This window comes from Ralstonia sp. PBBBR1 (assembly GCF_002256165.1).
GTDB lineage: Bacteria > Pseudomonadota > Gammaproteobacteria > Burkholderiales > Burkholderiaceae > Ralstonia > Ralstonia thomasii.
On record NZ_NKIL01000003.1, the window covers coordinates 223,559 to 278,746 of the forward strand.

Annotated in this window: 60 protein-coding genes (2 of these 60 only partly in view); 40 read left to right on the forward strand and 20 right to left on the reverse strand. The window is 64.9% G+C overall.

What is annotated here, in order from left to right; translation table 11 throughout:
* Positions 1–119, forward strand: partial view of an argininosuccinate synthase gene (gene argG / locus CFE42_RS04610; protein ID WP_004631760.1) — the end only. Its footprint begins 1,219 nt before the window's first position; 119 of the gene's 1,338 nt are visible here — the last part of the coding sequence; its start codon lies off the left edge, out of view; the stop codon is at positions 117–119.
* Positions 120–199: 80 nt separating this feature from the next.
* Here argG and argF read toward each other — a convergent pair whose 3' ends face one another.
* A complete protein-coding gene (gene argF, locus CFE42_RS04615) occupies positions 200–1,126 on the reverse strand; it encodes an ornithine carbamoyltransferase (protein ID WP_004631757.1) in 927 nt (308 codons plus the stop codon).
* 368 nt (positions 1,127–1,494) lie between these two features.
* On the opposite strand from argF, the gene CFE42_RS04620 reads away from it, so the two are divergent.
* Positions 1,495–1,818 carry a DUF3579 domain-containing protein gene (locus CFE42_RS04620; protein WP_004631755.1) on the forward strand — a complete coding sequence of 108 codons (324 nt, stop codon included), beginning with the start codon at positions 1,495–1,497 and terminating at the stop codon, positions 1,816–1,818.
* Between the two features lie 144 nt (positions 1,819–1,962).
* On the opposite strand, the gene rpsT is transcribed toward CFE42_RS04620, so the two are convergent.
* Complete coding sequence (gene rpsT, locus CFE42_RS04625; protein WP_004631753.1) at positions 1,963–2,229, reverse strand: 30S ribosomal protein S20; 267 nt, start codon at positions 2,227–2,229, stop codon at positions 1,963–1,965.
* 333 nt (positions 2,230–2,562) lie between these two features.
* Here rpsT and murJ point away from each other — a divergent pair, with 333 nt between their 5' ends.
* Entirely contained in the window at positions 2,563–4,116 is a 1,554-nt protein-coding gene (gene murJ, locus CFE42_RS04630) for a murein biosynthesis integral membrane protein MurJ (RefSeq protein WP_037044394.1), read from the forward strand.
* Positions 4,116–4,961 (forward strand): SirB1 family protein, encoded by an 846-nt coding sequence (locus CFE42_RS04635; RefSeq protein WP_004631750.1) that lies wholly within the window; start codon positions 4,116–4,118, stop codon positions 4,959–4,961. Before murJ ends, CFE42_RS04635 begins: the two co-directional genes overlap by 1 nt.
* Before the next feature lie 3 nt (positions 4,962–4,964).
* Here CFE42_RS04635 and CFE42_RS04640 read toward each other — a convergent pair whose 3' ends face one another.
* Positions 4,965–5,612 carry a VTT domain-containing protein gene (locus CFE42_RS04640; RefSeq protein ID WP_004631749.1) on the reverse strand — a complete coding sequence of 216 codons (648 nt, stop codon included), beginning with the start codon at positions 5,610–5,612 and terminating at the stop codon, positions 4,965–4,967.
* Between the two features lie 125 nt (positions 5,613–5,737).
* On the opposite strand from CFE42_RS04640, the gene mutL reads away from it, so the two are divergent.
* From mutL to CFE42_RS04755, 23 genes are all read left to right on the forward strand, one after another.
* Complete coding sequence (gene mutL / locus CFE42_RS04645; RefSeq protein ID WP_037044368.1) at positions 5,738–7,645, forward strand: DNA mismatch repair endonuclease MutL; 1,908 nt, start codon at positions 5,738–5,740, stop codon at positions 7,643–7,645.
* A 5-nt stretch (positions 7,646–7,650) separates the two neighbouring features.
* Positions 7,651–8,628, forward strand: coding sequence for a tRNA (adenosine(37)-N6)-dimethylallyltransferase MiaA (gene miaA / locus CFE42_RS04650; protein ID WP_004631746.1), 978 nt, complete (start codon positions 7,651–7,653; stop codon positions 8,626–8,628).
* Positions 8,625–9,152 carry a GNAT family N-acetyltransferase gene (locus CFE42_RS04655; protein ID WP_004631744.1) on the forward strand — a complete coding sequence of 176 codons (528 nt, stop codon included), beginning with the start codon at positions 8,625–8,627 and terminating at the stop codon, positions 9,150–9,152. The genes miaA and CFE42_RS04655 overlap by 4 nt, the downstream gene beginning before the upstream one ends.
* An 80-nt stretch (positions 9,153–9,232) precedes the next feature.
* Positions 9,233–9,973, forward strand: coding sequence for a 2OG-Fe(II) oxygenase (locus CFE42_RS04660; protein WP_004631742.1), 741 nt, complete (start codon positions 9,233–9,235; stop codon positions 9,971–9,973).
* A gap of 10 nt (positions 9,974–9,983) precedes the next feature.
* Positions 9,984–10,640 carry a DNA oxidative demethylase AlkB gene (gene alkB, locus CFE42_RS04665; RefSeq protein ID WP_004631740.1) on the forward strand — a complete coding sequence of 219 codons (657 nt, stop codon included), beginning with the start codon at positions 9,984–9,986 and terminating at the stop codon, positions 10,638–10,640.
* Between the two features lie 15 nt (positions 10,641–10,655).
* Complete coding sequence (locus CFE42_RS04670; protein WP_004631739.1) at positions 10,656–11,306, forward strand: DNA-3-methyladenine glycosylase; 651 nt, start codon at positions 10,656–10,658, stop codon at positions 11,304–11,306.
* Between the two features lie 154 nt (positions 11,307–11,460).
* On the forward strand, positions 11,461–11,628 hold the full coding sequence (napE, locus tag CFE42_RS04675; protein WP_170816384.1) for a periplasmic nitrate reductase, NapE protein: 168 nt from the start codon (positions 11,461–11,463) through the stop codon (positions 11,626–11,628).
* 87 nt (positions 11,629–11,715) lie between these two features.
* On the forward strand, positions 11,716–12,060 hold the full coding sequence (locus CFE42_RS04680) for a chaperone NapD (protein ID WP_004631736.1): 345 nt from the start codon (positions 11,716–11,718) through the stop codon (positions 12,058–12,060).
* Positions 12,032–14,548 carry a periplasmic nitrate reductase subunit alpha gene (gene napA / locus CFE42_RS04685; protein ID WP_004631733.1) on the forward strand — a complete coding sequence of 839 codons (2,517 nt, stop codon included), beginning with the start codon at positions 12,032–12,034 and terminating at the stop codon, positions 14,546–14,548. Before CFE42_RS04680 ends, napA begins: the two co-directional genes overlap by 29 nt.
* A 40-nt stretch (positions 14,549–14,588) precedes the next feature.
* Positions 14,589–15,092 carry a nitrate reductase cytochrome c-type subunit gene (locus tag CFE42_RS04690; protein ID WP_004631731.1) on the forward strand — a complete coding sequence of 168 codons (504 nt, stop codon included), beginning with the start codon at positions 14,589–14,591 and terminating at the stop codon, positions 15,090–15,092.
* Positions 15,093–15,104: 12 nt separating this feature from the next.
* Complete coding sequence (locus CFE42_RS04695) at positions 15,105–15,692, forward strand: cytochrome c3 family protein (protein WP_004631728.1); 588 nt, start codon at positions 15,105–15,107, stop codon at positions 15,690–15,692.
* A gap of 52 nt (positions 15,693–15,744) precedes the next feature.
* Complete coding sequence (ccmA, locus tag CFE42_RS04700) at positions 15,745–16,377, forward strand: cytochrome c biogenesis heme-transporting ATPase CcmA (RefSeq protein ID WP_004631726.1); 633 nt, start codon at positions 15,745–15,747, stop codon at positions 16,375–16,377.
* On the forward strand, positions 16,374–17,042 hold the full coding sequence (gene ccmB, locus CFE42_RS04705; protein WP_004631724.1) for a heme exporter protein CcmB: 669 nt from the start codon (positions 16,374–16,376) through the stop codon (positions 17,040–17,042). Before ccmA ends, ccmB begins: the two co-directional genes overlap by 4 nt.
* A gap of 4 nt (positions 17,043–17,046) precedes the next feature.
* On the forward strand, positions 17,047–17,835 hold the full coding sequence (gene ccmC, locus CFE42_RS04710) for a heme ABC transporter permease CcmC (RefSeq protein ID WP_004631722.1): 789 nt from the start codon (positions 17,047–17,049) through the stop codon (positions 17,833–17,835).
* Complete coding sequence (locus CFE42_RS04715; RefSeq protein ID WP_004631720.1) at positions 17,832–17,984, forward strand: hypothetical protein; 153 nt, start codon at positions 17,832–17,834, stop codon at positions 17,982–17,984. Before ccmC ends, CFE42_RS04715 begins: the two co-directional genes overlap by 4 nt.
* A complete protein-coding gene (gene ccmE / locus CFE42_RS04720; protein WP_004631718.1) occupies positions 17,981–18,451 on the forward strand; it encodes a cytochrome c maturation protein CcmE in 471 nt (156 codons plus the stop codon). Before CFE42_RS04715 ends, ccmE begins: the two co-directional genes overlap by 4 nt.
* A complete protein-coding gene (locus CFE42_RS04725; protein ID WP_004631716.1) occupies positions 18,448–20,466 on the forward strand; it encodes a heme lyase CcmF/NrfE family subunit in 2,019 nt (672 codons plus the stop codon). The genes ccmE and CFE42_RS04725 overlap by 4 nt, the downstream gene beginning before the upstream one ends.
* Positions 20,463–21,005: a DsbE family thiol:disulfide interchange protein gene (locus CFE42_RS04730; protein WP_004631715.1), complete on the forward strand. Its 543-nt coding sequence runs from the start codon at positions 20,463–20,465 to the stop codon at positions 21,003–21,005. Before CFE42_RS04725 ends, CFE42_RS04730 begins: the two co-directional genes overlap by 4 nt.
* On the forward strand, positions 20,998–21,468 hold the full coding sequence (locus CFE42_RS04735; protein ID WP_004631714.1) for a cytochrome c-type biogenesis protein: 471 nt from the start codon (positions 20,998–21,000) through the stop codon (positions 21,466–21,468). Before CFE42_RS04730 ends, CFE42_RS04735 begins: the two co-directional genes overlap by 8 nt.
* The gene (gene ccmI, locus CFE42_RS04740) at positions 21,465–22,364 is read left to right on the forward strand and encodes a c-type cytochrome biogenesis protein CcmI (RefSeq protein WP_004631713.1); all 900 of its coding nucleotides are present in this window, start codon (positions 21,465–21,467) and stop codon (positions 22,362–22,364) included. Before CFE42_RS04735 ends, ccmI begins: the two co-directional genes overlap by 4 nt.
* Before the next feature lie 95 nt (positions 22,365–22,459).
* Positions 22,460–23,545 carry a bifunctional DNA-binding transcriptional regulator/O6-methylguanine-DNA methyltransferase Ada gene (gene ada, locus CFE42_RS04745; protein WP_004631712.1) on the forward strand — a complete coding sequence of 362 codons (1,086 nt, stop codon included), beginning with the start codon at positions 22,460–22,462 and terminating at the stop codon, positions 23,543–23,545.
* Positions 23,546–23,551: 6 nt separating this feature from the next.
* Entirely contained in the window at positions 23,552–23,815 is a 264-nt protein-coding gene (locus tag CFE42_RS04750) for an Ada metal-binding domain-containing protein (protein ID WP_037044367.1), read from the forward strand.
* Positions 23,816–23,853: 38 nt separating this feature from the next.
* Positions 23,854–24,294: a hypothetical protein gene (locus tag CFE42_RS04755; protein WP_037044366.1), complete on the forward strand. Its 441-nt coding sequence runs from the start codon at positions 23,854–23,856 to the stop codon at positions 24,292–24,294.
* A gap of 72 nt (positions 24,295–24,366) precedes the next feature.
* On the opposite strand, the gene purM is transcribed toward CFE42_RS04755, so the two are convergent.
* The gene (purM, locus tag CFE42_RS04760; RefSeq protein ID WP_004631708.1) at positions 24,367–25,422 is read right to left on the reverse strand and encodes a phosphoribosylformylglycinamidine cyclo-ligase; all 1,056 of its coding nucleotides are present in this window, start codon (positions 25,420–25,422) and stop codon (positions 24,367–24,369) included.
* Between the two features lie 163 nt (positions 25,423–25,585).
* On the opposite strand from purM, the gene CFE42_RS04765 reads away from it, so the two are divergent.
* From CFE42_RS04765 to CFE42_RS04805, 9 genes are read left to right on the forward strand one after another with little or no spacing between them, the layout of a single operon-like run.
* Positions 25,586–26,656 carry an AI-2E family transporter gene (locus CFE42_RS04765; RefSeq protein ID WP_004631706.1) on the forward strand — a complete coding sequence of 357 codons (1,071 nt, stop codon included), beginning with the start codon at positions 25,586–25,588 and terminating at the stop codon, positions 26,654–26,656.
* A 58-nt stretch (positions 26,657–26,714) separates the two neighbouring features.
* Positions 26,715–27,416 (forward strand): DnaA regulatory inactivator Hda, encoded by a 702-nt coding sequence (hda, locus tag CFE42_RS04770; protein WP_004631704.1) that lies wholly within the window; start codon positions 26,715–26,717, stop codon positions 27,414–27,416.
* Between the two features lie 52 nt (positions 27,417–27,468).
* On the forward strand, positions 27,469–28,143 hold the full coding sequence (locus CFE42_RS04775; RefSeq protein WP_004631702.1) for an HAD family hydrolase: 675 nt from the start codon (positions 27,469–27,471) through the stop codon (positions 28,141–28,143).
* A 12-nt stretch (positions 28,144–28,155) separates the two neighbouring features.
* The gene (pcnB, locus tag CFE42_RS04780) at positions 28,156–29,721 is read left to right on the forward strand and encodes a polynucleotide adenylyltransferase PcnB (protein WP_004631699.1); all 1,566 of its coding nucleotides are present in this window, start codon (positions 28,156–28,158) and stop codon (positions 29,719–29,721) included.
* Positions 29,718–30,233, forward strand: coding sequence for a 2-amino-4-hydroxy-6-hydroxymethyldihydropteridine diphosphokinase (gene folK / locus CFE42_RS04785; RefSeq protein ID WP_004631694.1), 516 nt, complete (start codon positions 29,718–29,720; stop codon positions 30,231–30,233). The genes pcnB and folK overlap by 4 nt, the downstream gene beginning before the upstream one ends.
* A 29-nt stretch (positions 30,234–30,262) precedes the next feature.
* A complete protein-coding gene (locus tag CFE42_RS04790) occupies positions 30,263–30,907 on the forward strand; it encodes a deoxynucleoside kinase (RefSeq protein WP_004631693.1) in 645 nt (214 codons plus the stop codon).
* Positions 30,908–30,963: 56 nt separating this feature from the next.
* Positions 30,964–31,782, forward strand: a complete 819-nt coding sequence (gene panB, locus CFE42_RS04795) for a 3-methyl-2-oxobutanoate hydroxymethyltransferase (protein WP_004631692.1) — start codon at positions 30,964–30,966, stop codon at positions 31,780–31,782.
* Between the two features lie 11 nt (positions 31,783–31,793).
* Positions 31,794–32,501 carry an ABC transporter permease gene (locus tag CFE42_RS04800; RefSeq protein ID WP_004631691.1) on the forward strand — a complete coding sequence of 236 codons (708 nt, stop codon included), beginning with the start codon at positions 31,794–31,796 and terminating at the stop codon, positions 32,499–32,501.
* Positions 32,498–33,196 carry an energy-coupling factor ABC transporter ATP-binding protein gene (locus CFE42_RS04805; RefSeq protein ID WP_004631690.1) on the forward strand — a complete coding sequence of 233 codons (699 nt, stop codon included), beginning with the start codon at positions 32,498–32,500 and terminating at the stop codon, positions 33,194–33,196. Before CFE42_RS04800 ends, CFE42_RS04805 begins: the two co-directional genes overlap by 4 nt.
* Here CFE42_RS04805 and CFE42_RS04810 read toward each other — a convergent pair.
* The 3 genes from CFE42_RS04810 to dnaK all read right to left on the reverse strand — a co-directional run bounded on the left by CFE42_RS04810 (position 33,140) and on the right by dnaK (position 38,426).
* Positions 33,140–35,038, reverse strand: a complete 1,899-nt coding sequence (locus tag CFE42_RS04810) for a bifunctional anthranilate synthase component I family protein/class IV aminotransferase (protein ID WP_004631689.1) — start codon at positions 35,036–35,038, stop codon at positions 33,140–33,142. The two genes, CFE42_RS04805 and CFE42_RS04810, sit on opposite strands and share 57 nt — an antisense overlap.
* Positions 35,039–35,187: 149 nt before the next feature.
* Complete coding sequence (gene dnaJ / locus CFE42_RS04815) at positions 35,188–36,336, reverse strand: molecular chaperone DnaJ (RefSeq protein ID WP_004631688.1); 1,149 nt, start codon at positions 36,334–36,336, stop codon at positions 35,188–35,190.
* 134 nt (positions 36,337–36,470) lie between these two features.
* Positions 36,471–38,426, reverse strand: coding sequence for a molecular chaperone DnaK (gene dnaK / locus CFE42_RS04820; protein ID WP_004631687.1), 1,956 nt, complete (start codon positions 38,424–38,426; stop codon positions 36,471–36,473).
* 264 nt (positions 38,427–38,690) lie between these two features.
* Here dnaK and CFE42_RS04825 point away from each other — a divergent pair, with 264 nt between their 5' ends.
* Positions 38,691–39,986 (forward strand): phospholipase A, encoded by a 1,296-nt coding sequence (locus CFE42_RS04825; RefSeq protein ID WP_004631686.1) that lies wholly within the window; start codon positions 38,691–38,693, stop codon positions 39,984–39,986.
* A 12-nt stretch (positions 39,987–39,998) separates the two neighbouring features.
* Here CFE42_RS04825 and rnk read toward each other — a convergent pair whose 3' ends face one another.
* The 3 genes from rnk to grpE all read right to left on the reverse strand — a co-directional run bounded on the left by rnk (position 39,999) and on the right by grpE (position 41,822).
* Positions 39,999–40,406: a nucleoside diphosphate kinase regulator gene (rnk, locus tag CFE42_RS04830; RefSeq protein ID WP_004631685.1), complete on the reverse strand. Its 408-nt coding sequence runs from the start codon at positions 40,404–40,406 to the stop codon at positions 39,999–40,001.
* A 329-nt stretch (positions 40,407–40,735) separates the two neighbouring features.
* Positions 40,736–41,161 (reverse strand): thioredoxin family protein, encoded by a 426-nt coding sequence (locus tag CFE42_RS04835; RefSeq protein ID WP_004631681.1) that lies wholly within the window; start codon positions 41,159–41,161, stop codon positions 40,736–40,738.
* A gap of 13 nt (positions 41,162–41,174) precedes the next feature.
* Positions 41,175–41,822, reverse strand: coding sequence for a nucleotide exchange factor GrpE (gene grpE / locus CFE42_RS04840; protein ID WP_004631678.1), 648 nt, complete (start codon positions 41,820–41,822; stop codon positions 41,175–41,177).
* 262 nt (positions 41,823–42,084) lie between these two features.
* On the opposite strand from grpE, the gene CFE42_RS23880 reads away from it, so the two are divergent.
* Entirely contained in the window at positions 42,085–42,282 is a 198-nt protein-coding gene (locus CFE42_RS23880) for a hypothetical protein (protein WP_004631677.1), read from the forward strand.
* A 21-nt stretch (positions 42,283–42,303) separates the two neighbouring features.
* Here the strand turns inward: CFE42_RS23880 and CFE42_RS04850 are convergent, their stop codons facing one another.
* The 6 genes from CFE42_RS04850 to hutU are packed head-to-tail and all read right to left on the reverse strand — an operon-like array spanning position 42,304 to position 49,379.
* Entirely contained in the window at positions 42,304–42,702 is a 399-nt protein-coding gene (locus CFE42_RS04850) for an RNA-binding S4 domain-containing protein (protein ID WP_004631674.1), read from the reverse strand.
* Positions 42,699–43,814, reverse strand: a complete 1,116-nt coding sequence (gene hemH, locus CFE42_RS04855) for a ferrochelatase (RefSeq protein WP_004631671.1) — start codon at positions 43,812–43,814, stop codon at positions 42,699–42,701. Before hemH ends, CFE42_RS04850 begins: the two co-directional genes overlap by 4 nt.
* Before the next feature lie 56 nt (positions 43,815–43,870).
* Entirely contained in the window at positions 43,871–45,106 is a 1,236-nt protein-coding gene (gene hutI / locus CFE42_RS04860) for an imidazolonepropionase (protein WP_004631668.1), read from the reverse strand.
* Positions 45,099–46,076, reverse strand: coding sequence for a formimidoylglutamase (hutG, locus tag CFE42_RS04865; RefSeq protein ID WP_004631667.1), 978 nt, complete (start codon positions 46,074–46,076; stop codon positions 45,099–45,101). The genes hutI and hutG overlap by 8 nt, the downstream gene beginning before the upstream one ends.
* 2 nt (positions 46,077–46,078) lie before the next feature.
* Complete coding sequence (gene hutH, locus CFE42_RS04870) at positions 46,079–47,635, reverse strand: histidine ammonia-lyase (RefSeq protein WP_004631666.1); 1,557 nt, start codon at positions 47,633–47,635, stop codon at positions 46,079–46,081.
* A 25-nt stretch (positions 47,636–47,660) separates the two neighbouring features.
* Positions 47,661–49,379 (reverse strand): urocanate hydratase, encoded by a 1,719-nt coding sequence (hutU, locus tag CFE42_RS04875; RefSeq protein WP_004631665.1) that lies wholly within the window; start codon positions 49,377–49,379, stop codon positions 47,661–47,663.
* Positions 49,380–49,533: 154 nt separating this feature from the next.
* Here hutU and hutC point away from each other — a divergent pair, with 154 nt between their 5' ends.
* On the forward strand, positions 49,534–50,247 hold the full coding sequence (gene hutC, locus CFE42_RS04880) for a histidine utilization repressor (RefSeq protein ID WP_004631663.1): 714 nt from the start codon (positions 49,534–49,536) through the stop codon (positions 50,245–50,247).
* A 7-nt stretch (positions 50,248–50,254) separates the two neighbouring features.
* On the opposite strand, the gene CFE42_RS04885 is transcribed toward hutC, so the two are convergent.
* From CFE42_RS04885 to hrcA, 4 genes are all read right to left on the reverse strand, one after another.
* Positions 50,255–51,124 (reverse strand): ABC transporter permease subunit, encoded by an 870-nt coding sequence (locus tag CFE42_RS04885; RefSeq protein WP_004631661.1) that lies wholly within the window; start codon positions 51,122–51,124, stop codon positions 50,255–50,257.
* Positions 51,121–51,912 carry an ATP-binding cassette domain-containing protein gene (locus CFE42_RS04890; protein WP_004631659.1) on the reverse strand — a complete coding sequence of 264 codons (792 nt, stop codon included), beginning with the start codon at positions 51,910–51,912 and terminating at the stop codon, positions 51,121–51,123. The genes CFE42_RS04885 and CFE42_RS04890 overlap by 4 nt, the downstream gene beginning before the upstream one ends.
* On the reverse strand, positions 51,909–52,973 hold the full coding sequence (tauA, locus tag CFE42_RS04895) for a taurine ABC transporter substrate-binding protein (RefSeq protein WP_004631657.1): 1,065 nt from the start codon (positions 52,971–52,973) through the stop codon (positions 51,909–51,911). The genes CFE42_RS04890 and tauA overlap by 4 nt, the downstream gene beginning before the upstream one ends.
* Positions 52,974–53,098: 125 nt before the next feature.
* A complete protein-coding gene (hrcA, locus tag CFE42_RS04900) occupies positions 53,099–54,157 on the reverse strand; it encodes a heat-inducible transcriptional repressor HrcA (protein WP_004631656.1) in 1,059 nt (352 codons plus the stop codon).
* 111 nt (positions 54,158–54,268) lie between these two features.
* Between hrcA and CFE42_RS04905 the strand changes: the two genes are divergently transcribed.
* On the forward strand, positions 54,269–55,188 hold the 5' portion of the coding sequence (locus CFE42_RS04905) for an NAD kinase (protein ID WP_004631655.1). It continues 19 nt past the right edge of the window; 920 of the gene's 939 nt are visible here — the first part of the coding sequence; it begins with the start codon at positions 54,269–54,271; its stop codon lies off the right edge, out of view.

Genomic DNA, 55,188 nt, shown 5'->3' on the forward strand with positions numbered 1-55,188 from the left:
CCATGCGCAACCTCGACCTGATGGACACGCGCGACAAGCTGTCGATCTACGCGAAGGCCGGCCTGCTGTCGCTGGGTACCGCCAACGCACTGCCTCAACTCGACGGCGGCAAGAAGTAACTGCCGGCCCCCCCCCCCAAAGCGAAAGGCCGCTCCGACGTCAATCGGAGCGGCCTTTTTCTATGGCGTCAGACTCGGGCTCAGTAACGCCCGCAGAGCAGGTATTCCATCAGCGCCTTCTGCACGTGCAGGCGGTTTTCCGCCTCGTCCCACACGACGCTCTGCTTGCCGTCGATGACGGCCGCTTCGACTTCCTCGCCGCGGTGAGCGGGCAGGCAGTGCATGAACAGCGCATCGGGTTGCGCGCGCTGCATCATCGCCTCGGTGACCATCCAGTCGCCAAAGGCCTTCTTGCGCGCTTCGTTTTCAGCTTCGTAGCCCATGCTGGTCCACACGTCCGTGGTCACCAGATGCGCGCCGTCGCAGGCTTCGAGCGGGTTTTCGAACACATGCACGAACGGCAAGGCGGAATCGGCCACCATGGCCGGATCCAGCTGATAGCCCTTCGGCGCAGAAAAATGGAAGCGGAAGCCGAGGATCTCCGCCGCCTGGATCCACGTGTATGCCATGTTGTTGGCATCGCCCACCCAGGTGACGGTCTTGCCCTTGATGGGGCCGCGCTGCTCGATGAAGGTAAAGATGTCGGCCAGCACCTGGCACGGGTGGTATTCGTTGGTCAGCCCGTTGATGACCGGCACGCGCGAATGCGCAGCAAAGCGCTCGATGATCTCCTGCCCGAAGGTGCGGATCATGATGATGTCGGTCATGCGGGAGATGACCTGCGCCGCGTCTTCGATCGGCTCACCGCGCCCAAGCTGGGAATCGCGCGTATTCAGGAAGACTGCGTGACCGCCGAGCTGGTGAATGCCGGCTTCGAACGACAGGCGCGTACGCGTGGAATTCTTCTCGAAGATCATGGCCAGCGTGCGGTCGTGCAGCGGGTGCCACGTCTCGTAGTTCTTGAACTTGGCCTTGAGGATCGCGGAACGGTCCAGCAGGTATTCGTACTCTTCCAGAGAAAAGTCCTTGAACTGCAGGTAGTGCTTGATCGAGCTTGGTGGGTTCATAAAACAACGAAGGCGGCCTGCAGTTGACGCACCGGGAACATCCCGTGGCACGTCGCCCTAGCCGCCTTGCCTGTTGAAGATTCAGGCCATCATACGGGATCGCCACCGGTTTGGCGAGTTTCGCGCCTGCGCGGGCCGGCTACATAAAGGCCTGGGTGAAAGGCCGATGAAAGTCTTATATAAGATATAATACTTGCTGCCTCGGATGCCCCAACCGTCCGCAAACCGGTACGACAAGCCGGTCCGTCCGGTTCATGAATCGGCAACCAGGCAAGCGCATCATCTGCACCACAAGTGCACCCCGCTCGAACGTTGCGGCACCCGCACGGTCGAAGTCGTTTGCAAATCTCCACAGCCCCACGCAGTCCATGGCAGCCAACCCTCGCCAATTCTTTATCCAGGGCGTCACCCGCGACGGAAAGACCTTCCGCCCGAGCGACTGGGCCGATCGGCTGTGCGGTGTGATGGCGCAGTTCCGCCCCGCCGGTGATACCGGAGACCCCCGCTTCACCTACTCCCCGTATGTGCGCCCCGTCATGTCGGGCGGCATCCGCAGCGTGTTCGTCGACGAACGCCTGCGCGACATCGAACCCAAGGCGCTGGATTTCGTACTGAACTTCGCGCACGACAACAATCTCCAGCTCGTGGAAGCCTGCATCCTGCCGGAAGGCGGTGCTCCCGCGAAAAGCTAATCTTCGCAAGCTCGTCCGACGCAGCGCCTCGCACATTTACAGCGCGCGCAAAATACAAAAAGCCCGTCCGAAGACGGGCTTTTTTATCGTCGGAGCGCGACGTTGCGTGTCGCGCCATGCCGGCTAGGCCGGCATCAACCGAACTTAGGCAGCCATTGCCTTGATGGCAGCGGACAGACGCGACTTGGCGCGTGCAGCCTTGTTCTTGTGGACGATCTTCTTGTCAGCGATGCTGTCGATCGTGCTTTGGGCGGTCTTGAATGCAGCAGCAGCTGCAGTCTTGTCGCCAGCGGCCACAGCCTTGCGGACGCCCTTGATTGCGGTACGCAGACGCGAGCGCAGAGCCGAGTTGTGAGCGTTCTGAACGACGGCTTGGCGTGCGCGCTTGCGTGCTTGTGCGGTGTTTGCCATGGAAAAATCCCTGAAGAAACGGTAGCAAGCGCCCCGGGAGACACGGAAGGCCGAAGCGCGCAAATTGGTGAAAGACGGCAATTATACGCAGACTTCCGCACCCAACGCAAACCCTGTTGTGAAAATCGCCCGGATAACGGCAGTTTGCGGCTTTTGCGGCACTTTTTGGCGCATGCCGAGCCGGTCCCTATAATACGGCCGCAATTGTGATACGGCCGCAATTGTGCCCTCCGGTCACGTCAGTCACCCCGGGCGCGAACCCCGCATGGCGCCGTCGGTCAGACCGCCATCGCCGTGTTTGCCTCTCAGGCGGCGCCCAACCACGCATTCATCTTGAATCTCCTCAAAACACTCGCCACGATCAGCGGCCTGACGATGCTCTCGCGCATCACGGGGCTCATTCGCGAGACGCTGATCGCCCGCGCTTTCGGCGCCTCGGTTTACACCGACGCCTTCAACGTCGCCTTCCGTATCCCCAACCTGCTGCGCCGGTTGTCCGCCGAGGGCGCGTTCTCGCAAGCGTTCGTGCCGATCCTGGGTGAATTCAAGAACCGCCAGGGCGAAGCTGAAACACGCGCGCTGGTCGACTCCGTGGCTACGGTGATGACGTGGTTCCTGGTGATCATCTCGGCGTTGGGCGTGATTGGCGCGCCGTTGATCGTCACCGCGGTCGCCACCGGCTTCAAGGAGCACGAGAGCCAGGCGTACATCTCGGCGATCTTCATGACGCGCGTGATGTTTCCGTACATCGGGCTGGTGTCGTTGGTCGCGCTGGCGTCGGGCATTCTGAATACGTGGCGGCAGTTCGCGGTGCCGGCGTTCACGCCGGTGCTGCTGAACCTGTCGTTCATCGTGGCAGCGGTGTTTGTGGCGCCGTACCTTGATACCCCTATCTACGCACAAGCCTATGCGGTGATGGTGGGCGGCGTCCTGCAGCTGGCCATCCAGATTCCATCATTGCGCCGCGTGGGCATGCTGCCGCGCGTGTCATTCAATGTGCGACAAGCGTGGCACCACCCGGGCGTGCGGCGCGTGCTCAAGCAGATGCTGCCGGCCACGCTGTCGGTGTCCGTCGCGCAGATCAGCCTGATCATCAACACCAACATTGCGTCGCGCCTGCCGACGGGCAGCGTGTCGTGGCTGAACTACGCAGACCGGCTGATGGAATTCCCGACCGCGCTGCTGGGCGTGGCGCTCGGGACGATCCTGCTGCCCAGCCTGTCGAAGGCCAGCGCGGAGAACAACCGTGAAGAGTACTCATCGCTGCTCGACTGGGGCCTGCGGCTGACCGTGCTACTGGCGGTGCCGTCTGCGGTGGGCCTGTTCGTATTTGGCGCACCGCTCACGGCCACGCTGTTTCATTACGGCAAATTCAACGGCATGGACGTCGAGATGACGCGCCAGGCGCTGACGTCTTACGGCGTGGGGCTGATCGGGCTGATCGTCATCAAGATCCTGGCGCCCGGCTTCTATGCGCGACAGGACATTCGCACGCCGGTGAAGATTGCGCTGGTGGTGTTGGTGGCGACGCAGTTGTCCAACTATGTCTTCGTGCCGATTTTCGGGCACGCCGGGCTGGCGCTCTCGATCAGCTTTGGCGCGACCATCAATGCGGCGCTGCTGTTCTTCGGTCTGCGCCGGCGCGGTTATTACCATCCCCTGCCGGGCTGGGGGCTGTTCATCGCGCAAGTGATGTCGGCCGTATTGCTGCTGGCCGGGGCGCTGCTGTGGCTTGCCCACAATTTCGATTGGGTGGGACTGGGCGCCAAGCCGCTTGTGCGCATCGCGCTGCTCGGGGCAAGCCTGGTCCTGTGCGCGGTGGTCTATTTCGGTACACTGTGGCTCACCGGATTGAAGTTCTCCACGTTCCGAAAAAAGGCCATCTGATGACCACTAAAGTCCTCGATTATTTTTCGGCCCTGGTCGCGGACGACGACAGCATCCCCCTCACAGAAACCGCCCTGTCGATTGCGCAGGACGCGTATCCGGATCTGGACCTGCAAGCCGAGCTGGCTGCTATTGACGTGCTCGTCGCGCGGATCAAAAACCGCATCGCCGAGGGCACGCCCGCCATCCAGCGCCTGCGCCTGCTCAATCAGTTCTTCTATCGCGAGTTGGGCTTCGGCCCCAATGCAAACGATTACTACGACCCCGAGAACTCTTATCTGAATGCGGTGCTGCAGAGCCGGCGCGGCATTCCGATCTCATTGGCCGTGCTGCTGATGGAAATCGGCCAGCAGATCGGCCTGCCGCTCAAGGGCGTGTCTTTCCCCAACCACTTCCTGGTGCGCATGAGCATTCCTGCGGGCGAGGTCGTGCTCGATCCGCTGACGGGGCAGACACTGTCGAAGGAAGAGTTGCAGGACATGCTCGACCCGTACCTGGAAAAGGAAGGCATCGAAGACCCGAACACGGTGCCGCTCGGGGTGTTCCTGCAAGTGGCCACGCACCGCGAGATCATCGCGCGCATGCTGCGCAACCTGAAGGCGATCTACCTGCAGGAATCGCGCTGGCAACGCCTGCTGGCGGTGCAGCAGCGGCTGGTGATCCTGCTGCCCGATTCCATCGAGGAAGTGCGCGACCGGGGGTTGGCCTACGCCAATCTGGAGTGCTTCCGGCCCGCGCTGGAAGATCTGGAAGCCTATGTGGACGCCCGGCCCGATGCAGCCGACACGGCCAAGCTCAAGGAGCGCATGCCAACACTGCGCGCCATGAGCAAGAACCTGAACTGACGCTTACTTCTGCGCGACGGCGCCGCGACGGCGTTTGAGCAATTTCCACAGCCCGCCGAGCATTAGCGGCACAATCGCCGCGCCCAGGCCAATCAGCACGATCGTGTTCAGGTGATCCCGAATCACGGGCACATTACCGAACGCCTTGCCCGACAGCACCAGGATCGCCACCCACAGCACGGCGCCGATCATGTTGAAAAGCTGGAACTTCGCAAACGTCATTTTCGACACGCCCGCCACAAACGGCGCGAACGTCCGCACCACCGGGATGAAGCGCGCCATCACGAGCGTCTTGCCGCCGTGGCGTTCGTAAAAGGTGTGGGTCCTGAGCAGCGCTTGGTGATCAAGGAAGCGGATGTGACCGTCGAATACCTTGGGGCCGATCCAGGAGCCGACGAAATAGTTGACCGTGTTGCCCGTCGTCGCGGCAATCACCAGCAGCACGATGAGCAGCCAGGCGTCCATCTGGCCGGTGGCGCACATGGCGCCGGCAATGAACAGCAGGGTGTCGCCCGGCAGAAAAGGCAGCACCACGAGCCCGGTTTCGGCAAACACGATGGCGAACAGCAGCACGTAGACCCACGCGCCGTATTGCTGAATCAGCAAGCCCAACGACTTGTCGACATGCAGCACGATGTCGACCAATTGCATCACGATATCCAAACCATCCCCCTGAACGAGCGGGAAATGATACCGGATGTGACTTAGATTTCCCCTAGCCGTTGGCGAGGCTTGCGTCGGTGCGCCGCACAGGGCGTGACATTTATAATGCCGTGATGACTTCCGCCTCGACTTCCCGCCGCCCCATCCGCCCGCTTCCCGACCAGTTGATCAGCCAGATCGCTGCCGGCGAGGTGGTCGAACGGCCAGCGTCCGTGGTCAAGGAACTGCTGGAAAACGCACTGGATGCCGGTGCCACGCAGCTCCAGATCAAGCTGGAGGAAGGCGGCGTGCGGCGCATTGCCATCACGGACAACGGTGGCGGCATTCCGGCTGACGAACTGCCTGTCGCGCTGATGCGGCATGCGACCAGCAAGATCGGCTCGCTGGAAGAGCTGGAATCGGTGGCCACGCTGGGGTTTCGGGGCGAGGCGCTGGCCTCGATTGCCTCGGTGGCGGAGCTGACGCTCACGTCGCGCACCGCCCATGACGCCCACGCCACGCAGATCATTGCGCAGACCGGGCGCGCGCAGCCGGCGTCCGGCGGCGTCGGCACCACCGTCGATGTGCAGCATCTGTACTTCAACACGCCGGCGCGCCGCAAATTCCTGAAGACCGAGCAGACCGAGTTGGGCCATTGCATGGAAGTGATCCGCCGCACCGCGCTGGCGCGGCCCGACGTGGCCATCTCCGTGCATCACAACGGCAAGCCGCTGGAGCATTGGAACGCCACGCAGGCGGATTCGCGCTCGGCGGCCGTGCTCGGCACCGAATTCGCCCGCGCACGCCTGCCTTTCGAGGAATCGGCCGGCGAACTGCGTCTGTTCGGCTTTGCCGGCCTGCCGACCGCCTCGCGCGGCCGGGCTGATCATCAGTTCTTCTACGTCAACGGCCGTTTCGTGCGCGATCGCCTGCTCACCCACGCCGTGCGCAGCGCCTACGAAGACGTGCTCCACGGCGACCGCTTCCCCGCCTACGTGCTGTGCCTGAAGCTGCCGCCCGAAGCGGTGGACGTGAACGTGCATCCGTCCAAGATCGAGGTGCGCTTCCGCGACAGCCGCGCGGTGCACCAGTTCGTCTATCACGCGGTGCAACGCGCACTGTCCCGCCACGCCGGCGAACAGGGCGACAGCCTGCGCACCGACATCGCCGAAGCGCCTGAGGGTGCTGGGGTCGCGACGGCGCCCTCGCCGGCCGACAACACCACGCGCTGGATCAACCAAATGGCCGCGCGGCAGACGTCGCTCGGCATTGCGCAACCGCGTGCGGAATATCTGTCCATGATGCGCGGCGATAGCGCGCCCATGCCGCCGAGCCGCCCTGCCTGGATGGCCGATGTGCCGAGCGCCGCGACATTGTTCGATGGCGGCGCCGCAACCGCGCAATCGCCTGCCGCCGTTGCAGAGCCGGCCGCAGCTCAACAGGCTGATGAGGACGATGCCCACCCGCTCGGCTTTGCCGTCGCCCAGTTGCACGGCATCTACGTGCTGGCGCAGAACACGCGCGGCATGGTGCTCGTCGACATGCACGCCGCGCACGAGCGCATCCTGTACGAGCAACTCAAGACCGCGCTCGAAACCAAGCGCGTCGAGGTGCAACCGCTCCTCATTCCGGTCACGTTTGCCGCGAGCCCGGTGGAGATCGGCACCGCAGAGGAATTCCGCGACACGCTCACGCTGCTCGGCTTTGACATCTCCGCCGTGTCGCCGACCACGCTGGCGGTGCGATCGGTGCCGACGCTGCTGCAGAAGGCCGATGCGCAAGCGCTTGCCCGCGACGTGCTGCGCGATCTGCACGCCTACGGCGGCTCGCGCGTGCTGGCCGAACGCCAGAATGAACTGCTTGCCACGCTGGCGTGCCACTCCGCCGTGCGCGCCAACCGCCGCCTGAACCTGGACGAGATGAACGCACTGCTGCGCCAGATGGAAGCGACAGAACGCGCCGACCAATGCAACCACGGTCGCCCGACGTGGATCCAGCTCACCGTGGCTGACCTGGATCGTCTCTTCCTGCGTGGCCAGTAATTCCGATGATTGCGTCTGCTGCAAGCGCCCCGCGCGCGATTTGCCTGCTCGGGCCGACGGCGTCCGGCAAGACCGCCGCCGCATTGAAGCTGGCCGAGCGCTGGCCGGTCGAGATCATCAGCATGGATTCCGCGCTGGTGTATCGCGGCATGGACATCGGCACCGCCAAGCCCAGCGCCGAAGAACAAGCCATCGCGCCGCATCACCTGATCGACATCATTGATCCGCTCGATGCGTATTCCGCCGCGCAGTTTGCCAACGATGCGAACGCGCTGATCGATGCCATCCGCGCACGCGGCAAGCTGCCGCTGATCGTCGGCGGCACGATGCTGTATTACAAGGCGCTCACGCAAGGGCTCTCCGATTTGCCCGGCGCAGATCCTGCCATCCGCGCGGAGATCGATGCCGAAGCGGCACGCGATGGCTGGCCGGCGCTACACGCGAAACTCGCACTGGTCGACCCGGTCACGGCCGCGCGATTGCACGCAACCGACGCGCAGCGCATCCAGCGCGCGCTGGAGCTGTATCGGCTGACGGGCCAGCCGATGTCCGCCCTGCTCGCACGCGAGGTCGGCGCGAATGCGTTCCAGCAGCACGATGCAGCCGCGCAGTATCTGACGATCGCGCTGGAACCGTCCGACCGCCTCGTGCTGCATGCGCGCATCGCACAGCGCTTCGATGCGATGCTCGCCGGCGGCCTGCTCGACGAGGTGGAGCGCTTGCGCCGCCGCGGCGATCTTTCGCCCACGCTGCCGTCCATCCGTTGCGTCGGTTACCGCCAGGCATGGGCTTACCTGGAAGGCGAAATCGACATGGCTGCCCTGCGCGAACAAGGCATCGCCGCAACGCGCCAGCTCTGCAAGCGCCAGATCACCTGGCTGCGCAGCACGCCCGAGCGGCACGTGGTCGATTGCCTCGCGCCCGATTACGTCGACCAGGTCGCGCGCCTGGTCCAAACCTCACTGGAATCGCCATCACAATGACCGCCACCACAGCGACCCGCTTCATGCTGCGCCCCGCCACGCCGGACGACTGCGCCTCGCTCGTTCGCCTGATCTCTGCGCTGGCCGAGTACGAGAAGCTCACGCACCTCGTGCAGACCACGCCCGAGGCACTGGCGACGATGCTGTTCGGGCCGCGCCCGTATTGCGAGGCGGTGCTGGCGGAAGTCGATGGCCGAGCCGTGGGCTTTGCGCTGTTCTTCCACAACTTCTCGACCTTCCTGTGCAAGCCGGGCCTGTATCTGGAAGACCTGTTCGTGGAGCCCGAATACCGCGGCCTGGGCATCGGCAAGGCACTCCTGATCCACCTGGCGCGCCTGGCGCAGGAGCGGGACTGCGGCCGCTTCGAATGGAGCGTGCTGGACTGGAATGCGCCGTCCATCGCGTTCTACGAAGCCATGGGTGCGGATGTGCTGCCCGAGTGGCGCATCTGCCGCGCCACCGGTGATGCACTCACCAAGCTGGCTGCCACCGCCATGCCCGCCAGCCTGGCCGCACACGCCTGAATTCGACCGCAAGCTCCGGAGTGCCACGCGCACTCCCGTGAGCGTACGCTTGGCGTATCGAATCTCCGAAAGGAGCGCATATGCCGCTTTCCACTGCCGCCGCGCATGTCAGCGCGGGGCACCGTCCCGATCTAGAAGGCGTCGACTGGCGCGCCGTTGAAGACGCGCTCAACGATGTCGGCAGCGCCGTATTGCCGAGCCTGCTGGACGACGGCGCCTGCAACGCCTTGACTGGGCTGTACCCGCAAGACCGCCTGTTTCGCTCGCGCGTAGTGATGGAGCGTCATGGCTTCGGGCGCGGCGAATACCAGTATTTCGCGTATCCGCTGCCGGACCTCATCGCGCAATTGCGCACGTCGCTTTATCCGCCGCTGGCGACCATCGCCAATCGCTGGAACCAAGCCATGGACATCGACGTGCGCTATCCAGCCAAGCACGCCGATTTCCTGCGCTGCTGTCATGAAGCCGGCCAGTTGCGCCCGACGCCGCTGCTCCTGCGATACGGCCCCGGTGACTACAACTGCCTGCATCAGGATCTCTATGGCGAGCACGTCTTCCCGCTGCAGGTGGCCATCCTGCTGTCGGAACCCGGCGTCGATTTCACCGGCGGCGAATTCGTCATGACGGAGCAGCGCCCGCGGATGCAGTCGCGGCCCGAAGTGGTGCCGCTGCGCAAAGGCGATGCAGTGGTCTTTGCGGTGCACCATCGGCCCGTACAAGGCACGCGCGGTACGTATCGCGTGAACATGCGCCACGGTGTGAGCCGCCTGCGCTCGGGTCAGCGGCATACTGCAGGCATCATCTTCCACGACGCTCTGTAGCCTGCTCACCATGACCACCGGCGATCTGTTTGGCGACCACTCACCCGCTGACGACACACGCATTGCGCTCGGCGAAGCGGCGTTTGTGCTGCGCGGCTTTGCGCTGTCGGAAGCGCCGGCCCTGATCGCGGCGGTGGATGCCATCGCGCAGCAGGCCGCGTTTCGGCACATGGTCACGCCGGGCGGCTTTGAGATGTCAGTCGCGCTCACCAACAGCGGCGCGCTGGGCTGGACATCAGACCGCCGCGGCTACCGCTATGCCACGCACGACCCGCTCACGGGAGCCGCGTGGCCGCCGCTGCCCGATGTGTTCCTGCGTTTAGCGCACAGCGCGGCCGCCGAAGCAGGCTTCCACGGCTTCACGCCAGACGCCTGCCTCATCAACCGCTATGTGCCGGGCGCGCGCATGTCGCTGCATCAGGACAAAGACGAGCAGGACTACGGCGCGCCGATCGTCTCAGTGTCACTCGGCATGCCGGCGGTCTTTCTGTTTGGCGGACATCGCCGCGCCGACAGACCGCAACGCATTCCCCTGTTTCACGGTGATGTCGTCGTCTGGGGTGGCCCGGATCGCCTGCGCTATCACGGCATTGCACCACTCAAGGACCACCCGCACACAATGCTGGGCAGCCAGCGCATCAACCTCACGTTCCGCAAGGCCGGCTGACCGGCAAATCAGCGCATGACTATCGCCGCAGATCTGTCCGAAAGCGCCTACCGGCAAGCCGCAACCTTCATGGCCACGCTGGACGAAGACTGGGCACGCCATATTTCCGCCACCGGCCCCTGCCGCCACACCGCCAAGCCAGCGCGCGAACCTTATGAAGCACTGATCCGCGCGATCGCCTATCAGCAACTGCACGCCAAGGCCGGTGACGCCATCCTCGGACGTTTTCTTGCGCTGTATCCGGCCGCCGCGTTTCCCGCACCGCAACAGGTGCTTGCCACCGACGAGGCAGCGCTGCGCGCCTGCGGTTTCTCTGCGACCAAACTGGCGACCATTCGCGGCATCGCACAAGCCGCGCTCGACGGCATCGTGCCTACGCGTGAGCAAGCGCTCGCCATGCCGGATGAAGCCCTCATCGAGCGGCTGGTGACACTGCGCGGGGTTGGCCGGTGGACGGTCGAAATGCTGCTGATCTACACGCTGGAGCGCTCGGACATCTTGCCCGCAGACGACTTCGGCGTGCGCGATGGCTACCGACGTTTGAAGCGGCTCGATGCCACGCCCACACGCAAGCAGATGAAGACGATTAGTCTTGCGTGGAGCCCGTATCGAACCGTCGCGGCCTGGTACTTATGGCGCGTGCCCGTCAATGTTTCAGGCTCGTGAATCCGGCAAATCTTGCGCTAGATCACGCCACGACGACATATTGCTTGCGCGATATATGTCACGCCGGGATCATGCAAAAACCTTGAATTCCCGTGCGACGTTCACTTTACTGGAAAACGTTCGCGCCATTAGCGCCGCCCTCATTGGTCGAGTCATCGTGGAACAGCCCCAAAACGTCGACGCGCGACGTAAATCCGAAGAGCTGCGGAGCTTTCTGTTTCTGACGGCCGTCATGGTGCCGGTTCTTTCCGTCATTATCGTGGCCGGCTATGGCTTTATCGTCTGGGCAACCCAATTGCTGAGCGGTCCGCCAACGCATTGAAATACGCCCGGGGGGTCCGAGGGCGAGTCGGGTTGTATGTTCGCGCAGCACTGATTAGAAAAAGGCGTTCATCGCCAAAACAGGGTCATGCGAAACACAAGAAAAATAGATATCCCCGTTCGGCCGGCGCCGCTCGATGACGACGAGTGGCATATCGCCGGCGTTCTGGTCCAGACGCGGCCAACCCATATTGCACGGGTGAGCGAATCCATCGAAAGCATCGCCGGCAGCGAAATCCATGCAGCCAGCGATAACGGCAAGCTCGTGGTCACGCTTGAGGCGCCCAGTTCGCGCGCCATCGCAGCTCACCTGACGTTCATTCAGCAGATCGACGGTGTGCTGAACACCGCCCTGATCTACCAGCACAACGAAATGGCCGACGCCATGAATGAGGAAATGGACGATGAAAGTCTCTCGCCGCGCGTTCATTAAGCAGACCGCTGCCGCCGCGACCGCTTCGGTGGCCGGCGTCACGCTTCCTGCTGGCGCCGCCAACCTCGTCACCGACAAAGAGCTGACGCAGCTCAAGTGGTCGAAGGCGCCTTGCCGATTCTGCGGCACGGGCTGCGGCGTTGAAGTGGCCGTCAAAGACAATCGCGTGGTGGCCACGCAGGGCGACCCGAAGGCCGAGGTCAATCGGGGCCTGAACTGCGTCAAGGGCTACTTCCTCTCAAAGATCATGTACGGCAAGGACCGGCTGACCCAGCCGCTGCTGCGCATGAAGAACGGCAAGTACGACAAGAACGGCGAGTTCACGCCCGTCACCTGGGACCGCGCGTTCGACGAGATGGCGATGCAGTTCAAGCGCGTCATCAAGGAAAAGGGCCCGACCGCTGTCGGCATGTTCGGCTCGGGTCAATGGACCGTTTTTGAGGGTTACGCCGCCGTCAAGCTAATGAAGGCGGGATTCCGCTCGAACAACCTCGACCCCAACGCGCGCCACTGCATGGCCTCTGCCGTGGCCGGCTTCATGCGAACGTTCGGCATGGACGAGCCGATGGGCTGCTACGACGATTTCGAAGTCGCTGACGCGTTCGTGCTGTGGGGCTCGAACATGGCGGAGATGCACCCCATCCTCTGGTCGCGCGTGACGGACCGGCGCCTCTCCGCGCCCAAGACGAAGGTCGCGGTGCTGTCGACGTTTACGCACCGCTCGTTCGATCTGGCCGATATCCCGATCGTCTTCACACCGCAGGCCGATCTCGCGATGCTCAACTACATCGCGAACTACATCATCACCAACAAGAAGGTCAACACGGACTTCGTCAACAAGCACACCGTCTTCAAGCAGGGCGTGACCGACATCGGCTACGGCCTGCGGCCCGACAACCCCGTGCAGAAGGCCGCCAAGAACGCCGACAAGGTGGGTGACTCCAAGCCGATCTCATTCGACGAGTTTGCGAAGTTCGTCTCGACGTACGACCTGGACTACACCACCAAGCTGGCGAACCCGGACAAGAGCAAGGAGAAGGAGTTCAAGCAGCAGCTTCAGAAGCTTGCCGAGCTGTACGCCGATCCGAGGATCAAGGTCGTGTCGTTCTGGACCATGGGTTTCAACCAGCACACCCGCGGCACCTGGGCGAACAACATGATCTACAACCTGCACCTGCTGACAGGGAAGATCGCCACACCGGGCAACAGCCCTTTCTCCCTGACGGGCCAGCCTTCGGCATGCGGCACCGCGCGCGAGGTGGGCACGTTCTCGCACCGCTTGCCGGCCGACATGGTGGTGACCAACCCGAAGCACCGTGAAGAAGCCGAGCACATCTGGAAGCTGCCGGCCGGCACGATCCCTGAAAAGCCCGGCTATCACGCGGTGCTGCAAAACCGCATGCTGAAGGACGGCAAGCTCAACGCCTACTGGGTGCAGGTCAACAACAACATGCAGGCCGGCGCCAACATCAACGAGGAAGGCTACCCGGGCTACCGCAATCCGGCGAATTTCATCGTTGTTTCGGACGTGTACCCGACCGTCACCGCACTGGCCGCCGACTTGATCCTCCCGAGCGCGATGTGGGTTGAGAAGGAAGGCGCCTACGGCAACGCCGAGCGCCGCACGCAGTTCTGGCATCAACTCGTTGATGCGCCGGGTGAGGCGCGATCCGACCTGTGGCAGCTGGTGGAGTTCTCCAAGCGTTTCAAGGTGGAAGAAGTCTGGCCCGAAGACCTCATCGCCAAAAAGCCGGAGCTGCGCGGCAAGACCCTCTACGACGTGCTCTACCGCAACGGCAATGTCGACAGGTTCCCGCTCAAGGACGTCGACCCGGAATACAACAATGCCGAAGCCAAGGCGTTCGGCTTCTACCTGCAGAAGGGCCTGTTCGAGGAGTACGCAAGCTTCGGGCGCGGCCACGGCCATGACCTGGCACCGTTCGACGATTATCACAAGGCGCGCGGATTGCGCTGGCCGGTGGTCAACGGAAAAGAGACGCGCTGGCGCTACAAGGAAGGCAGCGATCCGTACGTCAAGGCCGGCACCGGCTACCAGTTCTACGGCAACCCGGATGGCAAGGCGGTGATCTTCGCCCTGCCCTATGAGGCACCGCCGGAAGTGCCAGACAAGGAATACCCGTTCTGGTTGTCGACCGGCCGCGTGCTGGAGCACTGGCACTCGGGCTCGATGACGCGCCGGGTGCCCGAACTGTATCGCGCATTCCCGAATGCGGTCTGCTTCATGCACCCGGAAGATGCAAACGCGCTTGGGCTGCGGCGTGGTGTCGAGGTCGAAGTGATCTCGCGGCGCGGCAAGATGCGCACCCGCATTGAAACGCGCGGCCGCAACCAGCCGCCGAAGGGCCTGGTGTTCGTGCCGTGGTTCGATGCAAGCCAGCTCATCAACAAGGTCACACTGGATGCAACCTGCCCGATCTCGCTGCAGACGGATTTCAAGAAGTGCGCCGTCAAGATCGTGAAGGTCTGACGAGCACAGGCAGACGACACACGCGCAACAGGAAAACGTCATGAAGCTCAACCGACTCTTGGGACTGCCAGCCGCCATCTGTGCGCTGCTCCTGGCGACCCTTGCCAACTTGCCCGCGCAAGCCCAAGGCGTGGTCGACGCCATGCGCGGCCCCACGCCGATTGCCGCCGAATCGACACCGCCGATCCTGTATCCGACCGAGAACAAGGACGTGCGCCGCGAGCGCAACTACACCGGGCAGCCGCCGACGATTCCGCACAAGATCGACGGCACCTACATGTATCAGATCAACAAGGACCACAACGGTTGTCTGTCCTGCCACGCGCGTACGAAGGCCGAAGAGATGCGCGCGATCGCGATCAGCCCCACGCACTACGTTGACCGCGATGGCCATCAACTGGCCGACGTTTCGCCGCGCCGCTTCTTCTGCTCGCAATGCCACGTGCCGCAGGCCGACGCCAAGCCGCTTGTCACCAATACGTTTGTCGATGTCGATCAACTGCTCAAACGCAAGCCTGATGGCAAGAGCGTTGGCAAGAACTGAGGCGGTGCAGTCATGTTCGACCTGATCAAGCGCTACTGGCGCACCATCAACCGGCCCAGCGCGTATTTCAGCCTGGGCTTTCTAACGTTGGGCGGCTTTGTTGCCGGCGTGGTGTTCTGGGGCGCGTTCAACACCGCGATGGAAGTGACCAATACCGAAGCGTTCTGCACGGGTTGCCACGAAATGCACGACAACGTGTATCAGGAGCTGCAGAGCACGATCCACTACACCAACCGCAGCGGCGTACGTGCAATCTGCTCCAACTGCCACGTTCCGCACGCCTGGACGAACAAGATTGCTCGGAAGATGCAGGCCTCCAAGGAAGTGTGGGGCAAGATTTTCGGCACCATCGACACGCGCGAGAAATTCGAGGCCCACCGACTCGAGCTGGCCCAGCATGAATGGGATCGGCTGAAGGCCAACGATTCATTGGAATGCCGCAACTGCCACAACTACGAATCGATGGACTTCACGCGGCAAAGCCCACGCGCCTCTGCCATGCATTCCCAATACCTGGGCAGCAAGGAGAAGACCTGTATCGACTGCCACAAGGGCATTGCGCACCATCTGCCCGACATGTCGAAGATGAAGGCCGAGTGAGGCACGTGATCGTGCGGCATGCGCTAGCCCCCATTCGACTCCGACACCTGCCGTGCTTGTTGCCAGCCAATTGACGTTTTCGCGCGCCGGCCGCCGGATCTTCCGCGAGTTGGACCTCTCGGTGTCGGCGGGCGAGCTGGTACAGGTAACGGGGGCGAACGGCAGCGGGAAGACCACGCTGCTGCGCGTGCTCTGCGGCTTGCTCGCACCGGCAAGCGGCTCACTGACATGGCACGGCGTACCCGTGCGCAGCGGCGATCCCGCCTTGCTCAATGCGCTCTGCTATGTGGGGCACACCAACGGCATCGACCCTGATCTGACTGTGACAGAGAGCCTGCGTCTGGCCAAGCAGTTGGCCGGGTTGCGCGATTCGGCATCCGAGCCGTTTGGCATCGGGCCCGCACTGGAAGCGCTCGAACTCGGCAAGCTTGCCGCCACGCCCGTGCGCAAGCTCTCGCAAGGCCAACGCCGGCGAGTCGCACTGGCGCGCTTGGTGCTCGCCCGGCGCGAGCTGTGGCTGCTCGATGAGCCAATCGCCTCGCTTGACGACCATGCACTCGGGCTCTTCACCGCACAACTGGATGCACACTTGCGTGCAGGCGGCATGGCCATCATGGCCACGCACCAGTTGCTGTCGCGCCCGCACGGGGCAAATCGCGTACTTCGGCTTGGGGGAACCGCATGAAACCCATGCTGATGGCCATCCTGCGGCACGATCTGGCGCTGTCATGGCGGCGACGCGGCAACCTGGTCGGCGGCGTGGTGTTCTACGTCATTGCGGCGAGCCTGTTTCCGCTGGCCATCGGCCCCGACCCGCAGCAGCTGCGCATGCTCGCCCCGGGCATCCTGTGGGTAGCGGCGCTGCTGGCGTCGATGCTCTCGCTCTCCCGGTTGTTTGCGCAAGAATACGCTGATGGCAGCCTGGATCAACTGCTGTTGTCGCCACACCCGCTTGCGCTGATCGTACTGACGAAGATCGCAGCGCACTGGCTCGCGAGTGGCCTGCCGTTGCTGCTGCTGACGCCCATCCTGGCGCAGCAGTACAGTCTGCCGCTGCATGCAACGCTCCTGCTGACAGCCACGCTGCTGATCGGTACGCCGGCCATTGCGCTGATCGGTGCCGTTGGCGCGGCGCTCACACTGGGCGTGCGTAACGGAGCAGCGCTGCTGTGCATCCTTGTGCTGCCGTTGTGTGTGCCCGTGCTTGTGTTTGGTGCAGGCGCCGGATCAGCTGCCGACGCAGGGCTTGATGTCATGCCGCATTTGTCGCTGCTGGGCGCTTGCCTGGCGCTGTCGTTGTTTGTGTGCCCGCTGGCCACTGCGGCCGGGCTGCGGATTGCCGTGGAATGACCCGATGACGAACCGATCAGGACTCCACACCCCTCCCATTGCCGCCCCGCGCGAACCTGCCTCCCGGCGCTGGAACTGGCTCGCGTATGCGTCGCCCGTGCGGTTTGATCCACTCGCGCGCAAGCTGGTGCCGTGGTTTGGCGCGGCGGCACTCATGTTCCTTGTCGCGGGCCTCTACGTTGGCTTTGTGGTGGCGCCCACCGATGCGCAGCAGGGCGAGGTCTACCGCATCATCTTCCTGCACGTGCCGGCTGCGTGGATGTCGATGTTCATCTATCTGGTGGTGGCCGGCTATTGCGCGCTGGCGCTGGTGCTGCACACACGGCTTTCGTCGATGATGGCCTCGGCGCTGGCACCCACCGGCACGCTGTTCACTGCCATTGCGCTGTGGACAGGCGCGCTGTGGGGCAAGCCAACGTGGGGCACGTGGTGGGTATGGGATGCGCGCCTGACGTCGGAGTTGCTTCTGCTCTTTCTGTACCTTGGCTTCATCGCACTGGAGAGCGCCATTGAGGACCCCCGCCGTGCCGAGCGCGCCTGCGCCGTGCTTGCCGTGGTTGGCGTGGTCAACATCCCCGTGATCTATTTCTCGGTGCAGTGGTGGAACACGCTGCACCAAGGCGCATCCATCAGCCTGACGGCAGCTCCGTCGATGGCGATGACGATGTTGCTCGGGATGTTGCTGATGACGCTCGCGTGCTGGATGTACAGCATCTGCGTGGCGCTGATTCGCGTGCGCTGCATCATGCGCGAACGCGCCGACGACGACCTCAACCCAAGCACACCGGCATGAGCCAGCTCTCCGTCAATCACGTCGACTATATTGCGGGCGCGTTTGCCGTGGCCGCCATCTGCATCGCGGCCGAGTTGCTGCTGCTCGCCCGCCGCTGGCGCGCAACCAATCGCGCCAGTCATCCCCATCCTGACGGCGGCGACCAATGACACGCAGACAACGCCGCCTCGGCATCCTGCTCGCCGCGCTGGTGTGCGCGGGTGCGGCTACCGCGCTTACGCTGAATGCATTCCGCTCCAATCTGGTGTTTTTCTTCAGCCCCACCCAGATCGCCGCCAAGGAAGCGCCTGTGGCACAGGTCTTCCGGCTGGGCGGGCTCGTCGAGCGCGGCTCGATCCAGCGCGAACGTGACGGCATGACCATCCGCTTTATTGTCACCGACACAGCGCGCGGCGTGCCGGTCGTCTACCACGGCTTGCTGCCGGACCTGTTCCGCGAAGGCAAGGGCGTCGTGGCACGCGGCCGGCTCGGTGAGGACGGCGTCTTCGTCGCCAACGAGGTGCTCGCCAAGCACGACGAAAACTACATGCCGCCCGAAGCTGCTGATGCCCTACGCCGCGCTGCGCAAGTCAACGAACAGATGGCGAAGGAATCTGCCCGGAGCGCGTCACGATGATTGCCGAGCTAGGCCATTTCGCGTTGATCCTGGCGTTGCTGACTGCTGCCATGCAATCCGTGCTGCCGCTGGTTGGCGCAGCGCGCGACGACGAGCGTTGGATGGCCGTGGCGCGACCCGCTGCGCGCATGCAATGTGCATTGGTTCTCGTGGCGTATGGCGCGCTGACATGGGCCTTCGTCAGCAACGACTTCAGCGTGCTCTATGTCGCCGCCAACTCGAACAGCGCGCTGCCGCTGCCCTATCGCGTGGCCGCCGTGTGGGGCGGACACGAGGGATCGATATTGCTTTGGACGGCGATGCTGGCGTTGTGGTCGCTGGCCGTGTCGTTGTTCAGCCGTCAACTGCCGTTGCCCGTGGTGGCGCGCGTGCTGGGCGTGATGGGCGCCATCAGCACGGGGCTGCTGCTTTTCTTGCTGTTCGCATCCAACCCATTCCTGCGCCTGTTGCCGCCTGCCATGGAAGGGCGCGACCTCAACCCGCTGCTGCAAGACCCGGGCATGGTGTCGCATCCGCCCATGCTCTACATGGGTTACGTGGGCTTTGCCGTGGCGTTCTCGTTTGCGATGGCCGCGCTGCTGTCGGGCCGGCTCGATGCCACCTGGGCGCGCTGGTCGCGGCCGTGGACGACCGCCGCCTGGGCATGCCTGACGACCGGCATCATGCTCGGCAGCGCATGGGCGTACTACGAACTCGGCTGGGGCGGCTGGTGGTTCTGGGACCCGGTCGAAAACGCGTCTTTCATGCCGTGGCTGGCAGGCACGGCACTGATCCACTCGTTGGCGGTGACGGAAAAGCGCGGCATGTTCCGCGCATGGACGGCGCTGCTGGCCATCTTCACGTTCTCGCTCAGTCTGCTCGGCACGTTCCTCGTCCGCTCGGGCGTGCTGACGTCGGTGCACGCCTTTGCGGTCGACCCGAAGCGCGGTCTCTTCATCCTCGCGTTGCTGGGCATCGTAACGGGCGGCGCCCTCGGTCTGTTTGCGTGGCGCGCAAAGCGGTTGTCCAGCAGCGCCTCGGAAGGCGCGACGTTCCCGCTGTTCGCGCGTGAATCGTTCCTGCTGGCCAACAACGTGCTGCTGGCGGTGGCGGCCGCCACGGTATTGCTTGGCACGCTGTATCCGCTTTTGCTTGATGTGCTGCGGCTGGGCAAGATCTCGGTCGGGCCAGCGTATTTCGAACAGGTCTTTGTGCCGCTGATGTCTCCTGCGGTGCTGCTGATGGGTGCCGCGCCACTGGCACGCTGGCGTCACGGTGCGCTGCCGTCGATGGCGGTGCGGCTGCGATGGGCAGCAGTGGCGAGTGTTGCCGTCGGGCTCGGACTGGCGGTGTTGTATCGGACGTCCGCGCTGGCGGGCCTGGGGCTGACGCTCGCCGCATGGTGTCTTGTGAGCGCGCTGGCCAGTCTGGCCGAAAAGCTTCGCCAGCCCGGCAATCGATTGACGACGCTGCGGCAACTGCCGCCGAGCTACTTTGGCATGCTGGTGGCGCACGCGGGGGTCGGCGTGTTCATTGCGGGCGTCACGCTGGTGCTCAGCCAAGAGACGCTACGCGAGCTGCCGGTGCGCGTGGGCGGCAAGGTGGAGGTGGGCGGCTACATGTTCCACCTCGCCAGCGTTGCGCCTGCGCAGGGCCCCAACTACGACGTCTTGCGCGGCCATGTCGACGTCAGCCGCAACGGCAAACCCGTGGCCACGCTGCTACCCGAGCGGCGCCTGTACCACAGCCAGGAAAATCCCACGACCGAAGTCGCCATCGACAGCGGCATCACGCGCGATCTCTATGTCGCGCTTGGTGAATCACTCGGACAAGACAACTGGGCCATGCGCATCTACATCAAGCCCTTTGTCGGCTGGATCTGGGCAGGCTGTGTGCTGATGGTGCTGGGCGGGCTGCTGGCCGTGTGCGACCGCCGCTACCGGCTGCGCCGCCGCTTCACGTCATCGCGCGCCGCGCCCGACACTGCACGGGGCGGCCCGTCATTAGCGATGCCAGCGACCGAGGAGCTACGGTGAAGCTGCGCTACGTGCTGCCGCTGGCAGCGTTCTTTGTTCTGGTGATTGCGCTGGCGGCGGGGCTGTCGCGTGACCCGCGCGAACTGCCCTCGCCGCTGGTCGGCAAGCCCGCACCGGCGTTCAGGCTAACGGCGCTGGAATCGACTGCCGGCCCCCTCACGCCGCAAGACCTGCGCGGCAAGGTATGGATGCTCAACGTCTGGGCATCGTGGTGCACCGCCTGCCGCGCAGAGCACGCCGTGCTGAACGCGTTCGCGAAGCAATCAGCCGTGCCGATCTACGGCCTGAACTACAAGGACGACGCCGACGCGGCACGCGCGTGGCTCAAACAAATGGGCGACCCGTATGTCACGTCGCTCATCGACGCAGACGGCAAGGTCGGCATCGACTACGGCGTCTACGGCGTGCCGGAAACCTTCGTCATCGACCGCGCTGGCGTAGTGCGCTATCGGCAGGTCGGCCCCGTGACGGCCGAGTCCATGGAACGCAGGATCGTGCCGCTTCTGCAGCAACTGGAGCAGGAAGGTGGTCATGCATAAACGACTGGCTGCGCTCCTTCTCGCGGGCGTCGCTGCGTTCGTGCTGCAGACGCCCGCCTGTGCCGCAGCGTCGGACACCGATCTCGACACCCGCGTCCATGCGCTGTCGGAGCAGCTGCGCTGCCTCGTCTGCCAGAACCAGACCCTCGCCGATTCCAACGCCGACCTGGCCGTCGACCTGCGCCGCCAGATTCGCGAAAAACTGCGTGCCGGCGCCACCGAGGCCGACGTGAAGGACTATCTCGTGCAGCGCTATGGCGATTTCGTCCTGTACCGTCCGCCTGTCAAACCGCTGACGTATCTGCTGTGGTTCGGCCCGGTGCTGTTGCTGATGTCGGTGGTGTTCGGCATCGTGTCGTCCCGCAAACAGCAGAAGGCCCCCCCTGCCGAGATGGACGCTGACGCGCAAGCGCGCCTCGCCGCCCTGCTTGCGGCGTCGCCACCGGAAGACCCCCGTCCATGACCGTGATGACCTTGTTCTGGCTGCTCGCGGCCGTCCTCACGGCTGTCACCATGGTGGTTCTACTGACGCCATTGCTGCGACGCGCGCGCAACGATGTGGGCGATACGCACATCCAAATCCCCACCGTGCGCAGCCAGATGGTGCGCTGGTACCAAGACCAACTGCGCGAACTGGATACCGACCTGCGCACCGGCGCTATGGATGCCGCAGGCCACGCGCACGCACGCGCAGAGCTTGGCCGGCGGCTGCTGGACGACACAGCCGGCACCGCCAGCACCCCGCAGGCGCGACCCGACCGCCGCCCCGTTCTGTTCGCCGCAGTGCTGCTGGCCGCGTTGCCCACCTTCGCCGTGCTGCTGTACCAGCACCTGGGAAAGCCCTCTGCTCTGTGGATGCCCGGCGACATGATGACCGCCGCCCGCAGCGACCACACCGGAGGAGATGCGCAGATCGAATCGATGGTCAACGGCTTGGCGAAACGGCTGCGCGACACGCCTGACGACGCACCCGGCTGGGCGCTGCTTGCGCGGTCCTACAGCACGATGGAGCGGCCCGCCGATGCTGTCGCCGCCTATGCCAAAGCGGTCGCCCTTGCCCCCGACGTCGCCAGCCTGCGCGCCGATTACGCCGACGCACTCGCCACCGCGCAGGGCGGCGCCCTGGCTGGTGCGCCCATCGAGCAGGTGCGCCTTGCCCTGAAGGCCGACCCGGACGAGCCCAAAGCGCTGGCCCTGGCCGCTTCCGCCGCCGTCGAACGTGGTGACGTGAGCGATGCCATCGCCCACTGGGAGCGCCTGTACCAGTTGCTGCCGCCCGAATCTGCCGGTGCCAAGCAGATCGCCACCAACCTGGCTGCCGCGCGCGCCGATCAGCAAAAAGCACCCCGCGTCAAGTGACGCGTGCGCTGCTTCGAATTTGACCGCAAGACCCGGAGTGTCCCGCCAGGGGGCCACACCTACAGTACAGTCATCCCAGTCCATTGGATGACGTCATGCAAACCTCCGCCCGCCCCGTACCGGACACCACCCTCGTCGAACACGACCCGCGCTGGGCTCGCGTGCTGGCGCGCGATGCCTCTGCCGACGGGCAATTCGTCTATGCGGTGAAGACCACCGGCGTGTATTGCCAGCCGAGCAGCCCGTCGCGCCTGCCGCGCCCCGAAAATGTCGAGTTCTTCGAAACGCCTGCCGACGCAGAAGCCGCCGGTTACCGCCCGAGCCGCCGTGCTGGCCCGGATCAGACCACCGTCCGGGCGCAGCAAACCGCGCTCGTCGCGCAAGCGTGCCGGCGCATTGAAGCAGCCGACACGCCGCCCACGCTCGACGCGCTGGCGCAAGACGCCAGCCTGAGCCCGTATCACTTCCATCGTCTGTTCAAAAGCGTCACCGGCCTCACGCCCAAGGCCTATGCCGATGCGCATCGCGCCCGCAAGCTGCGCGCGCAACTGGAACGCGGCAGCAGCGTCACCGAAGCCATCTACGACGCCGGATTCAACGCCAGCAGCCGCTTCTACGAGGCGTCGGACAACGTGCTCGGCATGACGGCCAGCCGCTACCGCGCAGGCGGCGCACAGACGACGATCCGCTTTGCCGTGGGCGAATGCTCGCTCGGCTCGATCTTGGTGGCGCAGAGCGATCGCGGCATCTGCGCGATCCTGATGGGCGACGACCCCGACGCGCTCGTGCGCGATCTGCAGGACACCTTCCCGAAGGCCGAACTCATCGGCGGCGATGCGAGCTTCGAAAATCTGGTGGCGAAAGTGGTGGGTTTTGTCGAAGCGCCGTCCATCGGCCTGGACCTACCGCTGGACGTGCGCGGCACCGCGTTTCAGGAGCGCGTGTGGCAGGCGCTGCGCGAAGTGCCGCCCGGCAGCACCATCAGCTACACCGAGATTGCCGCGCGCATCGGTGCCCCCAGGGCGGTGCGCGCGGTGGCGCAGGCCTGCGCGACCAACCACATTGCGGTGGCCATCCCATGTCATCGCGTGATCCGCCGAGACGGCAACGCCTCGGGGTATCGCTGGGGCGTGGAGCGCAAGCTGGCGCTGCTGGAGCGCGAGGCGCAATCCGCCGCATGAAACCGCGTGAGAACGTGGACGCTCATCGGCGCCTGCGGCCAGCCTTATGAGAGCGCCGTGCCCGGCACGCTAGGCGGGCATCAGCGTGCTCGCATCTATGGCCGCCTCGATTGCGCCGCCGCACGCCGGGCCATCGCGCGCGGCGGTTATGTGCGCCACCGCGTGTTCTTCCTGGACGAAGCCGATGCGCGTGCCGCCGGCTACCGGCCCTGCGCAGTGTGCATGCCACAGGCGTATGCGGCATGGAAAAGATCGGCCGGTTCCGGGTAAAGTCGGGGGCTGATCATCGCCGACACGCTTCGCACATCATGACCAAACCCCTGCTGCTTGCCGCGCTCGCAGCGCTCGCGCTTGCGGGCTGCGGCCGCTCCGACGACGCGCACAAGCCTGCCGTGCCCGCTCCGGCTTCCGCACCTGCGGCCTCCGCCCCTGGCGCATCCAACGCCGCCAATGCACCGGCCGCAAGCGCGCCCGCCGTCAGCGAAGCCGAACAGGCCAAGGCCGTCGATCTGGCCCGAGCCGCCCTCGAGAAGTACAAGCTGACCACCCTGCCGCAGGAATGCCTGTCGTTCCTGGTGGACCGGGCCGACGACACGCACAACAGCGTCGAAGTGTTGGAAAATCACACCCCGACGTGCGGTGGCGATCCGAACACCGCCCCGCGCGTCGTCACGTTGCTCATCGACAAGAACACCGGTGCGCTGCAGAAGGACGACCCGGCCAGCGGAGAATACGTCCCGCTGAAATAAGCCCCCGCGCAACGACGCGCATAAAAAAACTGCCGAACGCATCGGCGGTTTTTTGTTGGTGCGGGCTTCGCGTCAGACCACGATCGTCTGCGCTTCGCCGGCCTGGCGGGCACGGATTTCGCCAATCTGGTAGACCGTTTCGCCCGCGTCCTTCAGGTGTGCGATGGCGGCCGGTGCGTCGGCCGCCGACACGATCACGACCATGCCGATACCGCAGTTGAACACGCGGTGCATTTCGTCATCGGCCACGTTGCCGGCCTTCTGCAGCCACTGGAACAGCGGCGGCAGCGTCCAGGCGCTCTTGTGCAGCACGGCCGTCAGGTTGTCTTGCAGCACGCGCGGCACGTTTTCGGTCAAGCCACCGCCGGTGATGTGCGCCATGCCCTTGACGGTCAGCTTCTCCATCAACGCCAGCAGCGGCTTCACGTAGATGCGCGTCGGCGCCATGATGGCGTCCTGCAGGCGCTGACCGTGGAAATCGGCGTTCAGGTCCGGGCGCGACACCTCGATGATCTTGCGCACCAGCGAGTAACCGTTCGAATGCGCACCCGACGAAGCCAGGCCCAGCACCACGTCGCCCTCGGCAATGGTGGTGCCGTCGATGATCTTGCGCTTTTCGACCGCGCCGACAGCAAAGCCGGCCAGATCGTATTCCCCGTCCGGGTACATGCTCGGCATTTCAGCGGTTTCGCCGCCGATCAGCGCGCAGCCAGCCAGCTCGCAACCCTGGGCAATGCCCTTGACCACGGTGGCGGCGGTGTCGACGTCGAGCTTGCCGCAGGCGAAGTAATCCAGGAAGAACAGCGGCTCGGCGCCCTGCACCAGGATGTCGTTCACGCTCATGGCGACCAGATCCTGGCCAACCGTGTCGTGGCGATTCAACGCAAAGGCCAGCTTGAGCTTGGTGCCCACGCCGTCGGTACCGGACACCAGCACCGGCTCCTGATACTTCTTGGACAGCTCGAACAGCGCGCCGAAGCCGCCGATGCCGCCCAGCACGCCTTCGCGCATGGTGCGCTTGGCAAACGGCTTGATGCGGTCGACAAGGGCGTCACCCGCCTCGATGTCGACGCCCGCGTCGCGGTAAGACAGGCCGGTCGATGCGGATGGGGTATCGGAAGCGCTCATACAGTCGTCTGAATTGAAAAAACCGGGAAAGAAAGCGAGACGGCAGCGGGAAGTCACAAAAATCGGACCCGCCGGTCCAGTAAAATCGCGATTTTACCGGATGCGGCCGTCCCGATGGCCGCTTTTCCGACTCCTCCACCCCGCCATCGGAACCGTCGCCCCCATGAACGCCCCCGTGCTGTCACAGGAAACCAAGCGCACGCTCGCCTGGATCGCCGTGGCGCTTGTCTTCCTGGCCCTGCTCAAGGCGCTGGCGCCGACGCTCACGCCCTTCGTCTTCGCGTTCATCCTGTCGTACATCCTGCACCCGGGCGTGGAATGGCTGCAGCGCCATCGCGTACCGCGCGTGCTGGGCGTGTTTTTGATGATCCTGGTGCTGTCGGTGGTCGGCGTGGCGCTGATGCTGCTGATCCTGGCGGTGCTGCAGCGGGAGATTCCGGCCATCCACGAGCAATTGCCCGGGATGCTGGCCAAGCTCAACGCATTTCTGTCGCCCAAGCTGGACGAATTGGGACTGCATGTCAGCTTAGATTTTCCCGGCCTGCGCGCCCTGCTCACGGAACAGCTCGCCGCCAGCCCTGACGACGTGGTGGCCCGGGTGCTGACTTATTTGCGCGTCTCGGGCTCGGCGGCCGTCCAGGTGCTAGGCCTCTTCTTTCTCGTCCCAATCGTGATGTTCTACCTCCTGATGGACTGGAACATGCTCATGCGCCGGCTCGAAACCTCCGTCCCGCGCCGCTGGCTGCCCAAAGCACGCGAATTGGCCGCCGAAACCGACGGCCTGCTCTCCCAATACCTGCGCGGGCAGATCATCGTGATGCTGGTGCTGGCGGTGTACTACTCGGCGGGGCTGGCGCTGGCGGGTTTTGACGTGGCGCTGCCGGTGGGCATTTTTACGGGGCTGGCCGTGTTCATCCCGTATATCGGCTTTGGCGTGGGGCTTACGCTGGCCATCCTGGCCGCACTGTTGCAGTTCGGCAACCTCTATGGCCTGCTGGCGGTGGCCGTGGTGTACGGCATCGGCCAGTTCCTGGAAGGCTTCTACCTGACGCCCCGCCTGGTGGGCGAACGCATCGGCCTGCATCCGCTGGCGGTCATCCTCGCCTTGCTGGCTTTTGGCCAATTGTTCGGTTTTTTCGGTATCCTCCTCGCCCTACCGATGAGTGCTGTGCTGCTGGTCGGTCTGCGGCAGATCCGACAGCTTTACCTGGGCAGCCGGCTCTACCAGGATTGAAAGCCACCAAAGGCAACTGAAGGCAACTGAAAAGTACGGCGATTCCACTCCACGTTTCATGGCCACACCCGAACAGCTCCCGCTCGAACTCGGTGCGACACCCGCCCCGACCTTCGACAACTTCGTCGCCACCGGCAACGAAGAGGCGGTGCTGCGCCTGCGCGCCCTGATTCCGCAAGTGGTGGACGGTACCGCCACCGACCGCCTGGTCTACCTGTGGGGCGAGGAAGGCAGCGGCCGCAGCCACCTGCTGCAGGCCATCTGTGCCCAGACCGAGGCCGGCGGCTACGAAGTCCGCACGCTGGAACCCGACGCCCCGCCCGAGGCCTTCGAATTCGACCCGACCATCACGGTCTGGACTATCGACGACGCCGAGCGCCTGGACGAATGGGCGCAGATCGCCGTGTTCAACCTCGTCAATGAAGTGCGCGCACATCCGCATGCCGCCATCGCCATTTCCGGGGCAGCTGCGCCGATGGCGATGCCGCTGCGTGAAGATCTGCGCACTCGGCTGGGTTGGGGTCTGGTCTACTGGTTGCGCCCCCTGTCCGACGCCGACAAGGTTGAAGCGCTGCGCCAGGCCGCCCGCGAACGCGGCATGCAGCTCTCAGCCGATGTGCCGCAGTGGCTCGTGACGCACTCCTACCGCGACATGCCGAGCCTGATGGCTTTGCTGGACGCTCTCGACACCTACTCGCTCGCCCGCAAGCGCGCCGTCACCCTGCCGCTCGTGCGCGACATGCTCGCGCTGATGAAGTGAGCCCCGGGGCTGGCGCGGCCGGTTATGTAACGTTCGGGTAAAATCGCGCCCCATGAATCTGGCCCTCTTCGACCTCGATCACACCCTCATCCCCACCGACAGCGACCACGAGTGGGGACGCTTCCTCATTCGCCGCGGCGTGGTGGATGCGTCCGAATACCAGCGCAAGAACGATCAGTTCTATGCCGACTACAAAGCCGGCACGCTGGATATCCACGCGTTTCTGCGCTTTGCCCTGGCACCGCTCGCTGCCCACCCGCGCGACACGCTCGCCCAGTGGCACGCCGAGTTCATGCACGACGTGATCCGTCCGAAGATCACGCCGCAAGCGCAAGCGCTGGTCTACAAGCACCTGGACGCCGGCGACCTGTGCTGCGTGGTCACCGCCACCAACAGCTTCGTCACCCGCCCGATTGCCGAGGCGTTCGGCATCGATCACCTGATCGCCACCGAACCGGCCACCACCGACGGCAGCCCGGACAGCGCCTTCACCGGCGATGTGGCCGGCACACCGAGCTTCCGTGAAGGCAAGGTTGCGCGCGTGCACGAGTGGCTGGCCAACATGGGCCGCGGCTGGAGCGATTTCGAGCGAAGCACCTTCTACAGCGATTCGGCCAACGACGTGCCGCTGCTGGAGGAAGTGACTGACCCCGTCGCCACCAACCCGGACGACACGCTGCGCAACCTCGCAGCCGCGCGCAACTGGCGCATCATGGATCTCTTCTAAGCAGGGCGTGGCGTGATCAAGAAACTCATCAATCGCCTGCTGGGCAAAACCTCCGCAGAGCCTCAGGCACCTGCTGAACCCGGGGCGACCGCCGCCAGGAAGACCCGCGCGCCCAAGGCACCGAAGGCGGCCAAGGCTCGCACCAAGGCCTCCGCCGGTGGCGTGCCGCGCCAGGCGCGCGTGTGGAGCGTGGACGAGCACGGTATCGACCCGAAGCTGCTCTCCCGCAACGCGGTCAAGGTCACATCCACGCTGCAGGAAGCCGGCTACGCCGCCTTCATCGTGGGCGGTGCCGTGCGCGACTTGCTGCTCGGCATCAAGCCGAAAGACTTCGATGTGGCGACCAACGCCACGCCCGATCAGGTCCAGGCGCTGTTCCGCCGCTCGCGCATCATCGGGCGCCGCTTCCAGATCGTGCACGTCACGTTCTACGGCGGACGCGATCAGGAAATCATCGAAGTCTCGACCTTCCGCGCGCTCGTCGACGCGGTTGACGCCGAGCAGGTGCCCGCCGGCAAGCGCGTCAAGCGCACCGAGCTGGACCACCACACGCACGCCGTCGACGCCAGCGGCCGTGTGCTGCGCGACAACGTCTGGGGCACCCAGGCCGAAGACGCCACCCGCCGCGACTTCACCGTCAACGCGATGTATTACGACCCCGCCGACGAAACCGTGCATGACTACCATCACGGCATGGAAGACATGCGCGCCCGCACGCTGCGCATGATCGGCGATCCGCACACCCGCTACCGCGAAGACCCGGTGCGCATGCTCCGCGTGGTGCGCTTCGCAGCCAAGACCGGCTTCGACATCGACCCGGACACGCGCGCGCCGATCGCGGAGCTGGGCCCGCTGATCCACAACGTGCCGGCCGCCCGCCTGTTCGACGAGATGTTGAAGCTGCTGATGTCGGGCCACGCCTGGGCGTCGCTGCAGGAGCTGCGCAAGGCGGGCCTGCATCGCGGCCTGCTGCCGCTGCTGGACGTCGCACTGGAGCAGCCGATGGGCCAGCGCTTCGTGCAGCTTGCGCTCGACAACACCGACGATCGCGTCAAGGCTGGCAAGCCGGTCTCGCCGGGCTTCCTGTTTGCCTCCCTGCTGTGGCATCACGTGGTCGAACACTGGAACCGCCGCCGCGCTGCCGGCGAGCCGCTGATCCCCGCGCTGCACACCGCCATGGATGAAGTGCTCGACCGTCAGACCGAGCAACTCGCCATCCAGCGGCGCTTCACCTCCGACATGAAGGAAATTTGGAGCATGCAGCCGCGCTTTGAGAAGCGCTCGGGCCGCATGCCGTATCGGCTGCTGGAGTCGCCGCGCTTCCGCGCCGGCTACGACTTCCTCGCGCTGCGCTGTGCCTCGGGCGAATTGCCACAGGAACTCGCCGACTGGTGGACCGACTTCCAGAGCGGCGACGGCGAAGCCCGCGAAGCCCTCATGGCACAAGCCAAGCACGCCCCGAGCCCCTCGGCAAATGCTGGTCCGGCGAGTCCGGGCAAGCGCCGTCGCCGCCGACGTGGTCCGGCAAAATCGGATACAGTCGGTGACGTCAATCCGGGAAGTTCGGAGGAAACGTGAAGACAGTGGCGTACATCGGCATCGGCGCCAACCTGGGCGACGCGCGCCAGGCTGTGAAAGACGCCGTGGTCTGCCTCGCACAGCAGGTCGGCATCACCGTCACCGGCAAATCGAGCCTGTATCGCAGCGCGCCCGTCGAATCCAGCGGCGACGACTACATCAACGCCGTGGTGCGCATCGATACGCATTTCACCGCCGACCAGCTGCTCCGCATCTGTCACCACATCGAAGACCAGTTCGGCCGCGAGCGCCCGTTCCACAACGCGCCGCGCACGCTCGATCTGGACTTGCTGCTCTACGGGGACCACGTCCTCACCTCACCCGAGCTGACGGTGCCGCACCCCCGCGTGGGCCAACGCGCCTTCACCCTGCTGCCCCTGCATGAACTGGCGCCCGACCTCGTGATTCCAGGCATTGGCGCCGTGGCTGCGCTGCTGCCCGGCGTGGCCGACCAGCGCATCGAAAAGACCACGATGTGTCAGTGCATGCGCGCCAAGCAGCCCGCCGCCTGATCATTCGCACCACGCACAAACACCTGCCGATGGCCCTGGACCACCTGCGCCGTATCGTTGTCGAGGGGCCCATTGGCGTGGGCAAGACCGCGCTGGCCCAGCGTCTGGCCGATCATCTGCGCGCGTCGACGTTGTTCGAGACGCCCGCCGAAAACACCTTCATCGCCCGCTTCTACGAAGACCCCGCGCGCTATGCGCTGCCGGTGCAGCTGCGCTTCCTGCTGCAACGTGCCGAGCGTCTGAAGGCGTGGCACAAGGCAACGCTCGCCGGCGAGCGCATCGTCGCCGACAGCTTCCTGCCGCGCGACCGGCTGTTCGCCCAGCTCACGCTGCCCGCCGATGAACTCGCGTTGTACGACGCGATGGCCAATGCGCTGGCCCTGCCGCATCAGCGCATCGACCTCGTCATCTGTCTGCAGGCGCGCGCCGAAGACCTGCTGCCACGCATCACCCGTCGCGCCGTTCCTTACGAAACAGGCATCGATGCGGAGTATCTCGAACGCATCTGCGCCGCATACGGCGAGCTGTTTCTGTATTACGATGCCGCACCGACGATGATCGTCGACACCGCTGCCTTCGACCCCGCAGGCAACGACGACGATTTCCGCACCTTGCTCGCCCGCATCGACGCGATGCGCGGGCCCAAGGAATTCATCAAGCTGGCAACGCGCTAGTCGACGCACCACATGGTCTGCGTGGGCGCTCGCGATGCCCCAATGAGTCTCAGTCCATGAGCTATCTCCAGGAATCGAACCGCAAGGCCGTCACGGTGACTTCGCTGCAGGCCATGCGCGCCGCCGGCGAGCGCATCGCCATGCTGACCGCCTACGACTCCAGTTTCGCCGCCCTGATGGATCGCAACGGCACCGACGTGCTGCTCGTCGGCGATTCGCTCGGCAACGTGATGCAGGGCCAGAAGACCACGCTCCCGGTCACGCTGGAGCACATCGTCTATCACACCGAATGCGTATCGCGTGGGACGACCAAGGCGCTGCTCGTGTCGGACCTGCCGTTTGGCACGTATGGCACGCCGGAACAGGCTTTCCACAGCGCCGTGCGCGTGATGCAGGCTGGCGCACAGATGGTCAAGCTCGAAGGCGGCGTGTGGCTCGCGCCGACCATCAAGTTCCTGGTTGAACGCAGCATCCCCGTGTGCGCGCACATCGGCCTGACGCCGCAATCGGTGCATGCATTTGGCGGCTTCAAAGTGCAGGGCCGCGGCGACGAGGCGGCCGCACAACTGAAGGCCGACGCGCTGGCCGTGCAGGACGCCGGCGCGCAACTCGTCGTCATGGAAGCCATCCCGGCTGGGCTGGCCGGTGAAGTCACGCGTCTGCTTGCCATCCCGACTATCGGCATCGGCGCCGGGTTGGAGTGCTCCGGCCAGGTGCTCGTCATGCACGATATGTTGGGCGTGTTCCCGGGTCATCGCCCCAAATTCGTACGCAACTTCATGGACGGGCAGACCACCATCGATGGTGCCGTCGCCGCCTATGTGGCTGCCGTCAAGGACGGTACGTTCCCCGGCCCGGAACACACCTTCGCCTGAGCGGCATCCGCATGGAAATCTGGTCGGCCACCGTCGACGCCTTCGCCCTGCTTGCCAGCGGCGATGCGGCGTTGTGGCGGATCGTCTGGGTGTCGTTGAAGGTGGCGATCGCGGGGCTGCTGCTGGCGGCGCCCCCCGGTCTGCTCATCGCTTACCTCATCGCCATGCACCGGTTTGCGGGGCGCCGTGCGCTGGTGGTGCTGGCGCAGGCATCGCTGTCGTTTCCGACCGTGCTGATCGGGCTGTTGCTGTATCTGCTGCTTTCGCGCCAGGGGCCGCTGGGTGGCTTCGGGCTGCTGTTCACGCAAGGCGGCATGATCCTCGGACAAGCGGTGCTTGGGCTGCCGGTGATCGTGGCGTTTGCACTGACTACACTTGAGCGGGCGGATCCGCGTCTCGCAGAAACCGCACGTGTGCTGGGCGCCGGGCGCGTCCGTTTGCTGTTGACGGTGTTTCGTGAATTGCGCTTCGGCCTCATGGCTGCAGTGGTGGCCGGCTTCGGGCGCGTCATCGCCGAAGTGGGCTCGGCGCTGATGGTCGGCGGCAACATCGAGGGCGTCACGCGCACCATGACCACCGCGATTGCGCTGGAAACAAGCAAGGGCGAGTTTGCACAGGGCATCGCACTCGGCATCGTGCTGATCGTGCTGGCACTGCTCGTCAACCTTGTGCTGGCGTGGTTGCAAGGGGCTGGCAACTATCGCAGGGAGCCGGCATGAGCGCGTTCTCGCAGCCCACGATGGTGTTTGAAGGCTTGCGCTGCCAGCACGGCGCGCGCGTTCTGTTCGAGATTCCGCGCCTGGCGCTGTCGGCAGGGCATGCGATTGTCATCACGGGCGCAAACGGCGTCGGCAAATCAACGCTGCTGCGCATGCTGGCCGGGCTTGCCCCCGCCGATGGCGCGACCGTCGATATGGGCCGCGGGCGGCAGGCGCTGTCACCCTACCCGCACGAGCTGCGCGCGCGGCTGACCTACGTACACCAGCACCCATACCTGTTCCGCACGTCGGTACGCGCGAATCTCGCCTATGGGCTGACCACGGGCGCGCACCGTGTCGCGCATGCGGAGTTGGCTGAGCGTGTCGAAGATGCGCTGCGCTGGGCGGGGCTGCAGCACGTGGTGGATGTACCGCCTGAACGCCTGTCCGGCGGCGAAACGCAACGCCTTGCACTGGCGCGCGCTCGCGCCCTGCAAACGGATGTGCTGCTGCTCGACGAACCGACATCGAACCTTGACGGCGCCGCGCGCGAGCAAGTCATTGCACTTGTGGGAGAACTGGCAGCAGAGGGCCGCACGCTGCTGATGGTCTGCCACGACCGCGAACTCATCAACCTGCCCGGCGTGGCGCGCTGGAAGCTAGAGCACGTCGACGGTCAGGGCCGGCTCGAAATGCGCGGGCACCACGCCGCGTAGGGCATTGCATACGGCGATGGCCTCGGCGCGGGCAACATCGGCGCGGGTGAGCGAACGCTCTTGCAGCGGCCCGCCAAGCCATGGCAAAGCGTCGTTCAAGAGCACGGCACGCATCACCCCCGGCAAGACGCCTGCGGACAGCGGCGGAGTGCACCACGCGCCATCGAGCTTGACCAGCAACGTGCTGCGCCCCCCTTCGGCCAATGTGCCATCGGCGTTGAAGAACACGGCATCGAATGCACCTGCGCGCTCGGCGGCCTGCCAGGCTGCATCGTAGCCTTCGCGCAACGTGGTCTTGTGCGTCGGCAGACTGTGCGTGACCTCACGCGGTTGCGATGCGACCAGCAGGCGGACCGGCGCATCCCAGCTGGCATGCAGCGGTGACAGCGGCACGGCCGATACGTTTGCTCCACCGTCCGGGGTAAGCAACAGGCGCATGCGATAGGCGCCCTCGCCTTCCAGCGTTGCGCACGCACGCGCCACATCATTCGTCAGTGCAGTCCGATCGAACGGGAAACCAAAGGCTGCCGCTGAACGCTCCAGCCGCGCCAGATGCCAATCCAGCAGCGCCACGCCATCGCGTGTCGCGCGCATCGTCTCGAACAACGACAACCCCGGGTCAAGCGCCGTCACGAAGCGCGCTTTCAGTTGGCACTCCGCGTACTCCTCATCGGCGATGCTGTCGTGCACGATGCCGGAGCCAATGCCTAGTTCGCCGCGACGCAGACCATCGGTGCCGGGCGCGCCAAGGACCAGCGTGCGGATCGCCACCGAGAAGCATGCGTCGCCCATCGCTCGATCGTCGGCAGGCGCATCGATCCAGCCGATGGCGCCGGTGTACAGACCACGCGGCTCGGGCTCGAGCGCCTCGATGATCTCCATGGTCCGCCGCTTGGGCGCGCCGGTGATCGAGCCGCACGGGAACAACGCTCGCAGGCAATCGGCAAGGCCGGTGGCGGGCGGAATCTCGGCCTCGACGGTTGACGTCATCTGGAGCACGCTGCCGAACGGCGTCACCTCGAACAACGCCGGCACGCGCACCGAACCTGCACGCGCGAGGCGGCCCAGATCGTTGCGCAAGAGGTCGACGATCATCAAGTTCTCGGCGCGGTTCTTTTCGTCTGCGGCCAGTGCGATGGCGCGGGCTTCGTCGACTTCGACGTCGCCGGAGGCTGGCGCGGTGCCCTTCATCGGCCGCGCGACAAGCTGGCCGGCGCGATGCGAAAAGAACAGCTCCGGCGAGCACGACAGGATCGCCGCACCCTCCGGCAGTCCGATGAATGCGCCATACGGCACCGGCTGACGCGCACGCAGGCGCCGATACAACGCCGCTGGCGCGCCAAACGCCGTCATGCGCAGGCGGTACGTGTAGTTGACTTCGTAGGTATCGCCCGCCGCAATCCAGTCATGGATGCGCGCGATGGCGTCGGTATAGGTGGCGTGATCGACGCTGGCCGCACAATCGAACAGGCCCGCTGCACCGCTCGCTTCGGGCCACGCGTCGAACAACGTATCGACCTCTGCCGGCGACAGCACCTGCATCGTGCGAAACAGCAGCACGCGCAGGCGGCCATCGTGACCAGGCAAGGAGGAGGAGATTTCGGTAAAAGCCGGCAGACCGACCAGCGGCCCACCAAACTCATACGGCGCAATGATCAGGGCATGCAAACCCTCGCGCCAGGCGGCACGAAGATCATCGTCCAGCCCCTCGAGCATGCCGGCCGGCCGGAAGAACTCGCCGGCATAACCGGTGTACCAGCGCGAGCACGGCGCGTCGCCCGAGGTGGCATCGTCCAGCAGCGCGAACGGCGCGCCGGCGTCTGGCGCTTGGAGCGGCTGCATGACGAAGTCCTGATCGAAAAGATGGTGTTCAAGAAGCCTCGAAAAGCGTAGCTAGCGGCCCGAGGTTGGTACGAGAAGCGCAGCCGTACATCGGTACGACGAGCATCACAGTGCCAAGCTCGGGCCGCGCGGTACCTTTGCGCGGCTTCTTACGAGGAGAAGAAGTTCTTTACCTTGTCCAGCCACGACTGCTCTTGCGGGCTGTGCCGCGAGCCGCCTTCGTGCACGGACTTGTCGAACTGCTTGAGCAGGTCCTTCTGGTGCTCCGTCAGCTTGACCGGCGTCTCGATGTTGATGTGCACGTAGAGGTCGCCCGCATAGCCCGAACGCACGCCCTTGATGCCCTTGCCGCGCAGGCGGAACGTCTTACCGGCCTGCGTACCTTCGGGCACCGTGAACGAGGCGCGACCACCCAGCGTCGGCACTTCGATGTCGCCGCCAATGGCTGCCGTCGCAAACGAGATCGGCATCTGGCAATGCAGATCGTCGCCGTCGCGCTCGAACACCGCGTGCTGCTTGATGTGGATTTCCACATACAGGTCACCCGGGGGCCCGCCGTTGATGCCCGGCTCGCCGTTGCCCGACGAACGGATGCGCATGCCTTCGTCGATGCCGGCCGGAATCTTCACTTCCAGCGTCTTCTGGCTCTTCAGCTTGCCCTGGCCGTGGCACTTGGTACACGGCTTGGGGATGTACTTGCCGCTGCCGTGGCACTTCGGACACGTCTGTTGCATCGTGAAGAAGCCCTGCGACACCCGCACCTGACCGGCGCCGTGGCAGGTGGGGCAGGTCTCCACGCTGGAACCGGGCTCCGCGCCCTTGCCATGACAGTGGTCGCACTCGTCCCAGTGCGGCACGCGGATCTGCGTATCGTAGCCATGCGCGGCCTGCTCCAGCGTGATCTCCATGCTGTAGCGCAGGTCGGCGCCGCGATACATCTGCGGGCCACCGCCGCGACGTCCGCCCTGGCCCTGGGCCTGCCCGAAGATATCGCCAAAGATGTCGCCGAAGGCCTCGGCAAAGCCGCCGCCAAAGCCTGCACCGCCCGCGCCAAAGCCGCCAGCCATGTTCGGGTCGACGCCCGCGTGGCCGTACTGGTCGTAGGCAGCCTTCTTCTCAGCGTCGGAGAGCATCTCGTAGGCCTCTTTGGCCTCCTTGAACTTGTCTTCCGCTTCCTTGCTGTCCGGATTGCGGTCCGGGTGGTACTTCATCGCGAGCTTGCGATACGCCTTCTTGATCTCGTCGTCGCTCGCGTTCTTACCCACCCCGAGCACTTCGTAGTAATCACGTTTTGCCATGGTGGCTTTAGTCGTCGCCTGTTTTTACTGCGTGTCGAATAGCAAAAAAGCCGAGCGTGACATCAGGTGCGTCCCGCACAACCCGATGATCACTGCCCGGCGTACCCTCACGTCCGCCTGGCGGACGATCTGGCTTACTTCTTGTCGTTCACTTCCTTGAACTCGGCATCGACGACGTTATCGTCGTGCGGTGCGCCTTGTCCGGCTTGCGCGCCTGCGTGGGCACCGGCGGCGGCTTGTTCAGCACCGCCGGCTTCGCCCTTGGCTTGCATGTCGGCGTAGACCTTCTCGCCGAGCTTCTGCGAGGCGGTTGCCAGCGCTTCGGTCTTAGCGTCGATCGCGGCCTTGTCGGTGCCCTTTAGGGTCTCTTCAAGTTCCTTGATCGCGGCTTCGATCTTGTCCTTCTCGCCAGCTTCCAGCTTGTCGCCGTACTCGCCCAGTGCCTTCTTGGTCGAGTGCACCAGCGCTTCACCTTGGTTACGGGAGTCGACCAGTTCGCGCAGCTTCTTGTCTTCCTCGGCGTTGGCCTCGGCGTCCTTCACCATGCGCTCGATCTCGGCTTCCGACAGGCCGGAGCTTGCCTTGATCGTGATCTTGTTTTCCTTGCCGGTCGCCTTGTCCTTGGCGCCCACATGCAGGATGCCGTTGGCGTCGATGTCGAACGACACTTCAATCTGCGGCGTCCCGCGCGGTGCCGGCGGAATGCCTTCCAGGTTGAATTCGCCGAGCATCTTGTTGCCCGAGGCCATCTCGCGCTCGCCCTGGTAGACCTTGATCGTCACGGCCGGCTGGTTGTCGTCGGCGGTCGAGAAGGTCTGCGAGAACTTGGTCGGGATGGTCGTGTTCTTGCCGATCATCTTGGTCATCACGCCACCCAGCGTTTCGATGCCCAGCGACAGCGGCGTCACGTCCAGCAGCAGCACGTCGGTACGGTCACCGCCCAGCACCTGGCCCTGGATGGCGGCGCCCACGGCAACGGCCTCGTCCGGGTTCACGTCCTTGCGGGCTTCCTTGCCGAAGAACTCCTTCACCTTCTCCTGCACCTTCGGCATACGCGTCATGCCGCCCACCAGGATCACGTCGTGGATGTCCGACACCTTCACGCCAGCATCCTTGATGGCGGTGCGGCACGGATCGATCGTACGGGCGATCAGGTCTTCGACCAGCGCTTCGAGCTTGGCGCGCGTGATCTTCAGGTTCAAGTGCTTCGGGCCCGAGGCATCCGCCGTGATGTACGGCAGGTTAATTTCAGTCTGCTGCGTGCTCGACAGCTCGATCTTGGCCTTTTCAGCGGCTTCCTTCAGGCGTTGCAGTGCGAGCACGTCCTTCGACAGGTCGACGCCCTGCTCCTTCTTGAACTCGCCGATGATGTAATCGATGATGCGCTGGTCGAAGTCTTCGCCGCCCAGGAACGTGTCGCCGTTGGTCGACAGCACTTCGAACTGCTTCTCGCCGTCCACGTCGGCAATCTCGATGATCGAGATGTCGAACGTACCGCCGCCCAGGTCATACACGGCGATCTTGCGGTCGCCCTTCTCGTTCTTGTCCAGGCCGAATGCCAGCGCAGCCGCGGTCGGCTCGTTGATGATGCGCTTGACGTCCAGACCGGCAATGCGGCCGGCGTCCTTGGTGGCCTGGCGCTGCGAATCATTGAAGTATGCCGGCACCGTGATCACGGCCTCAGTCACTTCCTCGCCCAGGTAGTCCTCGGCGGTCTTCTTCATCTTGCGCAGGGTTTCGGCTGAAATCTGCGGCGGTGCCAGCTTCTGGCCGCGCACTTCCACCCAGGCGTCACCGTTGTCGGCCTTGACGATGGAATACGGCATCAGGCCGATGTCCTTCTGGACTTCCTTCTCTTCAAACTTGCGGCCGATCAGGCGCTTGACGGCGTACAGCGTGTTCTTCGGGTTGGTCACCGCCTGGCGCTTGGCCGGGGCACCGACCAGGATCTCGCCATCTTCCATGTAGGCGATGATCGACGGGGTGGTGCGAGCGCCTTCGGCGTTTTCGATCACCTTGGGGGTGTTGCCCTCCATGATGGCGACGCAGCTATTGGTGGTACCCAAGTCGATACCGATGATTTTGCCCATGTTCTTGCTCCTCGAATCTGGTGTCAGGACTGCACTGAATACAAACTTGGATCGGATGTGGGAGTGCCGTCCGGCTTTTCAAGGCCGAATTTTGAAAAGTTGAGCATTTTGGCCGGTTTTTCCTGGGAAAGCACCCGAAAACGTGCGCTCCCTGGCAAAAACGTGCGTTTTGAACGCCCGGAGCCGCAAACCGGGCACAAAAGGTGTGGGTGGTACCCTTGCGCGCATTGCCACTCGCCGGACACGAACCTGGCTTTTGCGCCCATGCCGTTGCCCTCGCTTCGATCCATCCTTGGCGCTACCTTGCTTGCCGCATGCGCCGTGCCCTGCGCCGATGCGGCCGTTGCCCTCCTTCAGCCCTCCCGCCGCGTCAATGCCAACCAGCCGTTCAATCTGACCCTAGTCATTTCGGGAGACGCCGCCCAGCGCAGCTATGCCGTGCCAGCCAAGCTACGCGTCACCGCCAGCGCTGATCTGCAGGGCCCGGTAGAAGTGATTCTTGATCGACACAACGCTGGCGAAGAAACCCTGCACCTGCGTCTCGGCCAGGTCCGCACGGTCGCCTATACGGGCACGCTGCCCGAGGTGCTGCGCGGTACCGTCCGGATTGATGTGCCGGACCTGGATGCAGCGCCCGTTCTGGTGACGCTCGTGCGTGGCGCAGACGCCCCGCAGATTGCCGCGGATGGCGCCCCCACCGGCGCCGCCCGCAACGCCGCCGCCGAAGCGACCCGCCCCGGCGGCGCGCTCGGCACCAACCCGAGTGCGCTCGCTGCCAACGCAACCGCTACACCGCCCATTCCCGTGGCTGTGGCAGGCAATGGTGAGGCGTCCCGCCCCCCGGAAGAAACCGCGCGCCTGACGTTCCACGAACCCATGTTCGCCGCCGTGGGCGCGCATGGGGGCCTGAACGCCAAGTTTCAGTTGAGCTTCAAATTTCGGATTTTTCAGCCGGAAAACCCGGCATCGGCAGCGCTGTTCGATAACCTGTATTTCGGTTATACGCAGTTCTCGCTGTGGGATCTGGGCAAGGAATCGGCGCCGTTCAGGGATACGAATTACCGGCCGAGCGTCTTCTATTACCGCCCCGACACGGGCGTCCATGGCGGCGCGCTCACACGGCTATCGTTCGCGGCCGGCATCGAGCACGAATCGAACGGTCGCGACGGTGACGCCTCACGCGCCATCAACACCGCATTCGTACGCCCGACGTTCCACTTTGGTGACCTGAGCGATTACCACTGGAAGTTCGAGCCCAAGCTCTACGCGTACCTCACGCGCACCGGCAACACCGACATCGCCCACTACCGTGGTTTCGGGGATTTCCGCGTGTCGTACGGTGCGCCCAACGGCTGGGAACTGGCCGCCACGCTGCGCACGGGCACCCGCAAGGCCTATGGGAGCGTCGACGCGCAATTGACGTATCCGATGAGCCGAATCTTCACTGGCACGGCCGGCTATCTGTTCATCCAGTATTTCACCGGCTACGGCGAGAGCCTGCTCGACTACAACCACAAGCTGGGCTCGCAGTTGCGCGTCGGGTACAGCCTCTCGCGATAGGACGCAGCCGGCTTACAGCGTGTGCTGGCCGGCCGCCTCGGGCTGGAACGCCACGCGATCGATGCGCAACGAACGCTGAGCACCATTGGGCGCGGAGTATTTGACCGACTTGCCCGCGCGCGCGCCCAGCAGCGCAGCGCCCATCGGCGAGAGCACCGACAGCTTGGCCGACGCCACGTTGGCCTCTTCCGGGTAGACGAGCGTCCACTTTTGCTCGGCGCCGGCGTCGTCCACCACGCACACGACCGAGTTCATGGTCACCACATCGGCGGGAATCTTGTTGCTGGGCACCACGTTGGCGCGGGCAATCAGGTCGTCGACGAGATCGGCCAGCGGCGAATTGTTGCCCGCGCGGGTGGCAGCGTTTTCCAGGCGGGTGAGGTCCAGCTCGGTCAAGTAGATGGCGGCTGCTTTGGCCATGACGATCTCCTACAAGTCTGTGTTCAACACGAAGCAAAGCCGCTGCCGATAGCCGCACAGGCCAACGCAAAGCAGCGGCAAGGAAACCAGCGGGCACACAGGCCGGCCAGCGGTAACACGCACTAAAACTGCTGGTGAAAGAGAGCGAGCCCGGCGGCAACGTGCCGCTGGGGCACTAGAACGACCGCCGGGCGGCGGCAAGGGCCGCGGTCATCGCCTGAGCGGCGCGCGGCAAGGTGCGCATCATGCGCTTGGGGCGCACAGCACGGGAAGGCGAAGCAAGAAAGAGGGCCGCAGCCATGGGCGTCGACGTCATCATGGTCGCTGCCTCAGACAAGCGGCTTGCCGGCCAGCTTGTTGCGCGCATTGGCAACGGCGGCGGCAAACTGCGCGTGGCCATGCCAGCCGGTCGCCCGGCCAAGCTTCTTGCCACGATGGAAGAACATGAACACCGGAATACCGTGCAGGGCAAAGCGCTGGCCCAGCTCCGGGTGAGCATAAACGTTGGCATGCAGCCAACTCAGTCCCAGTTCACGCACGGCGGCCGGTTGCGCGAGCATGGCCTGCTTGGCCATCTCGCAGTTAAAGCAATCGACGCCCCAAAAGAACACGCACACGAGCGCATCGCCCGCGGCCGCAATGGCCGCGTCGAAGGTCTCGGTGTTCACCTCGCGCATGCCGAACGCCGCGAGCGCGGTCTTGTCGACCGGGATCGCGGCGTGGGCGTCGTGCGAAGTGGCTATGTTCTGGATCATGGGGCGCGTCGGCTCACTTGGGAGCCGCCACCGTCACGAGGGCCGGGCGCAGCACGCGGTCGGCCAGCGTGTACCCGCGCTGGAGCACCGCCACCACGGTGTTGGCTTCCTGGTCAGCCGGCACCATCGAGATAGCTTGATGGCGGTGCGGATCAAACTTTTCACCCACCGGGTTCAGCTCGGTCACACGGCCCTTCTCGAACGCGGCGTAGAGCTGCTTGAGCGTGAGTTCAACGCCCTCACGCAGCTTGGTGGCGTCGCCCGACGTGTCCGCCAAGGCGGCTTGCAGGCTGTCCATCACCGGCAGCAAGTATTCGGCAAAGCCTTCGATGGCGAACTTGTGGGCCTTGGCCACATCGTCCTGACCACGGCGGCGGATGTTCTCGCCTTCGGCCGTGGCGCGCGCCCAGTTTTCGTAATTCTGGCGAGCCTTTTCTTCTGCGGCCTCCAGTTGACGACGCAGTTCAGCGACGTCCACGTCGGCCACAGCTTCTGCCACGGCGGCTTCGTCACCGGCGACAGCCTCGGCGTCGGCGCTTGCGCGCTGCGCCTGACTCGAATAGGCATGGGCCGCTTGGCCCGTCGCCGATGCGTTCGGCTGGGTGGCTTGGCTGTCCGATGACATGTCCGAGTTCGAGGGGGTGTCCGAAGTGTGTTTCATAGCGCTGGATAAAGGGGATCGACGCACGGCATGTGCCCGGAATCGATCCGCTGGATTTTTACAAACGATTTGTCCCCGTTATGGGGCATTTGGCGCGCTTTTCAAGGGCGCCGGATGCGCGACAACTGTGCGCCGTGCATCACGAAATATGGGGTTACAACTTTCATCAGACTGCAACGGCACAGCAATTGCGACGCCCCAATTGGCCGCCTATGATGCAAGAAAAAATCGGGGGGCGCGAGCTTCTTTGAGGGTTCGTACCATGCACAACAAATTGCCCGTTCTGACCGTGCTTCTGCTGTTGACCCTGACCGCAGCCACAACGTTCATTTGCCTGTCTGGCGCTGTCACGCCACGTTATACGGAGTACGGCAGCGGCAAGGCATTCTTCAAGCACTACATCATCAAGCCGGCGCAGATGGAGCAGATGCCGCGCGGTTTGATGAGCGTATCAAGTTAGCACACACTCGCGCGGAATGCGTCATTCGCCGCCGAGTTTGTCGATGCGCCGCCGGTCGCGCTTGGTCGGCCGGCCGGCAATTTGTGTGGCGGGTTCCCGATAGAGCCGGCGCTTGTCGGCGTTCTCTTCGCGTTTTAAGCGACTGGTGTCCGTCTCGGCGTAGAGCGTTTGGGCGACCGAAGCTGGGCCGCGCACTTCCGCCAGCGCCAATACTTCCACTTCCCACTGCTGTTCATGCGCGTGCACCCGCACGCGGTCACCGATCTTGACATCCTTGGCGGGGCGAACCGCCTGATCGTTGATCTGCACGCGACCGCGCTCCACCGCGTCCGTCGCCTGCGAACGCGTCTTGAAGAAGCGCGCCGCCCACAGCCATTTGTCGATACGCACGCGATCGGCCGCGTCCGCGCTCACCTTCATGCGGCCGCTCCCTTGCTCTGCGCACGCGTGCGGCTGGCTTCCAGCACGTGCGGATGCGTAAGCGTGAGCGGCCAGCCCTGCAGATGCGCAAGCGCGATGTCGGCAATGCCGGCGATCCAGGCTTCGCTGTCATTGAGGCACGGGATGTAATGGAATTCCTTGCCGCCGGCGACACGGAAGGTCGACTGCCCTTCCATGGCGATCTCTTCCAGCGTCTCCAGGCAATCGGCCGGGAAGCCCGGGCAGAACACATCGACGCGGTTGGTGCCGACGCGGCCAAGCTCTTCCAGCGTGGGCGCGGTGTATGGTTGCAACCATTCGGCTCGGCCAAAGCGTGACTGGAACGTGACCAGGTACTGACCCGGCTGCAGGCCGAGCGCTTCTCCCAGCAAGCGCCCGGTCTTCAGGCATTCGCAGTGATACGGATCGCCCAATTCCAGCGTCCGTCGCGGCACACCATGAAACGACAGCACCAGCTTGTCGCCATGCGCGAAATCGGGTGCGCCGTGCTGTGCCCAATACGCCCCCACCTGCTGGTGCAGCGCATTGATGTAGGCAGGGTCATCGTGGAAATGCTTGACCAGCCGCAACTCCGGCTGATTGCGCATTTCGCCCAGCACGCGGAAGACCTCATCGAAGGCCGTCGCGGTGGTGGTGCCGGAATACTGCGGATACATCGGCAACACGAGGATACGCTCGACGCCCTGCTTGCGCAGCGCCTGCATGACGGACGGAATCGAAGGATTGCCATAGCGCATCGCACAGGCAACCACCACATCGTGGCCCTGGGCGTTCAGCAACTGCTGCAGCGCATGCGCCTGGCGCTCGCTGTAGACGAGCAGCGGCGAGCCCGTCATGTTGGCCTCGCGCAGCCATATGCTTTCGTACTTGTGCGCCGACGCCCGCGAGCGTAGCGGCACGATCAGCACGTTGAGGATGAACCACCACACGGCGCGCGGAATTTCCACAACGCGGGGGTCGGACAGGAACTGACGCAGGTAGCGGCCGACCTCGCGTGGCGACGTGCCGTCGGGCGTACCGAGGTTGACGAGCAGGATCGCCGTGCGATCGGGCTGGCCGTGCTGGAACAGGGGTTCGGGCAAGAAGGGCATGGGCGCGGGTTCGCGATAGACCGGCCGATTATACGAGCCGATTCATCGCGTGTTCCTTACGCCACCACGGCGCCGTCCTTGACCACACCAACACACGGGTTAAGCCCCATCGCGTACGCCAGATCGGCGGGCCGGTCGATGCGCCACAGAGCGAAATCGGCCGCGCAGCCCGGAGCGAGCACGCCACACGTGCCGGACAAACCGAGCGCTGCGGCAGCATGACGCGTGGCGCCGGTCAGCGCTTCCAGCGGCGTCATGCGGAACAGCGTGCACGCCATGTTCATCGCCAGCAGCAGCGACGACAACGGCGATGTGCCAGGGTTGCAGTCGGTCGACACGGCCATGGGCACACTGGCGGCACGCAGCGCGGCCATCGGCGGCAGGCGCGTTTCGCGCAGGCAGTAGAACGCGCCGGGCAGCAGCACGGCCACCGTGCCGGCTTGCGCCATGGCTGCGATGCCGGCCTCGGTCAGACATTCAAGGTGATCCGCTGAAAGACCGCCGTAGCGAGCCACCAGCGCCGAGCCGCCCTGGTCGGAGAGCTGTTCGGCATGCAGCTTGACCGGCAGGCCGTGGCGCTGGGCCGCGTCGAACATGCGCGCTGTCTGTGCGGGCGTAAAACCAATGGTTTCGCAGAAGGCGTCAACCGCATCGACAAGACCTTCTCCGGCAAGCGCGGGCAGCACATCGGCGCACAGATGATCGATGTAGTCATCCGCGCGGCCAGCAAATTCGGGCGGTACGGCATGCGCGCCGAGGAACGTTGTCCGCACGCGCACCGGCAACGCCTGGCCGAAGCGGCGCGCCACACGCAGCATGCGGCGCTCGGTTTCCAGGTTCAGGCCGTAGCCGGACTTGATTTCGACGGTGGTGACACCTTCGGCGCGCAGGGCATTCAGGCGCGGCAGGCTGGCTTCGGCCAACGCGTCTTCGCTGGCCGCCCGCGTGGCGCGAACGGTCGAGAGGATGCCGCCGCCCGCGCGGGCGATCTCTTCGTAAGGCACGCCGTTCAGGCGCGCTTCAAATTCATTGCTGCGGTTGCCGGCGTAGACGAGGTGCGTGTGGCAATCGATCAGGCCCGGCGTGAGCCACGCGCCGCCGCCGTCGTGCTCCCGCGTGGCGCGGGCGTTGACGGGCAGATCGGCCCGGTAGCCAAGCCACGCAATGCGGCCATCCTTGACGGCGATGGCCCCGTCGCGGATCTCGCCGTAGCCGTCAGCGTCGGCGGTGAGCGTGGCGAGGTGGACGTTGGTCCAGAGCGCATCCCAGTACGGATTGGCCGGATCAGCCATGTGTGGTTCCTTGCAGGCCAATGCCGTCTGCTACCCGTGCCACGAGGCGGGCAGCAACACGTGCCGTGTGGTGATCAATGTCGAGCGACGGGTTCAGTTCCGCCACATCCGCCAGCCGCAGCTTGCCCGAGCTGACCACGCGATCGACGATGGGCTCGATCAAGTCCATGCCCACGCCGCGTGCGGACGGCGCGCTCACGCCCGGAGCCACCGCGGCCGGCAGCACGTCCAGGCACATCGTCAGATAGACGTGGTCGACCTGACTCAGGAACACCTCGACCACCTTCAGCACGTGCGCGAGCTGCATCACGTCCATCTCATCGTCGTGCATCCAACGCACGCCGAGCTGGCGCGCACGCGCGAACAGCGCTTCGGTGTTGGCGTAGGTGCTCACGCCCAGGCAGGCGTAGTGGAACGGCCAGCCGCGCCGCGCACAGTCTTCGGCGATCTGGCGGAAGGGTGTGCCCGAGCTGCCGCGCTCGCCGGCGCGCAAATCGAAATGCGCGTCCAGATTGAGAATGCCGATACGCGGGGGCTGGTTGGATTTCGCCGCCAGATGCCGCGCCAAGCCGCCAAACGATGCCCACGCGATCTCGTGGCCGCCGCCGAGCGCGATCGGAAATGCGCCGCGGTCGAGCAGATCGTGCAGCACACCGGACAATTCGCTCTGCGCGTCTTCCAGCGCATCGCCCTGGCATGTCACGTCGCCCGCGTCGACGACCACGCGGCCCGCACGCGCGGGCAGGTTCGCGAGCATCTTGCGGATGGCCGCGGGGCCCGCCTGTGCACCGGTGCGCCCGTGGTTGCGTGCGACGCCCGCATCGCAGGCAAAGCCCGCCAGGGCGACGGTGTTGGCCAGCGGCGTCGATGCATCGATGCGGCGCACCGTCTGGTGCCAACGCAAGCCCAGCGGGCCTTCCTCCGCATCGACGCGGCCTTGCCAGACGTTCGGTTCGGCTTGGGCGAGCATGGTCAGACGAGTGCGAGTTCGCCGACGTGCGCGCGGCACGAATCGCCGAGGGCACCGTCGAGCACGAGGCGGCGGGCGGCTTCGATGTCGGGGGCGAACAGGCGATCTTCACCGTAGTACGCCACGCGCGCACGGATGCAGCCATGTGCCTTCTGCAGCGTGTCGGACGTCGCCAGCGGCTTGTGGAAGTCGATGCCCTGCGCCGCCGCCAGCGCTTCGATACCGACGATGGTGGCGGTGTTCTCTGCCATGTCCTGCAGACGGCGGCCTGCAAAGGTTGCCATGCTGACGTGGTCTTCCTGGTTGGCGGAAGTCGGCAGGCTGTCGACGCTGGCCGGGTGGGCGAACGTCTTGTTTTCCGACGCCAGCGCGGCGGCCGTGACGTGGGCGATCATGAAGCCCGAGTTCAGGCCCGGCTGCTCGACCAGGAACGGCGGCAAGCCCGACAGCGTGGAGTCGATCAGCAGCGCGATGCGGCGCTCGGACAGCGCACCGATCTCGGCAATCGCCAGCGCGAGCATGTCGGCGGCAAACGCCACCGGCTCGGCATGGAAGTTACCGCCCGAGATCACTTCACCGGCGTCGGCGTAGACCAGCGGGTTGTCGGTCACTGCGTTGGCTTCGGTGAGCAGCGTGGCGCCGGCCTGGCGGATCAGGTCGAAGCACGCGCCCATGACTTGCGGCTGGCAGCGCAGGCTGTACGGGTCTTGCACGCGCTTGTCGCCCACGAGGTGAGACTGACGGATGGCGCTGCCGGCAAGCAGGTTGCGGTACACGGCCGCGGTGGCGATCTGGCCGGCTTGCCCACGCACAGTGTGCACGCGCGGATCGAACGGCGCGTCGCTGCCCTTGGCGGCATCCACCGACAACGCACCCGACACCGTGGCGGCTTGCAGCAGTCGCTCGGCCAGGAACAGGCCATTGAGCGCCAACGCGGTCGACACCTGCGTGCCGTTGATGAGTGCCAGGCCTTCCTTGGCGGCCAGCGCGATCGGCTCGATGCCCGCGGCAGCCAGTGCCGCACGTGCCGGGGTGCGTACGCCCTTCACGCGCACGTCGCCTTCGCCCAGCAGGGCCAGCGTCATGTGCGCCAGCGGCGCCAGATCGCCCGACGCGCCCACCGAACCCTTGGACGGAATGCAGGGCACGATGCCGGCGTTCAGCAGTGCCAACAGCGTGTCGATCACAACACGGCGCACGCCCGAATAACCGCGCGCCAGGCTCGCTGCCTTCATCAGCAGCACCAGCCGCGCGACGTTATCGCTCAAGTCTTCACCGGTGCCGACAGCGTGCGACAGGATCAGGTTGCGTTGCAGGCGCTCCAGCTCGTGCGTGGGGATCTGCGTCTTGGCCAGCAAGCCGAAACCGGTATTGATGCCGTAGGCCGGGTCGCCCTTGGCAACGATGGCCTGCACGGTGGCTGCCGAGGCTTCGATGGCGGCAGCGCAATCGCCCGACAGCGCAACAGGCGTGGGGGCGAGCCAGACGCGGCGCAGGTCGGCAAAGGACATTGCGCCCGGCTGCAACGTGATGATGGGGGGCGTGGTCATGGTGTTCATAGCAATGCGAGAGGATGTCTTTAACTTAGCCGATCATCGGCAGGTTCAAACCGTTGCGCTTGGCGCAGGCGATGGCGCTTTCGTAGCCGGCGTCCGCATGGCGCATGACGCCCGAGCCGGAATCGTTGACGAGCACACGACCCAGACGCTTGGCCGCAGCGTCCGTGCCGTCGGCGACGATCACCACGCCCGAGTGCTGCGAATAGCCCATGCCGACACCGCCTCCGTGGTGCAGCGACACCCACGTCGCGCCGCCCGCGGTGTTGAGCAGCGCGTTGAGGAGCGGCCAGTCTGACACGGCATCGGTGCCGTCGCGCATGGCTTCGGTTTCACGGTTGGGGCTGGCGACCGAGCCGGTGTCGAGGTGATCGCGGCCGATCACGATCGGCGCCTTCAGCTCGCCGTTCTTGACCATCTCGTTGAAGGCCAGACCGGCCAGGTGACGCTCGCCCAGGCCCAGCCAGCAGATCCGTGCGGGCAACCCTTGGAAGGCGATGCGATCACGCGCCATGTCGAGCCAGCGATGCACGTGTGTGTTGTGCGGGAAGAGTTCCTTGATCTTGGCGTCGGTCTTGTAGATGTCTTGCGGATCGCCCGACAGCGCCACCCAGCGGAATGGGCCCTTGCCTTCGCAGAACAGCGGTCGGATGTAGGCCGGCACGAAACCCGGGAAGTCGAAGGCGTTCTTCACGCCCTGGTCGAACGCGACCTGGCGGATGTTGTTGCCGTAGTCGACGGTCGGAATGCCTATGGCCTGGAAGTCAAGCATGGCCTGCACGTGTACGGCGCACGACTTGGCGGCCTCGTCGGTCAGGCGGGCGTGCTGCGACGGGTCGCGTTGCGCAGCACGCCATTGCTCGACCGTCCAGCCAATCGGCAGGTAGCCGTTGACCAGATCATGCGCCGAGGTCTGGTCGGTCACCAGATCCGGCTTCAGGCCGCCGGCGCGGGCACGCTTGACCAGCTCCGGCAAGATTTCCGCCGCATTGCCGAGCAGACCGATGGACACGGCCTCGCCGCGCTCGCAATGGTGGCGAATCAGGTTGAATGCGTCGTCGATGTCCTTTGCCTGCTTGTCGAGGTAGCGCGTACGCAGGCGGAAATCGATGCTCGATTGCTGGCACTCGATGTTCAGCGACACGGCGCCGGCCAGCGTGGCGGCCAGCGGCTGCGCGCCGCCCATGCCGCCCAGGCCCGCCGTGAGAATCCAGCGGCCAGCCAGCTTGCCGTCGTAATGTTGACGACCGGCTTCGGCAAACGTCTCATACGTGCCTTGCACAATGCCCTGGCTACCGATGTAGATCCAACTGCCGGCAGTCATCTGGCCATACATGAACAGGCCCTTGCGATCCAGCTCGTTGAAGTGTTCCCAGTTCGCCCACTTGGGCACCAGGTTGGAGTTGGCGATCAAGACGCGCGGTGCATCCGGGTGGGTCTTGAACACGCCCACCGGCTTGCCCGATTGCACGAGCAGCGATTCGTCGTCGTTCAGCTCGCGCAGCGTTTCCAGGATCTTGTCAAAGCAGGCCCAGTCGCGCGCAGCGCGGCCAATACCGCCGTAGACGACGAGGTGCTTGGGGTTCTCGGCCACATCCGGGTCGAGGTTGTTCTGCAGCATGCGATAGGCCGCCTCGGTCAGCCAGCTCTTGCAGTGCAGCTCGGTGCCACGCGGGGCACGGATTTCGCGCGAGGCGTCGTAGCGCGGATCGTTGGTCAGGTGGGCAGCGTGGGTCGGGGCGTTCATGTGAGGTCTCCTGCGAACTCCTTTGTCATGGAGCGCATCTTATGTTGTATATACAACTTACGCAAGAAAACTTTACAAGCTAAGAGCAAACCCTGATGATGACCGCCATCCGCACATCACTTCCGCGGCCCTACCCGCACCGCAAGCCACGCCCATGTCACACGACCCGTCCGCCAGCACGCCCGCCTTCCAGCGCATCAAGGAAGACATCCTCATGCGCATCCGCAGCGGCGAGTGGCAGGAAGGGGAAATGATTCCCGGGGAGACCACGCTCGCGCAGACCTTTGGCGTGTCGCGCATGACGGTCAACCGCGCGCTGCGTGAGTTGACCGCCGAGCAGATCCTCACGCGCGTGCAAGGGTTGGGAACGTTCGTCGCGCAGCAGAAATACCAGGCGACGCTGGTGGCGATCCGCAATATCGCCGAGGAAATTGCAGCGCGCGGTCATCAGCATCGCGCCGAACTGCACAAGTTGGAGCGCGCCCGCGCCAACGAGGCAATGGCGGCTTCGTTTGGCGTGCCCGCAGGCCGTGTGCTCTTCCATTCACTGATCGTGCATTTTGAAAACGAGCTGCCGATCCAGGTGGAAGACCGTTGGGTGAACGCGGCATTGGCGCCCGAATACATGGAGCAGGATTTCACGCAGACCACGCCAAACGCCTACCTGATGCGTGCCGCCCCATTGCAGGGCGTGGATTACGGCATTGAGGCGCGCCTGCCGCCGCGCGAGATTGCGGAGATGCTGCACATGGACGTGCGCGAGCCCTGCCTGATGCTGCGGCGGAAGACGCTGTCGCAGGGCCAGGTCGCCTCGGTGGCGACCATGTGGCATCCCGGCGGGCGTTATCAGTTCACGGGCAGTTTCTGAGTCTGCGCTAGCTGCGACCCTTCCAGGGCACCACGCGCGCTTCGATGGCGCGCATGGCCAAGTCGAACACCCATGCAATCGCGCCGATCAGCACGATGCCCATCACCACGAGGTCGGTGCGCAGAAAGCTCGACGCATTGAGCACCATCTGCCCCACGCCCACGGTTGCAGCCACCATTTCCGCCGCCACCAGCGTGGTCCAGCCGAAGCCGATGGCGATACGCAAGCCGGTCAGTATCTCCGGCAGCGCGGCGGGCAAGATCACATGCCGCACCACCTGCGTGAAGCTTGCGCCAAGCGCATACGCGGCGTTGATCTGCTCAAGCGTGGCGCTGCGCACACCTGCACGCGCGGCCATGGCAATCGGTGCGAAGCAGGCAAGGTAGATAACGACAATCTTGGCGCGCTCGTCAATGCCCAGCCAGATAACCACGAGCGGCAGGTACGCCAGCGGCGGCAGCGGGCGATAGAACTCAATGGGCGGATCGAGCAAGCCGCGCGCGGTGCGGGAGACACCCATCGCGAGGCCGATCGGTATGGCCGTCACGGCAGCCAGTGCAAACGCGCCGAACACGCGTAGCGCACTCCAGCCAAGATGTGCCGCCAGCGGCTGGCCGCCTTGAATATCGCCATGCCAGGCATCGATGAATGCGCGCCCCACGGCCTGCGGCGAGGGCAGGAACAACGGCGGCACCCAATGGAAGATGGTGGCCGACCACCAGAGCACGAGCAGCGCAGTCACCGACAACACGCTGAGCCCCGATGCGCTGCCCTCGCCCGGCAGACGATAGCCGCGCAGCCTGCGCACCGGTCTGCTGGAGGGCGGCGCTGCATCGAGGGAGGCGCGCTGCAGCACGGGAGTTTCGAGCGCGCTCATGCGAGCAACGCCTCGGGGGCATGGTGGATCAGCGCCAGCACACGCTCGCGCCAGGCAATGAATTCCGGCGACGATTTCACCGCGCGGGCGTCGCCGCCTGCCAGCGCCTGCCGCGAGAACGGCAGATCGAATGTCTGCACGATGCGCCCCGGCGATGGCGACATCACGATCAGGCGCGTTGCGAGGAACAGCGCCTCCTCCACGTCGTGTGTGATGAAGAAAACGGTCGTGCCGGTGCGTTGCCAGACATCGAGCACCAGCGTCTGCATGGTCTCGCGCGTGAACGCGTCGAGCGCGCCCATCGGTTCGTCCATCAACAGCACGCGGGGCTCCGTCGCCAGCGCGCGGGCAATGCCAACGCGCTGCTGCATGCCGCCGGACAGGGCATAGACGGGCGATGCGGCATGCGCTTCAAGGCCGACCCACCGAAGCAACTCAAGCGCACGCGCATGCCGCGTCTTGCGGTCGACACCGCGCAGCTTGAGACCAAGCGCCACGTTGTCACGCACGTTCAGCCATGGCATGAGCCCATAGCGCTGGAACACCACGCCGCGGTCCGCGCCGGGGCCATCGATTTCGTGGCCGTCGAGGAGGATCTGACCCGACGTTGGCGCGACAAAGCCCGCAAGGCAGTTCAGCAGTGTGGTCTTGCCGCAACCGGACGCGCCGAGCGCAACAACGAATTCGCCGGCGTTGATCGACAAATCCACACCGGCCAGGGCGCGGGTCGTGCGGCTCTGCGCGTCGATGTAGTCGACGCGCAAGCCACGCACATCGATACGGCTCATCGTGTTGCGGTGGCGACTGCCTTGTTGGCAGTACCAGCCGCACGTTGGACAAAGCGTGAGTCGACGGTGGCAGCGTAGTCCGGCAGCACCGTCTGGATCGTGCCCTGCGTCTTCAAGAACTGCGCCGTGGCCAGCAGCGATTGTGCCGCGCCCGACTGCGCGCCGCCGCCCAGCCAGCGCTTGGAAGCCTGCTCCGCCGCATCCGGGAAGGCATACAGCGCAAGACTTGCCGGCACATCCGCCGCCGTTGCGCCTGACGTCTTGGCCACGGCTGCCACCTGCGGCGATGTCGCCGTCCACGCGGCCTTGTTGTTGCGATAGGCGGCATCGGCCTTGGCCAGCACTTCGACAAACTTGGCGATGAACTCGGCATGGTCACGCGCGAACTTGCGATCCGCCACGAAGCCATCGAAGGTCGACTTGCCGGTGGCGGCGGCGATCTTGCCGGAGGTGGTCAGCACGGTGCCGTTCTTCTTCACCTTGGCGAGTACCGGATCCCAGATAAAGGCGGCATCGACATCGCCCCGGTCCCACGCGGCCGCCAACTCCTGCGGCCGCAGGTTGACCACCTTCACGTCGCGCGGCTCGAGCCCGGCTTGTTGCAGCGCGACCAGCGCATGGAAATGCGAGGTCGACACATACGGCACGCCCAAGGTCTTGCCCTTCAGGTCGGCCACCCGCGACACGCCGCTGCCGTTGCGGGCAACCAGCGCTTCCGCATCGTTGATGTTGTCGAGAATCCAGAACAGCGATAGGTCCACGCCCTGCGACACGCCGGCAGCAATCGGGCTGGAGCCCGCTTCGCCGACCTGCACGGAACCCGAGGCGATGGCGCGCACCACGTCGGCACCGCTGGCGAGCTGGCGGTACGTCACCTTATAGCCGGTGGCACGCTCGACCTCGCCCGTGGCTTGGGCGTAGCGCCAGGGCAGCACCATGTCCTGATAAGCGATAACAACCTCGCGGTCGGCCGCGCGTGCAGGAGCAGCCCCAAACAAGGCGAACGAAATGGCCGCAGACATCGCTGCAGCCAGCAAACGGGAGAGGGAAGAACCAGCCATGAAAGACTCCGGCAGAAAAGAACCGCGCACATGCGCCGGAGTCGATTGTGAGAGACGGCAGCGTGGCCTGTCGTCGAAGAAAATCGGCTGAGCTTATGCAGCTCGCAGACAGAACAACCGGTAGATCAATATTGGCTGAGCGTGCTGGACAGCAGCTTGGCCGTGATATCTACAATTGGGATCACGCGCTCATATGCCATGCGCATCGGCCCGATCACGCCGAGCGTGCCGACGATCTTGCCGTCCACCTCATACGGTGCGGTGATGACCGCCATGTCTTCGTGCGGGACGAGGCTGCTTTCGCCGCCGATGAAGATCTGCACGCCCTCGGCGCGGCTCGATACGTCGAGCAATTGCAGCAGGCCGGTCTTCTGCTCGAACACGGCAAAGAGCCGGCGCAGCTTGTCCATGGACGAAGACAGGTCTTCCACATCCAGCAGCTTGCGCTCGCCCGAGATGACGACCGGCTCCTCGTCCGACACGGCACTGCTGCCCGCCTCCACGGCCGCCTGCATCAGTGCCGTCATGTCGGCCTGCAGCGCAGAGAGTTCACCCCGCAGGCTTTCGCGCACTGCATCGAACGTCTGGCCACCGTAATGCGCGTTGATGTAGTTGGCCGCTTCCACCAGTTGCGACGGGCTGTAAGGCGTATCGGTATGGATAATGCGGTTCTGCACGTCGCCCTCGGGCGTGACGACGATCAGCAGGATGCGCGACTCCGAGAGGCGCAGGAATTCGATCTGCCGGAATGCATGCGTGCGCCGCGGCGTCATCACGATGCCGGCAAACTGCGAGAGGTTGGACAAGGTTTGCGCCGCCGCCGCAATTACCCGCTGCGACGATTCCGCCCCATGCGACGCAAGTTGCGAGCGCACCTGCTCTGCGATCGCGCCCACCATCTGCTGCGCCATGCGATCCTGCGTGCTCAGCACATCCAGCGGGCTGGCGGTCAGCATGGTATCGACAAAGAGGCGGTAGCCGCGCGGCGTCGGCACGCGCCCGGCCGAGGTGTGTGGGCTGGCAATGAAGCCCATCTCTTCCAAGTCAGACATCACATTACGGATGGTGGCCGGGGACAGATCGAGCCCCGAATATTTCGACAAGGTGCGGGAGCCCACGGGCTGCCCCTCGGCGATATACCGTTCGATCAGGGTCTTGAGGAGGATGGTGGCGCGCTTGTCCATGGTTCGTCAATTTTACGCAAAATCGGCGCCCGCCTGCGGGTGATGTCGGCGTTTCTCCACGAAACACGCGCTAACGTGGCGACGGTCATATCGATATGGTGTAATGCGCGCATGTCGACTTCCCCGTCCGCCGTGGCCCCGCAAGCTCCCGCCACCTCGCCTGTCTCGCCTTTCAAGACCGTTGCGCTGGTCGGCCGGTATTCGGCCGCCAACATTGCCGGCCCGCTCATGGAGCTGGCGTCGTGCATCGCCGGGCGGGGGCATGACATTGTGTTCGAGCGCGAAACGGCGCTCAACATCGGCGTCCAGGACTACCCCGCCCTGCCGCCCGAAGAGATGGCGCGCCACGCTGATGTGGCCGTCGTGCTGGGCGGCGACGGCACGCTGCTCGGCATCGGGCGTCACCTGGCTGGCGCCAGCGTCCCCGTGATCGGCGTCAACCACGGGCGGCTCGGATTCATGACCGACATCCCGTTCGACGACGTGCACACCGTGCTGCCCGACATGTTGTCCGGCCGCTACGAGGCCGAGACCCGCACGTTGCTGCAGGCACAGGTCGTGCGGGATGACGAGGTCATCTTCTCCGCCCTCGCCTTTAACGACGTGGTGGTCAACCGCTCGGGCTTCTCGGGCATGGTCGAGCTGGCCGTGTCGGTCGACGGCTTCTTCATGTACAACCAGCGTTCGGACGGCCTGATCGTTTCCACGCCCACGGGCTCGACGGCGTATGCGCTGTCCGCGGGCGGGCCGATCCTGCATCCGGCGCTCTCGGGTCTGGTGCTGGTGCCCATCGCACCGCACTCGCTGTCGAACCGGCCGATCGTCATTCCGCAAGACGCCGAGGTGGTCATCCAGGTCACCAGCGGGCGTGATGCCAGCGTCAACTTCGACATGCAGTCGCTCACGTCCCTGTTGCCCGGCGACCGCATCGTGGTGCGCCGCTCGGAGCGCACGGTGCAGCTGCTGCACCCGATCGGCTACAACTACTACGCCACGCTGCGCAAGAAGCTGCACTGGCACGAGTACCCGAC

Excerpts from the sequence above, each read along its gene's own strand:
- argF (WP_004631757.1), bottom strand. The coding sequence starts at position 1,126 with ATGAACCCACCAAGCTCGATCAAGCACTACCTGCAGTTCAAGGACTTT.
- CFE42_RS04620 (WP_004631755.1), top strand. The coding sequence starts at position 1,495 with ATGGCAGCCAACCCTCGCCAATTCTTTATCCAGGGCGTCACCCGCGAC.
- rpsT (WP_004631753.1), bottom strand. The coding sequence starts at position 2,229 with ATGGCAAACACCGCACAAGCACGCAAGCGCGCACGCCAAGCCGTCGTT.
- CFE42_RS04635 (WP_004631750.1), top strand. The coding sequence starts at position 4,116 with ATGACCACTAAAGTCCTCGATTATTTTTCGGCCCTGGTCGCGGACGAC.
- CFE42_RS04640 (WP_004631749.1), bottom strand. The coding sequence starts at position 5,612 with ATGCAATTGGTCGACATCGTGCTGCATGTCGACAAGTCGTTGGGCTTG.
- mutL (WP_037044368.1), top strand. The coding sequence starts at position 5,738 with ATGACTTCCGCCTCGACTTCCCGCCGCCCCATCCGCCCGCTTCCCGAC.
- miaA (WP_004631746.1), top strand. The coding sequence starts at position 7,651 with ATGATTGCGTCTGCTGCAAGCGCCCCGCGCGCGATTTGCCTGCTCGGG.
- CFE42_RS04655 (WP_004631744.1), top strand. The coding sequence starts at position 8,625 with ATGACCGCCACCACAGCGACCCGCTTCATGCTGCGCCCCGCCACGCCG.
- CFE42_RS04660 (WP_004631742.1), top strand. The coding sequence starts at position 9,233 with ATGCCGCTTTCCACTGCCGCCGCGCATGTCAGCGCGGGGCACCGTCCC.
- alkB (WP_004631740.1), top strand. The coding sequence starts at position 9,984 with ATGACCACCGGCGATCTGTTTGGCGACCACTCACCCGCTGACGACACA.
- CFE42_RS04670 (WP_004631739.1), top strand. The coding sequence starts at position 10,656 with ATGACTATCGCCGCAGATCTGTCCGAAAGCGCCTACCGGCAAGCCGCA.
- CFE42_RS04680 (WP_004631736.1), top strand. The coding sequence starts at position 11,716 with ATGCGAAACACAAGAAAAATAGATATCCCCGTTCGGCCGGCGCCGCTC.
- napA (WP_004631733.1), top strand. The coding sequence starts at position 12,032 with ATGAAAGTCTCTCGCCGCGCGTTCATTAAGCAGACCGCTGCCGCCGCG.
- CFE42_RS04690 (WP_004631731.1), top strand. The coding sequence starts at position 14,589 with ATGAAGCTCAACCGACTCTTGGGACTGCCAGCCGCCATCTGTGCGCTG.
- CFE42_RS04695 (WP_004631728.1), top strand. The coding sequence starts at position 15,105 with ATGTTCGACCTGATCAAGCGCTACTGGCGCACCATCAACCGGCCCAGC.
- ccmB (WP_004631724.1), top strand. The coding sequence starts at position 16,374 with ATGAAACCCATGCTGATGGCCATCCTGCGGCACGATCTGGCGCTGTCA.
- ccmC (WP_004631722.1), top strand. The coding sequence starts at position 17,047 with ATGACGAACCGATCAGGACTCCACACCCCTCCCATTGCCGCCCCGCGC.
- CFE42_RS04715 (WP_004631720.1), top strand. The coding sequence starts at position 17,832 with ATGAGCCAGCTCTCCGTCAATCACGTCGACTATATTGCGGGCGCGTTT.
- ccmE (WP_004631718.1), top strand. The coding sequence starts at position 17,981 with ATGACACGCAGACAACGCCGCCTCGGCATCCTGCTCGCCGCGCTGGTG.
- CFE42_RS04725 (WP_004631716.1), top strand. The coding sequence starts at position 18,448 with ATGATTGCCGAGCTAGGCCATTTCGCGTTGATCCTGGCGTTGCTGACT.
- CFE42_RS04735 (WP_004631714.1), top strand. The coding sequence starts at position 20,998 with ATGCATAAACGACTGGCTGCGCTCCTTCTCGCGGGCGTCGCTGCGTTC.
- ccmI (WP_004631713.1), top strand. The coding sequence starts at position 21,465 with ATGACCGTGATGACCTTGTTCTGGCTGCTCGCGGCCGTCCTCACGGCT.
- ada (WP_004631712.1), top strand. The coding sequence starts at position 22,460 with ATGCAAACCTCCGCCCGCCCCGTACCGGACACCACCCTCGTCGAACAC.
- CFE42_RS04755 (WP_037044366.1), top strand. The coding sequence starts at position 23,854 with ATGACCAAACCCCTGCTGCTTGCCGCGCTCGCAGCGCTCGCGCTTGCG.
- purM (WP_004631708.1), bottom strand. The coding sequence starts at position 25,422 with ATGAGCGCTTCCGATACCCCATCCGCATCGACCGGCCTGTCTTACCGC.
- CFE42_RS04765 (WP_004631706.1), top strand. The coding sequence starts at position 25,586 with ATGAACGCCCCCGTGCTGTCACAGGAAACCAAGCGCACGCTCGCCTGG.
- hda (WP_004631704.1), top strand. The coding sequence starts at position 26,715 with ATGGCCACACCCGAACAGCTCCCGCTCGAACTCGGTGCGACACCCGCC.
- CFE42_RS04775 (WP_004631702.1), top strand. The coding sequence starts at position 27,469 with ATGAATCTGGCCCTCTTCGACCTCGATCACACCCTCATCCCCACCGAC.
- CFE42_RS04790 (WP_004631693.1), top strand. The coding sequence starts at position 30,263 with ATGGCCCTGGACCACCTGCGCCGTATCGTTGTCGAGGGGCCCATTGGC.
- panB (WP_004631692.1), top strand. The coding sequence starts at position 30,964 with ATGAGCTATCTCCAGGAATCGAACCGCAAGGCCGTCACGGTGACTTCG.
- CFE42_RS04800 (WP_004631691.1), top strand. The coding sequence starts at position 31,794 with ATGGAAATCTGGTCGGCCACCGTCGACGCCTTCGCCCTGCTTGCCAGC.
- CFE42_RS04805 (WP_004631690.1), top strand. The coding sequence starts at position 32,498 with ATGAGCGCGTTCTCGCAGCCCACGATGGTGTTTGAAGGCTTGCGCTGC.
- CFE42_RS04810 (WP_004631689.1), bottom strand. The coding sequence starts at position 35,038 with ATGCAGCCGCTCCAAGCGCCAGACGCCGGCGCGCCGTTCGCGCTGCTG.
- dnaJ (WP_004631688.1), bottom strand. The coding sequence starts at position 36,336 with ATGGCAAAACGTGATTACTACGAAGTGCTCGGGGTGGGTAAGAACGCG.
- dnaK (WP_004631687.1), bottom strand. The coding sequence starts at position 38,426 with ATGGGCAAAATCATCGGTATCGACTTGGGTACCACCAATAGCTGCGTC.
- CFE42_RS04825 (WP_004631686.1), top strand. The coding sequence starts at position 38,691 with ATGCCGTTGCCCTCGCTTCGATCCATCCTTGGCGCTACCTTGCTTGCC.
- rnk (WP_004631685.1), bottom strand. The coding sequence starts at position 40,406 with ATGGCCAAAGCAGCCGCCATCTACTTGACCGAGCTGGACCTCACCCGC.
- CFE42_RS04835 (WP_004631681.1), bottom strand. The coding sequence starts at position 41,161 with ATGATCCAGAACATAGCCACTTCGCACGACGCCCACGCCGCGATCCCG.
- grpE (WP_004631678.1), bottom strand. The coding sequence starts at position 41,822 with ATGAAACACACTTCGGACACCCCCTCGAACTCGGACATGTCATCGGAC.
- CFE42_RS23880 (WP_004631677.1), top strand. The coding sequence starts at position 42,085 with ATGCACAACAAATTGCCCGTTCTGACCGTGCTTCTGCTGTTGACCCTG.
- CFE42_RS04850 (WP_004631674.1), bottom strand. The coding sequence starts at position 42,702 with ATGAAGGTGAGCGCGGACGCGGCCGATCGCGTGCGTATCGACAAATGG.
- hemH (WP_004631671.1), bottom strand. The coding sequence starts at position 43,814 with ATGCCCTTCTTGCCCGAACCCCTGTTCCAGCACGGCCAGCCCGATCGC.
- hutI (WP_004631668.1), bottom strand. The coding sequence starts at position 45,106 with ATGGCTGATCCGGCCAATCCGTACTGGGATGCGCTCTGGACCAACGTC.
- hutG (WP_004631667.1), bottom strand. The coding sequence starts at position 46,076 with ATGCTCGCCCAAGCCGAACCGAACGTCTGGCAAGGCCGCGTCGATGCG.
- hutH (WP_004631666.1), bottom strand. The coding sequence starts at position 47,635 with ATGAACACCATGACCACGCCCCCCATCATCACGTTGCAGCCGGGCGCA.
- hutU (WP_004631665.1), bottom strand. The coding sequence starts at position 49,379 with ATGAACGCCCCGACCCACGCTGCCCACCTGACCAACGATCCGCGCTAC.
- hutC (WP_004631663.1), top strand. The coding sequence starts at position 49,534 with ATGTCACACGACCCGTCCGCCAGCACGCCCGCCTTCCAGCGCATCAAG.
- CFE42_RS04885 (WP_004631661.1), bottom strand. The coding sequence starts at position 51,124 with ATGAGCGCGCTCGAAACTCCCGTGCTGCAGCGCGCCTCCCTCGATGCA.
- CFE42_RS04890 (WP_004631659.1), bottom strand. The coding sequence starts at position 51,912 with ATGAGCCGTATCGATGTGCGTGGCTTGCGCGTCGACTACATCGACGCG.
- tauA (WP_004631657.1), bottom strand. The coding sequence starts at position 52,973 with ATGGCTGGTTCTTCCCTCTCCCGTTTGCTGGCTGCAGCGATGTCTGCG.
- hrcA (WP_004631656.1), bottom strand. The coding sequence starts at position 54,157 with ATGGACAAGCGCGCCACCATCCTCCTCAAGACCCTGATCGAACGGTAT.